This is a genomic window from Pedobacter faecalis (assembly GCF_030182585.1).
Lineage (GTDB): Bacteria > Bacteroidota > Bacteroidia > Sphingobacteriales > Sphingobacteriaceae > Pedobacter > Pedobacter faecalis.
This window is the reverse complement of sequence record NZ_JARXOW010000001.1, coordinates 2,879,590-2,937,260: the sequence shown is the minus strand read 5'-3', so window position 1 is coordinate 2,937,260 and position 57,671 is coordinate 2,879,590. Positions and strand designations below refer to the sequence as shown.

The 57,671-nt window shown below is 47.5% G+C and carries 55 protein-coding genes (2 of these 55 only partly in view); 18 read left to right on the top strand and 37 right to left on the bottom strand.

What is annotated here, in order from left to right; genetic code table 11:
- Positions 1–89, bottom strand: the 5' portion of a protein-coding gene (locus QEP07_RS13380) for an ABC transporter ATP-binding protein (protein WP_256001863.1). 604 nt of this gene lie to the left of the window's left edge; only the first 89 of its 693 coding nucleotides appear in the window; its start codon is at positions 87–89; the stop codon falls past the left edge of the window.
- A gap of 129 nt (positions 90–218) precedes the next feature.
- On the opposite strand from QEP07_RS13380, the gene QEP07_RS13375 reads away from it, so the two are divergent.
- Together QEP07_RS13375 and QEP07_RS13370 are read left to right on the top strand one after the other, a co-directional pair.
- On the top strand, positions 219–878 hold the full coding sequence (locus QEP07_RS13375) for an arylesterase (RefSeq protein ID WP_285010664.1): 660 nt from the start codon (positions 219–221) through the stop codon (positions 876–878).
- Positions 875–2,197 (top strand): PQQ-dependent sugar dehydrogenase, encoded by a 1,323-nt coding sequence (locus tag QEP07_RS13370; protein WP_285010663.1) that lies wholly within the window; start codon positions 875–877, stop codon positions 2,195–2,197. The genes QEP07_RS13375 and QEP07_RS13370 overlap by 4 nt, the downstream gene beginning before the upstream one ends.
- 80 nt (positions 2,198–2,277) lie before the next feature.
- On the opposite strand, the gene QEP07_RS13365 is transcribed toward QEP07_RS13370, so the two are convergent.
- The 5 genes from QEP07_RS13365 to QEP07_RS13345 all read right to left on the bottom strand — a co-directional run bounded on the left by QEP07_RS13365 (position 2,278) and on the right by QEP07_RS13345 (position 6,597).
- On the bottom strand, positions 2,278–2,688 hold the full coding sequence (locus QEP07_RS13365; protein WP_285010662.1) for a BrxA/BrxB family bacilliredoxin: 411 nt from the start codon (positions 2,686–2,688) through the stop codon (positions 2,278–2,280).
- 143 nt (positions 2,689–2,831) lie between these two features.
- Positions 2,832–3,761 (bottom strand): bestrophin family protein, encoded by a 930-nt coding sequence (locus QEP07_RS13360; RefSeq protein WP_285010661.1) that lies wholly within the window; start codon positions 3,759–3,761, stop codon positions 2,832–2,834.
- Between the two features lie 32 nt (positions 3,762–3,793).
- The gene (locus QEP07_RS13355) at positions 3,794–4,324 is read right to left on the bottom strand and encodes a hypothetical protein (RefSeq protein ID WP_285010660.1); all 531 of its coding nucleotides are present in this window, start codon (positions 4,322–4,324) and stop codon (positions 3,794–3,796) included.
- A 211-nt stretch (positions 4,325–4,535) separates the two neighbouring features.
- On the bottom strand, positions 4,536–5,906 hold the full coding sequence (locus QEP07_RS13350; RefSeq protein WP_285010659.1) for a HAMP domain-containing sensor histidine kinase: 1,371 nt from the start codon (positions 5,904–5,906) through the stop codon (positions 4,536–4,538).
- Entirely contained in the window at positions 5,890–6,597 is a 708-nt protein-coding gene (locus tag QEP07_RS13345; RefSeq protein ID WP_256001870.1) for a response regulator transcription factor, read from the bottom strand. Before QEP07_RS13345 ends, QEP07_RS13350 begins: the two co-directional genes overlap by 17 nt.
- 184 nt (positions 6,598–6,781) lie before the next feature.
- On the opposite strand from QEP07_RS13345, the gene QEP07_RS13340 reads away from it, so the two are divergent.
- Positions 6,782–9,811 carry a glycosyltransferase family 117 protein gene (locus QEP07_RS13340; protein ID WP_285010658.1) on the top strand — a complete coding sequence of 1,010 codons (3,030 nt, stop codon included), beginning with the start codon at positions 6,782–6,784 and terminating at the stop codon, positions 9,809–9,811.
- A 70-nt stretch (positions 9,812–9,881) separates the two neighbouring features.
- On the opposite strand, the gene QEP07_RS13335 is transcribed toward QEP07_RS13340, so the two are convergent.
- The 14 genes from QEP07_RS13335 to QEP07_RS13270 all read right to left on the bottom strand — a co-directional run bounded on the left by QEP07_RS13335 (position 9,882) and on the right by QEP07_RS13270 (position 28,718).
- Positions 9,882–10,844: an acetyl-CoA carboxylase carboxyltransferase subunit alpha gene (locus QEP07_RS13335; RefSeq protein ID WP_256001872.1), complete on the bottom strand. Its 963-nt coding sequence runs from the start codon at positions 10,842–10,844 to the stop codon at positions 9,882–9,884.
- 64 nt (positions 10,845–10,908) lie between these two features.
- On the bottom strand, positions 10,909–12,321 hold the full coding sequence (locus tag QEP07_RS13330) for a calcineurin-like phosphoesterase C-terminal domain-containing protein (protein WP_285010657.1): 1,413 nt from the start codon (positions 12,319–12,321) through the stop codon (positions 10,909–10,911).
- A gap of 6 nt (positions 12,322–12,327) precedes the next feature.
- Positions 12,328–13,947 carry a DUF5689 domain-containing protein gene (locus QEP07_RS13325; protein ID WP_256001874.1) on the bottom strand — a complete coding sequence of 540 codons (1,620 nt, stop codon included), beginning with the start codon at positions 13,945–13,947 and terminating at the stop codon, positions 12,328–12,330.
- Positions 13,948–13,969: 22 nt separating this feature from the next.
- Entirely contained in the window at positions 13,970–15,532 is a 1,563-nt protein-coding gene (locus QEP07_RS13320; protein WP_256001875.1) for a SusD/RagB family nutrient-binding outer membrane lipoprotein, read from the bottom strand.
- 28 nt (positions 15,533–15,560) lie between these two features.
- Positions 15,561–19,016, bottom strand: coding sequence for a SusC/RagA family TonB-linked outer membrane protein (locus QEP07_RS13315; RefSeq protein ID WP_285010656.1), 3,456 nt, complete (start codon positions 19,014–19,016; stop codon positions 15,561–15,563).
- 103 nt (positions 19,017–19,119) lie between these two features.
- Entirely contained in the window at positions 19,120–20,133 is a 1,014-nt protein-coding gene (locus QEP07_RS13310) for a FecR family protein (protein WP_285010655.1), read from the bottom strand.
- A gap of 75 nt (positions 20,134–20,208) precedes the next feature.
- Positions 20,209–20,793: an RNA polymerase sigma factor gene (locus QEP07_RS13305; RefSeq protein ID WP_285010654.1), complete on the bottom strand. Its 585-nt coding sequence runs from the start codon at positions 20,791–20,793 to the stop codon at positions 20,209–20,211.
- Positions 20,794–20,841: 48 nt separating this feature from the next.
- Positions 20,842–22,293, bottom strand: coding sequence for a M20/M25/M40 family metallo-hydrolase (locus QEP07_RS13300; RefSeq protein ID WP_285010653.1), 1,452 nt, complete (start codon positions 22,291–22,293; stop codon positions 20,842–20,844).
- A gap of 44 nt (positions 22,294–22,337) precedes the next feature.
- Positions 22,338–23,309: a polyprenyl synthetase family protein gene (locus QEP07_RS13295; RefSeq protein WP_285010652.1), complete on the bottom strand. Its 972-nt coding sequence runs from the start codon at positions 23,307–23,309 to the stop codon at positions 22,338–22,340.
- Positions 23,310–23,373: 64 nt separating this feature from the next.
- A complete protein-coding gene (locus QEP07_RS13290; protein ID WP_285010651.1) occupies positions 23,374–24,789 on the bottom strand; it encodes an MBL fold metallo-hydrolase in 1,416 nt (471 codons plus the stop codon).
- A 54-nt stretch (positions 24,790–24,843) separates the two neighbouring features.
- Positions 24,844–25,860, bottom strand: coding sequence for an asparaginase (locus QEP07_RS13285; RefSeq protein ID WP_285010650.1), 1,017 nt, complete (start codon positions 25,858–25,860; stop codon positions 24,844–24,846).
- Positions 25,861–25,862: 2 nt separating this feature from the next.
- A complete protein-coding gene (locus QEP07_RS13280; protein ID WP_285010649.1) occupies positions 25,863–26,630 on the bottom strand; it encodes a TatD family hydrolase in 768 nt (255 codons plus the stop codon).
- Between the two features lie 74 nt (positions 26,631–26,704).
- Positions 26,705–27,694 (bottom strand): FKBP-type peptidyl-prolyl cis-trans isomerase, encoded by a 990-nt coding sequence (locus QEP07_RS13275; protein WP_256001884.1) that lies wholly within the window; start codon positions 27,692–27,694, stop codon positions 26,705–26,707.
- Between the two features lie 13 nt (positions 27,695–27,707).
- Entirely contained in the window at positions 27,708–28,718 is a 1,011-nt protein-coding gene (locus QEP07_RS13270) for a DHH family phosphoesterase (protein ID WP_285010754.1), read from the bottom strand.
- Positions 28,719–28,852: 134 nt separating this feature from the next.
- Between QEP07_RS13270 and QEP07_RS13265 the strand changes: the two genes are divergently transcribed.
- The 3 genes from QEP07_RS13265 (at position 28,853) to QEP07_RS13255 (ending at position 30,291) form a co-directional block, all read left to right on the top strand.
- On the top strand, positions 28,853–29,272 hold the full coding sequence (locus QEP07_RS13265) for a nucleoside-diphosphate kinase (RefSeq protein ID WP_256001885.1): 420 nt from the start codon (positions 28,853–28,855) through the stop codon (positions 29,270–29,272).
- 85 nt (positions 29,273–29,357) lie between these two features.
- Positions 29,358–30,071 carry a BamJ family beta-barrel-assembly machinery protein gene (gene bamJ, locus QEP07_RS13260; RefSeq protein ID WP_256001886.1) on the top strand — a complete coding sequence of 238 codons (714 nt, stop codon included), beginning with the start codon at positions 29,358–29,360 and terminating at the stop codon, positions 30,069–30,071.
- 52 nt (positions 30,072–30,123) lie between these two features.
- Entirely contained in the window at positions 30,124–30,291 is a 168-nt protein-coding gene (locus tag QEP07_RS13255; RefSeq protein ID WP_256001887.1) for a hypothetical protein, read from the top strand.
- Positions 30,292–30,294: 3 nt separating this feature from the next.
- Here QEP07_RS13255 and QEP07_RS13250 read toward each other — a convergent pair whose 3' ends face one another.
- Both QEP07_RS13250 and recF read right to left on the bottom strand, forming a co-directional pair.
- The gene (locus QEP07_RS13250) at positions 30,295–30,585 is read right to left on the bottom strand and encodes a DciA family protein (RefSeq protein ID WP_256001888.1); all 291 of its coding nucleotides are present in this window, start codon (positions 30,583–30,585) and stop codon (positions 30,295–30,297) included.
- Positions 30,578–31,681, bottom strand: a complete 1,104-nt coding sequence (recF, locus tag QEP07_RS13245; RefSeq protein WP_285010648.1) for a DNA replication/repair protein RecF — start codon at positions 31,679–31,681, stop codon at positions 30,578–30,580. The genes QEP07_RS13250 and recF overlap by 8 nt, the downstream gene beginning before the upstream one ends.
- A gap of 107 nt (positions 31,682–31,788) precedes the next feature.
- Between recF and QEP07_RS13240 the strand changes: the two genes are divergently transcribed.
- From QEP07_RS13240 to ytxJ, 4 genes are read left to right on the top strand one after another with little or no spacing between them, the layout of a single operon-like run.
- Entirely contained in the window at positions 31,789–32,457 is a 669-nt protein-coding gene (locus QEP07_RS13240) for a tetratricopeptide repeat protein (RefSeq protein ID WP_285010647.1), read from the top strand.
- A 14-nt stretch (positions 32,458–32,471) separates the two neighbouring features.
- On the top strand, positions 32,472–32,963 hold the full coding sequence (gene ribH, locus QEP07_RS13235) for a 6,7-dimethyl-8-ribityllumazine synthase (RefSeq protein WP_285010646.1): 492 nt from the start codon (positions 32,472–32,474) through the stop codon (positions 32,961–32,963).
- Positions 32,964–33,009: 46 nt separating this feature from the next.
- The gene (locus tag QEP07_RS13230) at positions 33,010–33,132 is read left to right on the top strand and encodes a hypothetical protein (RefSeq protein WP_256001892.1); all 123 of its coding nucleotides are present in this window, start codon (positions 33,010–33,012) and stop codon (positions 33,130–33,132) included.
- A 25-nt stretch (positions 33,133–33,157) separates the two neighbouring features.
- Positions 33,158–33,490 (top strand): bacillithiol system redox-active protein YtxJ, encoded by a 333-nt coding sequence (gene ytxJ, locus QEP07_RS13225; RefSeq protein WP_285010645.1) that lies wholly within the window; start codon positions 33,158–33,160, stop codon positions 33,488–33,490.
- An 18-nt stretch (positions 33,491–33,508) separates the two neighbouring features.
- Here the strand turns inward: ytxJ and QEP07_RS13220 are convergent, their stop codons facing one another.
- Together QEP07_RS13220 and QEP07_RS13215 are read right to left on the bottom strand one after the other, a co-directional pair.
- On the bottom strand, positions 33,509–33,913 hold the full coding sequence (locus tag QEP07_RS13220) for an OsmC family protein (protein WP_285010644.1): 405 nt from the start codon (positions 33,911–33,913) through the stop codon (positions 33,509–33,511).
- A gap of 40 nt (positions 33,914–33,953) precedes the next feature.
- The gene (locus QEP07_RS13215; protein WP_256001895.1) at positions 33,954–34,247 is read right to left on the bottom strand and encodes a hypothetical protein; all 294 of its coding nucleotides are present in this window, start codon (positions 34,245–34,247) and stop codon (positions 33,954–33,956) included.
- A gap of 121 nt (positions 34,248–34,368) precedes the next feature.
- Between QEP07_RS13215 and lipA the strand changes: the two genes are divergently transcribed.
- The 3 genes from lipA (at position 34,369) to QEP07_RS13200 (ending at position 36,128) form a co-directional block, all read left to right on the top strand.
- Entirely contained in the window at positions 34,369–35,247 is an 879-nt protein-coding gene (gene lipA, locus QEP07_RS13210; RefSeq protein ID WP_285010643.1) for a lipoyl synthase, read from the top strand.
- Between the two features lie 88 nt (positions 35,248–35,335).
- On the top strand, positions 35,336–35,887 hold the full coding sequence (locus tag QEP07_RS13205) for an RNA polymerase sigma factor (RefSeq protein WP_256001897.1): 552 nt from the start codon (positions 35,336–35,338) through the stop codon (positions 35,885–35,887).
- A gap of 1 nt (position 35,888) precedes the next feature.
- Positions 35,889–36,128 (top strand): hypothetical protein, encoded by a 240-nt coding sequence (locus QEP07_RS13200; RefSeq protein WP_256001898.1) that lies wholly within the window; start codon positions 35,889–35,891, stop codon positions 36,126–36,128.
- Here QEP07_RS13200 and QEP07_RS13195 read toward each other — a convergent pair.
- The 4 genes from QEP07_RS13195 to QEP07_RS13180 all read right to left on the bottom strand — a co-directional run bounded on the left by QEP07_RS13195 (position 36,123) and on the right by QEP07_RS13180 (position 41,924).
- Positions 36,123–37,058, bottom strand: a complete 936-nt coding sequence (locus QEP07_RS13195; protein WP_285010642.1) for an NAD(P)H-hydrate dehydratase — start codon at positions 37,056–37,058, stop codon at positions 36,123–36,125. The genes QEP07_RS13200 and QEP07_RS13195 overlap by 6 nt on opposite strands.
- A 4-nt stretch (positions 37,059–37,062) precedes the next feature.
- Positions 37,063–39,909 (bottom strand): excinuclease ABC subunit UvrA, encoded by a 2,847-nt coding sequence (gene uvrA, locus QEP07_RS13190; protein WP_285010641.1) that lies wholly within the window; start codon positions 39,907–39,909, stop codon positions 37,063–37,065.
- Positions 39,910–39,954: 45 nt separating this feature from the next.
- Positions 39,955–41,007 carry a 2Fe-2S iron-sulfur cluster-binding protein gene (locus QEP07_RS13185; protein ID WP_285010640.1) on the bottom strand — a complete coding sequence of 351 codons (1,053 nt, stop codon included), beginning with the start codon at positions 41,005–41,007 and terminating at the stop codon, positions 39,955–39,957.
- A 107-nt stretch (positions 41,008–41,114) separates the two neighbouring features.
- The gene (locus tag QEP07_RS13180; protein ID WP_285010639.1) at positions 41,115–41,924 is read right to left on the bottom strand and encodes a lytic transglycosylase domain-containing protein; all 810 of its coding nucleotides are present in this window, start codon (positions 41,922–41,924) and stop codon (positions 41,115–41,117) included.
- 479 nt (positions 41,925–42,403) lie between these two features.
- Between QEP07_RS13180 and QEP07_RS13175 the strand changes: the two genes are divergently transcribed.
- Both QEP07_RS13175 and QEP07_RS13170 read left to right on the top strand, forming a co-directional pair.
- Positions 42,404–43,579, top strand: coding sequence for a pseudouridine synthase (locus tag QEP07_RS13175; RefSeq protein ID WP_285010638.1), 1,176 nt, complete (start codon positions 42,404–42,406; stop codon positions 43,577–43,579).
- A gap of 7 nt (positions 43,580–43,586) precedes the next feature.
- On the top strand, positions 43,587–44,699 hold the full coding sequence (locus tag QEP07_RS13170) for a lactonase family protein (RefSeq protein ID WP_285010637.1): 1,113 nt from the start codon (positions 43,587–43,589) through the stop codon (positions 44,697–44,699).
- Between the two features lie 2 nt (positions 44,700–44,701).
- Here the strand turns inward: QEP07_RS13170 and bshA are convergent, their stop codons facing one another.
- The 3 genes from bshA to tilS all read right to left on the bottom strand — a co-directional run bounded on the left by bshA (position 44,702) and on the right by tilS (position 47,787).
- Positions 44,702–45,847: an N-acetyl-alpha-D-glucosaminyl L-malate synthase BshA gene (bshA, locus tag QEP07_RS13165; protein WP_285010636.1), complete on the bottom strand. Its 1,146-nt coding sequence runs from the start codon at positions 45,845–45,847 to the stop codon at positions 44,702–44,704.
- Between the two features lie 71 nt (positions 45,848–45,918).
- On the bottom strand, positions 45,919–46,413 hold the full coding sequence (locus QEP07_RS13160) for a hypothetical protein (protein ID WP_285010635.1): 495 nt from the start codon (positions 46,411–46,413) through the stop codon (positions 45,919–45,921).
- A 42-nt stretch (positions 46,414–46,455) separates the two neighbouring features.
- Positions 46,456–47,787 carry a tRNA lysidine(34) synthetase TilS gene (gene tilS, locus QEP07_RS13155; protein ID WP_285010634.1) on the bottom strand — a complete coding sequence of 444 codons (1,332 nt, stop codon included), beginning with the start codon at positions 47,785–47,787 and terminating at the stop codon, positions 46,456–46,458.
- 77 nt (positions 47,788–47,864) lie between these two features.
- Between tilS and QEP07_RS13150 the strand changes: the two genes are divergently transcribed.
- Positions 47,865–49,895, top strand: coding sequence for an OstA-like protein (locus QEP07_RS13150; protein WP_285010633.1), 2,031 nt, complete (start codon positions 47,865–47,867; stop codon positions 49,893–49,895).
- Here the strand turns inward: QEP07_RS13150 and rdgB are convergent.
- Together rdgB and QEP07_RS13140 are read right to left on the bottom strand one after the other, a co-directional pair.
- Positions 49,870–50,445 carry an RdgB/HAM1 family non-canonical purine NTP pyrophosphatase gene (gene rdgB / locus QEP07_RS13145; protein ID WP_285010753.1) on the bottom strand — a complete coding sequence of 192 codons (576 nt, stop codon included), beginning with the start codon at positions 50,443–50,445 and terminating at the stop codon, positions 49,870–49,872. The two genes, QEP07_RS13150 and rdgB, sit on opposite strands and share 26 nt — an antisense overlap.
- Before the next feature lie 7 nt (positions 50,446–50,452).
- Positions 50,453–50,965, bottom strand: a complete 513-nt coding sequence (locus QEP07_RS13140; RefSeq protein WP_285010632.1) for a hypothetical protein — start codon at positions 50,963–50,965, stop codon at positions 50,453–50,455.
- A 166-nt stretch (positions 50,966–51,131) separates the two neighbouring features.
- Between QEP07_RS13140 and QEP07_RS13135 the strand changes: the two genes are divergently transcribed.
- Together QEP07_RS13135 and QEP07_RS13130 are read left to right on the top strand one after the other, a co-directional pair.
- Entirely contained in the window at positions 51,132–52,496 is a 1,365-nt protein-coding gene (locus tag QEP07_RS13135) for a peptidylprolyl isomerase (RefSeq protein ID WP_285010631.1), read from the top strand.
- Positions 52,497–52,501: 5 nt separating this feature from the next.
- A complete protein-coding gene (locus tag QEP07_RS13130) occupies positions 52,502–53,464 on the top strand; it encodes an AAA family ATPase (RefSeq protein ID WP_285010630.1) in 963 nt (320 codons plus the stop codon).
- Between the two features lie 11 nt (positions 53,465–53,475).
- On the opposite strand, the gene QEP07_RS13125 is transcribed toward QEP07_RS13130, so the two are convergent.
- The 4 genes in view from QEP07_RS13125 to QEP07_RS13110 are tightly spaced (at most 56 nt apart) and all read right to left on the bottom strand, a layout consistent with a single transcriptional unit that may run on beyond the window.
- Complete coding sequence (locus tag QEP07_RS13125; protein WP_285010629.1) at positions 53,476–54,360, bottom strand: glycerophosphodiester phosphodiesterase family protein; 885 nt, start codon at positions 54,358–54,360, stop codon at positions 53,476–53,478.
- 28 nt (positions 54,361–54,388) lie between these two features.
- Positions 54,389–55,243: a DUF4440 domain-containing protein gene (locus QEP07_RS13120; protein ID WP_285010628.1), complete on the bottom strand. Its 855-nt coding sequence runs from the start codon at positions 55,241–55,243 to the stop codon at positions 54,389–54,391.
- 56 nt (positions 55,244–55,299) lie between these two features.
- Complete coding sequence (gene cysS / locus QEP07_RS13115) at positions 55,300–56,760, bottom strand: cysteine--tRNA ligase (RefSeq protein WP_285010627.1); 1,461 nt, start codon at positions 56,758–56,760, stop codon at positions 55,300–55,302.
- 18 nt (positions 56,761–56,778) lie between these two features.
- Positions 56,779–57,671, bottom strand: partial view of an endonuclease/exonuclease/phosphatase family protein gene (locus QEP07_RS13110; protein ID WP_256001915.1) — the 3' portion only. Its footprint extends 229 nt past the window's final position; only the last 893 of its 1,122 coding nucleotides appear in the window; its start codon lies off the right edge, out of view; the stop codon is at positions 56,779–56,781.

Sequence of the window (57,671 nt, the reverse complement as noted above, 5' to 3'; positions counted from 1 at the left end):
GATACATCACTTAAAACGGTGAGCGCTTTGCCTGCGCTTGTATATCTCTTACTTATATTGTTAACGTCTAGAATGAACTGGTCGGACATGAAAAAAGTTTTAAACTTAACCGGAAGCTTACTGTTTAAATATATGAGGTTAAACAAGTAAGCGGTAGTTTAGATTTATATTTTACAGATATGTTACGGAAACAAGTTTTCATAATAGCAGCAATAACTATGACATTAAGCAGTTGTGGCAATGAGCAAAAACAAAACGCCGAGGATGGACAATCCCAGGCACGGCCATCCGAAGCGGCCGTGATAGCCACCGAAGTGCCGTCGGGAGTACAGAATGTTCTCTTTTTCGGCACTAGTCTGACCGCTGGATATGGGCTGGAAGATCCAAAGCAGGCCTACCCGGCCCTGATACAGCGGAAAATCGATTCCGTTGATCTGAAATACAAAGTGATCAATGGTGGTTTGAGCGGAGAAACATCGGCCGCAGGCAAAAGCCGGATCGATTGGCTGCTTAAGCAACCGATAAGCGTCTTCGTGCTGGAACTTGGTGCGAACGACGGTCTGCGCGGCATCCCCGTCAGGGAAACGGCAGCAAATCTACAGGCTATAATAAATAAGGTGAAAGAAAAGTATCCGCAGGTTAAGCTGGTTATGCTGGGAATGCAAATGCCACCGAACATGGGCGAAAAATACACGTCCGAATTTAGAAAGATGTTCAATGATATCGCCGCAAAAAACAATATGACCTATGTCCCTTTCCTTCTTGAAGGCGTGGGAGGCGTTGCGCGCTTAAACCAACAGGATGGTATCCATCCTACCGCTGAAGGCCAAAAGATACTGGCGGAAAACGTATGGAAAGAACTTAAAAATGTGTTATGAATAAAATAATGGTTTTTAGTGCGGCGACTTTGCTCATGGTCGCTTGCAATACTGAAAAGGGCAAAGAACAACAGGGTGACAGTGCCGCTTCTGATACTGCGGGGACGTTGACTTCGAACTTGTCACTTCCTAAACCTGACACCACGGCTTCTAAAACTAAGTTCAGCAAAGTAATAGGCTGGCCATCCGACAAAACACCCGCGGCGCCTGCGGGCTTCAGGGTAAGCGCTTTTGCTACCGGTCTGAAAAGCCCGAGAAACATTTATGTTGCTTCAAACGGCGATGTATTCGTTGCTTTATCCAACTCAGAAAGGTCGGTAAAAGAAAAGGTAGCCAATGCAATAAGTGGTAAAGCAAAAGCAGAGGTTGCCGGAGAAAGTGCAAACACCATTGTTTTGCTGAGGGACACTAACCAGGACGGCATTCCGGAGTTGAAAACAAATTTCATTACAGGCTTAAATCAACCCTACGGGATGCTTATTATAGACAATTTTTTCTATGTGGCCAATACAGATGGCCTATATCGTTATCCGTATAAACAGGGCGATACGCATATCAATACTAAAGGAACGAAAGTTCTTGGGCTTCCTGCCGGTGGATATAACAATCACTGGACGCGTAATATTGTTGCCAATTCCAACAACAGTAAAATCTATATTTCCGTCGGTTCGGGCAGCAATGTAGGTGAAAACGGGATGGAGCACGAGAAGCGACGCGCGGTAATATTAGAGGTTAATCCGGACGGCACAGGCGAGGTAATTTATGCAGGCGGACTAAGAAATCCGGTAGGTATGGATTGGGCACCAGGAACATCAACACTATGGACCGCAGTGAATGAACGGGACGGCCTTGGCGATGACCTGGTACCGGATTACATCACAAGTGTAAAGAGAGGAGGGTTTTATGGTTGGCCCTACGCTTATTTTGGCAAACATGAAGATCCAAGATGGAAAGGCCGGCATCCTGAGATGGTGGCTAAGAGCCTGGTACCGGATCTTGCGGTTGGATCGCATACCGCGTCACTTGGCCTTCATTTTTATAAAGGAAACAAGTTTCCCTCCAGATATCGCGATGGCGCCTTTATAGGGCAGCATGGCTCTTGGAACCGATCGGAATTATCTGGATACAAAGTTACGTTCGTTCCATTCAAAAATGGCAGGCCGCTAGGCCCTATGGAGGATTTTTTAACAGGCTTTATTGCGGACGCTCAGGGGGGTGATGTTTATGGCCGTCCTGTGGGCATCGCCATGATGAAGGATGGTTCTTTGCTCGTTGCTGACGATGTGAGCAGCACTATTTGGCGGGTAGCATCACGCTAATCACTGACTTCTAGGTGCTGGAACCTAAAAAGTCCTCCTTTTTTCGAAAAGGAGGACTCAAAATTATCATAGCCTGTCTACTAGCAGTACTGTTCAAAAGCTCCGATAAGGCTATCGGCAATCATCTGCGCGGGACGGCCTTCAATCTGATGACGTTCAATCATATGGACTAGCTTTCCATCTTTAAACAACGCCATTGAGGGCGATGACGGCGGAAAGGGAACCATATAACCTCTGGCACGATCTACTGCATCTTTTTCCATTCCCGCAAATACAGTTACCAAACGATCGGGGTGTTTGGCATTCGCCGCAGCTACCTTGGCAGCGGGCCGTGCATTTGCGGCTGCGCAACCGCATACAGAGTTGACTACTACAAATACGGTACCGGGGGTAGTTATTGCCTGATCTACCTGCTCTGGTGTCTTCAATTCCTCAAAACCTACATTTGTAAGTTCTGCACGCATGGGTTCTACTAAATATTCAGGATACATATCTTCAGTTTTTATGGCAAAGATACTGCAAGGCAGGATAGCATCAAAACAGGCAACGGAGGTCACGCCAGTTTTGACCTTCTGATTACGGACAGGCAGAAGTTGTGGCGCACCATCAGTGTTGCCATTCCCCAGAATTTAGCCTAGAGTATGTAATACATTTTCGCTGTTTTATGCATCGTGCCCGACAATTTCTCATCCTGACGATAGCTTTCCTTAAGCATTTGCTTCAAGTCGCGCTCTATTGTCTGACATATGGTCGTTGTTGGCGTATCTGTTGGTTTGTTTTCAAACGGATCCTGCAGATGGATAGCCATTTTTTCGATAAGGAAGAAAGAAGAAGCAATGGCAATAACAAGCGGTAGCGTGGCAAATCCAAAAAATTCAATTAGACCAAAGGGCAAAAGCATTACAAAGAGTATGAGAGAGAAATGAATATACATACTATATGTTACAGGAAATACCGTATTCTTGATCCTTTCGCATCCCCCCATCTGATTAGAAAATGCTGTGAGTGTCTTATCGATATGTACCTGCTGATAACTGTTTATCCACCCCAGCTTTAATGCATGGCGTATATCGCTTCCCTGCAACTCCAGAAGGCCAACCGGAACGTTTGTATAACGCTTTAATGACTGTATGTCGTCGTTTGAGACTAAGCGCTCCAAGCCAGGTAGAGAATCCTGTCCTCGGAGATGACGGCTTAATGCGCAGCACCAAGCTACCTGCCGTTTTGCCAGCCGCTCACAGAAGGCTTTTTCGTCTTGTTGATCACCAACACCATCCACAAAAGTGAGTAATTGCCGCACAAGTGTCCGGCTGTCATTAACAATGCCACCCCAAATAGTACGTGCTTCCCACCATCGGTCGTATGCCTGATTGGATTTAAAGGCTAGTAGCAGCGATATGACGGTACCTAGAATTGTTGGAACGGCAATAGGAATTGATATGCGCGTCATGTGGAAGTTCTCATAAAAAAAGGTGATGAGCGCAACATAGATGGTCACGCCAATAACTTCTTTCTTGACCTTCCCTAAGATATATTGAATCGGGATATTCTTTTTTAATAGCATAAGTAGGCAATTTTATTGTGAGTGTTTAATGCTTAGGCTATTTGCTCTTCATAAACAGCTGATTTCTCCGGTAGGTCGGCCAAGCCCGATAGCGATGTATATTCATCGCTATCTATAAGCGCCTTATTCGAGCGCTCAACCTGCTTTGCTGTACGCAGCAAAGGAAGGCCGCAACGCGTAACAAGCTGCCCAGGTTCCACACTGAATTTATTCAATTTGCCACAAACCCATAAATCAGGATGTAGGACATTCGTAATGCCATTAGCCTCGATAAAATTTTTGAACACACTTATCGTACTGCCGTAAAAGAACTCAATGCGTAAATCAACCAGGTTAGGGACTTGCTTTCTTAGTTTTTCACAGGCAGTATAAAACTCATCACTTATGTACTCGTACTCCCGTGATCTTCGTGAGAGCAACAGCAGTTCGCTAATGGAATCAGATAACCGAAAAAGGTGCACAAACAAGACTGCTACTGTTTCGTCTTGCCTACCTGAACAAAGATCAGGAACATGTCGAAGAGAATCAGTGCTAAAATCGGTTGGAATTAGGATTGTTTTCATAGTCGGTAATTTTAAGTGTAACTTTAAATGCTTGTACACAATATTACCTCACTGCTATTAGGACAAACTAAGACAAAAATTAAAATTCCGTTAGAAAAAGGACCACAATACCTAGGAACACCAGGGATCTCATAGCTTCAAGGAATAAAACCGCAGAATTTCCCTAAATTTTTAATAAATATTAGAATTTCATTAGAAAACGTTCTCAGGCTTAGCAGAAGGATCGACAAACGGGCAGAATAATCTGCATTTCCGTGCCAACTTCCTCTTCCGAACGAATACCAATAGATCCGTTATGAAGACGTATAATATTCAGTGTTAGCGGAAGGCCGATTCCATGCCCTTGAAAGTGTCCGGTATTTGATGCCCGAAAAAAAGGTTCAAAAATGTACTGCTGCTCCTTAAGGGGTATGCCAATTCCTTTGTCGGTTACCGCAATAGCGATCCGCTCGTTTTCAGCAATGATCCTGATTTCAACAGGTTGATTATTGGAATATTTACAAGCGTTAATCACGATGTTGCTGACGGCTAGTTGTAGCAGGTTAACATTGCCCTCCGTGCAGAGCTTTTCTTCTTCTCCCGGCAATAGAGAAAAATCTATATGGATTACACTGTCAGGTACAATTTTCTTCACGGAGTCTGCAACAGTAAGCACGAGCTCGTCAATGCGAATTTTTTGCCAGTTTTGCTTTTTTCCGTCAAAACCCGTCTGCGCAAGACCGAGTAAGCTGGTGATAATGTGCCCGAGCTTTTCTGCATGAGCAAGTGCGCGATTCGCAGATACACGCGTATCATGATCAAGATTCTGCCTTGAAAGCATCAATTCCAGTTCCGCCGTGATTATAGCGATTGGCGTTTTCAGTTCATGTGATGCATTGCTGACAAAGTTATTTTGCGTAGCAAATGCCGTTTCGAGGCGGTTAAGCATATTATTAAACGTCAGCACAAGTTCAGACATCTCGTCTTTTCCATCCAGCTCATTAAGTCTGAGGTGCAGGTTATTTGCTGAAATATTCTTTACGTTCCTGATAACCGCGGTCAGCGGCCGCACCATATAGTGAGAAAAGATCTTACCTGCCACATATGTAAGCAGCACCGAAACACCAAAGAGAACGATCAATGCTCTGCGCAGAACTTCCAGCTCATGAAATCCTGACGGATCAGAAGCGGATACCACAACAATGTAACGGCTTGAATTCTTGTTAAACAATCGCCCATAGTAAAACATATTATCACGGCTAAACCGCGCTGTACCATTTTCAACTATATTTTTGTAAAAATAGGGAGGAAGACCTATAGAGTTTTTGAAGTCCGGATTTTCTAAAGAATCAATTTTGAAAACATAATTTTTCTCATCTTCCATCTTTTCAAGGTAACGTGCCCGCATCTCTGCATAATCCGCAGAGCGTTCATCAGGATGAATGCTTACTTCAGCTGTAAGTTTGGATCGGGTATCCAAACGTTTATAAAAATCCTCAAAATTGAAGTCTGAGACGAAATAAAAAATAGCATAATGGAATACCAGTAAGCCAGCCGTGCCGATACAAAAAAACAGAAGTGTGATCTTAGTTTGGATTTTCATTGGGCATTTCTAGCTTTACAATATACCCCATACCAAAAACCGTGTGAATGATTTTACCAACCGGACTGTTGTCAATCTTCTTGCGGAGGTAGTTGATATATACGTCTACCACGTTCGTACCCATGTTAAAATCAATGTCCCAGACATTCTCCAATATCTGAATTCTGGAAAGTACCTTGTTTTGATTCTTCAACAGGTATTCCAGCAGGCGATATTCCGTAGCGGTTAAACTGATTTGCTGACCGTCGCGCAATGCTGTCTTAGACACGGTATTGACCTCTATACCTCCAAGGGTAATGGTATCTGACGAAATATGATTATACCTGCTTCGACGAATCAATGTTCGCATCCTGGCTATTAGCTCCACCAGCTTGAAGGGCTTTACCATGTAGTCGTCAGCTCCGCTATCCAAACCTGTGACAATGTTTTCCGTGCTCCCAAGGGCGGTAAGCATAAGTATTGCAATACTGCTGTTTCTTTTCCTGATCTCCCGGCACAACTGAATTCCATTAATGCCCGGCAACATAATATCCAGAATCACCAGATCAAAATGATGCTTGAGAACCATCGCCAGCCCGGTGTCGCCGTCAGCAGCGACGCTCATTTCCACTCCCTCACCCTCAATTCCTCTCAATATTACCGACACCAGTTCCTGAGTATCTTCAATAAGTAGCACTTTGCTTCCAACCATACTACGCTGAAAATAGAATTTGTGGAGCTAAAACCGGTACATCGAAATACACTTTACTTTCACATGACGAAACGATGCTAGCCGGAAATATGTTAAACTGACTTGCCCATGCTTCGATTTCAAATCTTATTCTTTATTTTCGGCTGCTGTTAATGCTTAGTAACACAAACGACTAATAACAAAAATGAACTATTCGAAGATTAATAACATAGCGGGCTGGCTCTGCTTCGCAATTGCCACTTTAACCTATATATTAACACTGGAGCCCTCTGTAAGCTTTTGGGATTGCGGTGAATTTATTGCTTCAGCATTAAAGATGCAGGTGGTGCACCAGCCAGGCGCGCCACTATTCCTGATGATACAGCGCTTTTTCTCGCTGCTTGCTATGGGCGATGTGACAAAGGTCGCTTATTTTATGAACCTTGGTTCGGCCGTAGCCAGCGGCGCGACCATACTTTTCCTGTTTTGGACCATCACCGCGCTTGCAAAGAAAGTGTTGATAAAGCCAGGCGAGGAAATCAGCAAGTCAAACCTGATCGGCATAATAGGCTCAGGGGTCGTCGGTGCCTTGGCATACACCTATTCTGACAGTTTCTGGTTTTCTGCAGTCGAATCTGAGGTCTACGCACTTTCTTCCTTATTCACAGCAATTGTGTTCTGGGCCATCCTGAAATGGGAGGCCGTGGCTCATGAACCAAGGGCCGACCGATGGTTACTCTTTATCGCATATATCATGGGCCTCTCCATCGGTATTCACCTGTTAAACTTACTGACCATACCTGCACTTGCTTTCGTATATTACTTCAAGAAAACTGAAAAGGCAACTACCTCCGGGATTGTTAAGACCGCTTTCGTGGGAGTGCTTATTCTTGCTGTGATTCAATACGGGATTATCCAGTATCTGGTTTCCTTTGGAGCTTATTTTGACCTTTTCTTCGTGAACACACTCGGTATGGGTTTTGGTAGTGGGGTTATATTCTTTGCTGTTCTTCTGATTAGCGGCCTCGTTTGGGGAATCCGTTATTCAATAAAGCATCAGAAAAAAGTTCTTAATCTCGCTCTGCTATCGGTGGTGCTCATCATATTTGGATATGGGTCATTCGCAATGATCATTATACGGGCCAAGGCCGACCCGAACCTGAATAACAGTGACCCTGACAATGCTTTCTCCTTTCTTGGTTACCTGAACAGGGAGCAGTATGGCGACCGCCCGTTACTTTTTGGCCCAAACTACAACTCTCAGCCTGTCGAATACAAAGAAGGAAAGAAACTTTATCGTAAAGGCGAGGACCAGTATGTACAAACTGGCAGAAAAATGGACTATGTATACGATAGAACCACTCCTTTCCCTCGGATGTACAGCGATGACCCTAATCACGTCGGGTATTACAAAGACATGCTCGGACTGGATGACACGAAGTTCCCCACGTTGATCGACAACATAAAGTTTTTCTTCAGTTATCAGTTGGGGCATATGTATATGCGTTATTTTATGTGGAACTTTGTTGGGCGCCAAAATGACGACCAGGGACAAGGTAGCGTATATGAAGGCCAATGGTTAAGCGGTATAAAACCTATAGACGCCATGTTGCTTGGCAGCCAGAAAAATCTTCCGCCATCTATTGCGGAAAGCAATGCATATAACCGTTTCTTTTTCCTTCCCCTCATCGTCGGCCTCATCGGTGCTGTGTGGCACTTCAAACGGAAACAAACAGATGCAGGCATTGTAGCATTATTATTCTTCTTTACGGGAATAGCCATTGTATTATATCTTAACCAAAAACCACTCGAACCACGAGAGCGTGATTATGCATACGCCGGATCATTTTACGCTTTTGCAATATGGATAGGTCTTGGTGTGTTAGGCATCAAGGAATGGTTTAGCAAAAAACTAAATCCGGCAAGCGCCGGCATCGCGGCAACTGTACTCGCTTTATTTGCTGCGCCGGTAGTTATGGCTGCTCAAGGCTGGGACGACCATGACAGGTCGACCAAAATGGTAGCGCACGACATCGCTGTGGATTACCTCGAATCGTGTGCCCCGAACGCGATTTTGTTTACTTATGGAGATAATGACACATATCCGCTTTGGTATGCGCAAGAAGTAGAAAACATCAGACCTGACATCCGTCTGGTGAATCTGAGCTTGTTTGACACGGATTGGTATATTAACGGAATGCAAAGGCGACAAAACGAGTCGGATCCATTGCCATTGTCAATGAAAGAACCGCAATACGTGCAGGGCGTAAGAGATGTAATGTACTATCAGGACTATAAGATCGCCGGCGCCGTTGAACTAAAAAACGTAGTAGACCTGCTGCTTTCGGACGATGATGATGACAAAATGCCTTTACAGGACGGCAAAAAGGTCAACTTCTTACCAACAAAGAACCTTAAGATTACCATAAATAAAAATGATGTCATCAAAAACGGGGTAGTAAACGCCGCCGACTCAGCAAATATCGTCTCGGAAATGAGCTGGACATTCAATAAGAACTATGTAACAAAAGGCACCTTGGCTCTACTTGACGTACTAGCGCACAACGACTGGAAGCGTCCCGTTTATTTCGCGAGCACAGTACCTTCTGAGCAATACCTGGGGCTCGATAATTACCTTTATAATGAAGGGCTGGCTCTGCGCTTGAGGCCTTTGAAAGTCGATACAGCTTCAGATTCGAGGACCGAGCTTGTGAACACGCCGGCACTTTACAATAACGTAATGAACAAATTCGTCTGGGGCAACGTGAAAAATGCAAAGTATCTCGACCCCCAGTCGGCCGACGACATCTCAATCTTCACCAATATTTTTAACAACACAATCTCGGGCTTATTAAAACAAGGCCGGACGGAGGACGCAAAAAAAGTAGCAGCGAAATATTTTGAAGTGATGCCAGAAAAGTTTTACGGCCTGCGTTCAACTATGGGTGCATATTTTATGGCAGAGCATCTTTATACGCTCGGCGAAACCAAACGCGCCAATGATATTATGGAACGCGCTTCCCGATACATTCAGAAAGAGTTAACCTATCTTGCCGATGTATGCCAGAGTAAGAATAAGCTGATAGGCACTCAGAACATTCAGTTAGGAATGTCTTTCTTAAACCAGATGTCAGAAACCGCAGCGTCAAACAATCAGCCCCAGCTAGCGAAATCTATAAACGATATATTTGCTGGATTGGAAGGCCGCTTATCTGTATACTTCGGACGACAGTAACAAAACCAACGAAACATAAAAGGGGCGGTGTTCATATTGACCACCGCCCCTTTTTATTCTACGATACCTTTTATTCTACAACCACTCCCATTGCGCAGAATTTATCAATCCTGGCCGCAATCATTTGATCTTTGTCCATTTCTTTAAGCTCCTTTAAATCGCTTATTATCTGTGCCTTCATCGTTTCCGCCATTTGCTCCGGGTTTTGATGCGCACCGCCCAGCGGCTCTCTGATAATCCCATCAATCAATCCGTTGCTATACATATCGTCAGAGGTTAACTTAAGACACTCTGCGGCTTTTTCTTTGTAGTCCCAACTTCTCCATAGGATGGATGAACATGACTCTGGTGAGATCACCGAATACCAGGTATGTTCGAGCATATACACCTTATCACCAATACCAATGCCTAGAGCTCCTCCCGACGCGCCCTCACCTACTACAAAGCAGATTACCGGTACTTTTAAAACCGACATCTCTAAAAGATTACGGGCAATGGCTTCCCCTTGTCCACGCTCTTCAGCTTCCAAGCCTGGGTAGGCGCCCATAGTATCGATAAACGAGATAACCGGCTTATTAAACTTCTCAGCCAGCCGCATTAAACGCAAGGCTTTACGATATCCTTCCGGATTGGCCATACCGAAGTTTCTGTATTGGCGCTCCTTGGTGTTTTTTCCTTTTTGGTGGCCGATGATCATGACGGTCTGTCCGTCAATCGTGGCAAAACCCCCAACAATTGCCTTGTCATCTTTTACCGTTCTGTCGCCATGAAGTTCAATGAAATCCTGACAAATGAGGTTAATGTAATCAAGCGTCTGTGGTCTTTCAGGATGTCGTGACATCTGAACTTTTTGCCAGCCGGTGAGGTTGGTATACAAACCCTTTCTGGTCTCCTCAGCCTTAGCTTCGAGCTCAGAAAGGGTCGCTGACATATCTACCTTTGTCTTTTCTGCAACTTGTTTGATTTTATCAATCTGCTGGACCAGTTCGGCCAAAGGTTTTTCAAAATCGAATGATGTTTTTATCTGTTCCATAAGCGGGCAGTAAAAATAGGCATTTTTTTTTAAAAGAATAAAGATGCCTCTTCTAACGCCTCAATCAAACGGTCTGCTCTTTTGTATATATGTTGCCAAAGCGATCCTTCGCAATCACCTTTACAGATTTAACCCCAGGCGCAAAATGAGCCATAAAAAGATGGCCTGTCTGGGTCGGTTTCGTAAAGGCCCGTCCCTTGGCAGGTTTGCCTAAATTATGTAACCTTAGTGCCTCAGGATCTGTTCCGTCCTGCCGCGCTAAAGCGCCCATTTTTTTGCCATCAATCTCATAACTAACTTCCCACTCAGGATCCCAGTTCCACACATTGGCCAGCAATCGCTTCTGATTGGTAAGCGTGTCGATGTACAGGGCCATCTGATGTTCTTTTGGCAAACCGGTTGATTTGTAAAACCAGGACAATTCAGTTCCGTTTACCTCATACACTCCATAACCTCTGGGTGTGCCGTCTGAACATATGTTACCCGACCACCAGGCGCCGCAAACAGCTCCATGATTATGTTCATAAATGCCGCCTGTGATATTGTTCACATTGTAATGGGTGTGACCAGACATCACATGCACATTGGTGAAGCCTTCAAGCACTTTATAAAGCGCATCGTTGTTCTTTACGCTGTTGTGTGCAGGGATATGCAGGTTAACGATTAGCAGCTGGTCTTTTTTAACGTGCTGCAGGTCCTTGGCAAGCCATTCCAACTGAGCCTCGGTGATGTAACCATCATATTTACGCTCCTCACCCAGGTAGCGGACATCGTCGAGTACAACATAATGCGCCTTACCGCGGTTGAATGAATAATACGTAGGCCCGAAAAATTCTTTGAAAGTCCGGTCGGAGGTATCGTCGCCACCCTCCCGGTAGTTCATATCGTGATTTCCCAGAGCCTGAAAAAACGGTATACCCATCAACGCGACCGCCTTATTATAATCTTCAAAAAATTCCAGGAAATCCCAGGCGATATCACCCACGCTGATACCGTGGACAAGCGCACCCGGCCCCAGCGCCTTGATCTGTGCAATGGTATCTGGGACTGATGTTTCCATCATTTGCTGTACATCATCTTTTGTCCGTACCTGAGGATCAGCCCAAATGATAAAATGATGTTTATTATCATTCCTCCTGAGCTTGTTTAATGTAAAATCATACTCGTTTCTGCTTCCCAGCTTCTCATAATGCCTCGCAATGTTAGCATTGGTTTTAAATTCATACCCGGAGGGAGTGCTCATAAAAATATTGGTTGCCTTCTCATGCGGTGTAATGGAGTAACTTCCCTTTGCATCGGTAAGTACCACTGAAAAACCGTCTGATATGACCACATTAGCAACTCCGCGCTTGCCGTCAAGCACCCTGCCGCGGATTGTTTTCGCCCGCTCCAGCTTCGAAAAAGCATTGGTTTTGAGGCTGATGAAAGCGCTGCCCGCAATAAAGCCTGCGCTCTGTAGAAAAGATCTTCTGTTCATGCTATGCTATAGTTGTGATTTTAATTTAGTTGGGGCAATCGTGTCGGTACGTACAACATTACCATCGTTGTCGAGCGACTGCCGGAGCCAGTTTCCTTCAATATCGCGTAATGTGGATGTTTTTGACAGATCAATGTTATTTTGCGTTCTGGCCTTTACCCATTTGCCCAGTGTTTCATTGTAAACACCGCCAAGCATATTCCAAAAGCCTTGGTCGGCCGGAAGCGTATAATTAAAACTAAGTGTATTTCCTCCGCTTCGGTAGAACGGCTGGGGCTTAAGTGTGATTGGATCGATTTTGTCGTAAAAGTCCGTATTCGCAATACGGTAACCTACCGTTGAACCATTAAACAGACTGCCGCCTGCACCGATGAACACCACGTCAATCGGCGCCTTATTTACATCAACATCCGTCCCTTCAAACACAGCAAAACCGGAAGCGTTACCACTATTGGCAAACAAACCCGAAGTTTTAAGTCCGAAACCGTCACCGTTCGTTGTGCTGTAGTTAAACGACCGGATCCATTTTGCAGAAGAAATGCTCGTTGAATTCGGACCATTAATCAATTTAGCCGAACCACCCACATAAAAATACTGACCTTTGGCTACTGTGCCGGAGGTCAGGTTGAATTTATACGTCCTTGCGTTGCCGCTGGTGGCCAGACTACCTGTCGCCCATCCCAAAGATGGAAAACCACCAGGGTTACTTGCACCCGCGTTGTTGGTGACGACAACCGAATAAGGCGTAACAGAAAAGTTGATGTCGCGGGTGGCCAGGAACTGCATATATTCATAATTGCCATCGCCCCCTTCAAGGTCAGCCATGAAACCCGAGATAATGATCGCTGCGATATCCGGCGTAGAGCTCAACGGTTGTATATCATTCAATGTACGGATGCGATGCTGTGGTTTCAATTTTCCGTTAGCATCGACCGTATTAAATACAATGCCGTAATAATTCGCATTAAAATTAAGCCCATTTCGGTTAGCAAACGTAGCCGTAGGGGCTGTATATAACGTAAAGTTATCGAAGCCATCGTTGATCGTTTTATCCCCGCTATAGGTATCTCCCTCGCCTGCAATGGGATCAAACCCAGCCTTTACAATGGCTACCAGCGTGCTTTCATAATCGTTAGGACGCGCCAGGATAGCGCTACTCGGCACGCGGTTTACCGGGATGAATCGGTCGCTGGCAACTTTATTGACATTACTTGCCGGCAACCCAGTTATTTGCAAAATGCCATCTTTGCGGGTTAAAACGCCACCCTCAATCCGGACATGTACTGAGTCGCCCGGCACGTAGGTGGCGGCATCAGGTCCCAAAGCTATTGAAATGCCCCGCAGAGAGTCGATTGCCCCCACCGGACGTGTATTTTGAACCGCAAGTAGACCTGCAGGCATATTATTCCCGGAATGGTCTGAAACGACCACGCCCCGGATGCTGGTTGCACCAAGCAGGTTCGCTGTAGTAAGCGTAACGTCGCTGCCCTTGTACACCTTTCTCAAATCGAAATTAGAAATATAGGAACTAACCATACCTCCATCATAACCATCGTTGTATTTACAGCCGGTACATCCCAAGATGCAAATGAATAATACAAGATAACTAATATTCTTTGTGTTCATCGTATTTGTCTTTATGTTACTGTTAAGGTTTTTGCCACCATACCTGCGTACTAATTTCATCAGGCCCCTGGGCAGCGATTGCATTTTTATAGCTAGTTGGGTTGGCCGACTGACTAATGATCGGATAGGCCATTCTGGCGGGCATAACACCACCGTTTGCCAGGCCTGCACCTTTAGGCAGTATCGGATGGCCGGTTCTGCGATATTCAAACCACTGCTGCATGTCTACCAGGAACATGGCGTAATATTTTTGCACATGAATCTGCTCCAGTTTACTACTACCTGTCGTTGCGTTCAGCGGGAGACTTTCATCCCACCCTATTTCCGCGTCAGTGACGTATTTCGTGAACCGCGGATCGCTTACACCCGTGGCCCATGTTGGTAACCAGTAGTTAATGCTGTAGAACATCCCTTTATTGTAGTAGTCTGCTGCCGAACCGTCAATCCACCCCCTTACAGCTGCCTCTGCAAGAATGAAATTAACTTCCGCACAGTTCATCAGGATGCCGGTATATGGGTCGGTCTGCAGCGTATAGCCGTCATTCTGATCGTCTGAATAAAAATAAGCCTTGCGGGTATAGTCCATACCAGGACCAAAGCCGCTGGGTACACCCGAGTAGCCTTCTGACCCCTGGGCAATCCCCCAGCGTGGAACAGATGCCTTACCGAAATCACTATCCATTCGAGGATCGGCCCAATCACGTAACCTGTCAATAAAGAAACTGGAAATTGCTACACCTCTGAAGTCTACCGGGCGCACGCTAACCATAAAAGGTGACGAGTAGACCGCCGTACTGCTGTTAGTTCCGTTCCAAAGAATTTTAGCCGTGTCGTCATTGCTTTGCATAATCGGGTAATTGCCCGGATTGGTGTCAATCATTTCTTTAATTTTGGCTATGACGTCAGCAGATACCTCTGATTTGCCAGAGACGCGAAGCAGCAGACGCAGGTAAAGCGAGTTTCCAAACTTACGCCATTTGCCTATATCGCCTTTAAAGACCGGGTCCCCGCTCGCTACAATGGCCTTTCCGGCGCTAAGCAACCTGTTCGCTTCTTCAAGCTTGCTGAAAAGATCGAGATAAATTTCCATCTGCCTGTCGTATGCAGGTTCAACAATCCCATTCTTCCCCTCGTTCGCCTGCGAGTAAGGCACGTCGCCATATGTATCTGTAAGCAGCGAATATACCCAGGCCTGGGTGATTAGGGAGATGCCCTGGTAAGATTCGTTGATTTTGCCAGGGCGACTGGCGATGGTGTAAATGTCCTTGAAATTGGTAGCCTGTGGATACCACGCGTTCCACAGATAGTCGGACCAGTTACGCCGGAAATCGTATCGGAATACTTTGCCTTCGGCATCGCTGATGTCGACAGTGACCTGCATTAGCTCGTTGTTAAAATTGCGGTTGCGGACCATGTTTGCGTGCAGCACGCTGACCAAGGCTGGTGCAAGCAACTGATTGGCTTCGACCGACGCCGTGCCGATAGGATCTGTATTAAGTTCCTCAAAACCTTTATCGCACCCGGAAAGCAACATGCTGACAGCGACCAGCATCATTACGGTGGTTTTCAAAATGTTAGTTTTCATCTGTAAATTATTAGTTCCGAATAATTGATTAAATGCCTGCTACGAGCCTGATACCATATGTTCTTGTTGACGGAAGCTGTCCCGTTTCAAACCCAGTAACGATGTCCGTGCCCGAAAGCGTTCCGAATTCCGGGTCGAAAGCAGGCCATGGCGACCAGATGAAAAGGTTACGCCCGTAGGCACTGATCGAGAGGCGACTTAGGCTCAGCTTCTTCACAAATCCAGGTTTAAATGCATAACCCAGGCTTGCCTCGCGAAACTTGATGAAGTCCGTACTGAATATACTTCCTTCGGCCTGATCTGAACCGTATACTGATGTATAATAATTCTGTATATCAGTTGCCACAACATCATTGGTCCTGTACGAACCGTCGGGGTTCTGAACTACACCTTTACCTATAATCCCGTTATACCGTCCTGGTAATGTAGCTTTGAGCTTTCCAAGGGCCGCCATCCGCGAGAAGGTAAGTGAGTGAGCAACAGCGCCCACCTGCGCATCAAATAACGTGCTCAAGCTGAATCCTTTATAAGAAAAGGTATTGCTGATCCCAGCACGGTATTGCGGAATCGTATTTCCGAGGTGTATCACCCCTGAGGTAACCTTTGCGAATCCGCTGGTGGCATCATAAACAATTTGTCCGTCGGGCGAGCGAAGAAAACCAATACCATATAAGTCACCCATGCTTCCCCCAACATTGGCAACTACCTGACCGCCGCCCAGCGCGCCGGTACGAAGGACGATCGAGCTGTCGCTTAATGCTTTGATCTCATTCTTATTGGTTGAGAATGTCATGTTAACAGCCCACTCAAAGCCATTTTTAACTGATATAGGCTTTGCGTTCAGCGCAACTTCCAGTCCCCGGTTATCTACGCGGCCTGCATTGATGATCGCATTTGAATAGCCCGATGAACGGTCGATCTGCCTGGTCAGAATTTGATTCCTTGTGTTGCCGGCATAAACCGCAACATCAAACCCTAACCGCCCTTTAAAGAACTGCATCTCAGCGCCAGCTTCAAACGTCGTTGTTTTTAGCGGCTTTAGGTTTGGATTTGGCAATGTGGATGGGTTTGTAGACCCGCTGTCGGGGTAAATACCGCTTGAAGCCAGCGAGTAGTTATAAGCCGTACGGTACGGTATCAGTGTTCCGCTTCCTACCTGCGCTGCCGAGATCCGCAGCTTTGCCAGCGAAATGGCTTTTGGGAGCTTAAAGTAATCTGAGGCAATAAAACTTAAACTTGCAGACGGATAGGTAAACCCGACATTGTCCGTACGTGTTGGCGTCGCCAAAACACTGTTCCAGTCTGCCCGTCCTGTAAGATCCAGATACAAATAATTTTTGTAGGTAAGCGACGCTAGCGCATAGACACTGTTCAACTGATACTCTGCCGTATCCGGAACAAAAATAATATCGTTTGCAGCGTTAGATAAACTGTACTCGTTTGGCACGATCAACCCGTCTGCCCGCTGTTCATCCTTGTAATAATTGTTTCTCAGTGTTGATCCGCCTACGCGTGCGGTAAGGCTAAGATTTTTATGGAGCTGCTTGTTATAAGTAAGCATGAAGTCACCACTGATCTCACGCATGTTAATTTCCTGAACGCGGTACGAACCCTGGGCAAACTTACTTCCTGCTGCATCCCATGGACGCTTCTGTGTCCGGTCGTCACTGGCGTAATCTATAGAGCCCCTTACCATAGCGCTGAATGCGTCAGAAAATTTGTAAGTAGCCTGCACATTGCTCAGCACACCATTTCGCTTTTGCGTGTTGAGGTATTGCTCAGAAATCGCATACGGGCTCTCTGGATTGGTTGTTGTAATGTTCACGAACTGACGATACTGCTGGCCTGGTGCCCAGTAATCACGATACCAGTCGACATTTACATTGGGTTGGGCAAACATGAACCAGTACATGAGCGATTGATTGCCGTACCCTGTAGCAGGAAGGTTATCGCTGTGCCGGTTGTTATAGATTGCTTTTACATTCACATCCAACTTCCTGGTTGGCTTTGCATTCGCAGAAAACGTAGCAGACGTACGCTCCAAACCAGTGTTTGGCACAATCCAGTCATTCTCGCCATGGCTTGCAGAGAACCGCATAGCAACCGTCTTATAAGTTCCTTCCAGACTCACCGAGTTGTTTGTCTCGTAGCCCCGTCTGAAGAAACTGTTTATGGGGTTTTCATAGGCACGCCAGGGTGTGCGTACCGTTCCCGCTTTTTTAGTGGTCGGATCGTACTGGAAGAATGACTGACCGTCGAATGGCGCCCCCCAGGATGCACTCGTACTGTTCTGGTTAGAACCGTCGGCCGAAGCTCCGTAAGAAAAGTGAGCAACCCCGAACTGGCCCTGGCCGAATTCATACTGGGAATCGGGACCACGATTGATCTCTTCCCAGGAGGTATTGGACGTGAATCCGATGCTGAGCCTTCTTTTTTTCGCATTACCAGACTTAGTTGTAATGATCACGGCGCCGTTGGCACCACGCTGTCCATACAGCGCCGTAGCGCCTGGCCCCTTCAGTACAGTTACCTCCGCAATATCGTCTGGATTCAGGTCATTGATACCGCTGCCAAAGTCGGCTGGCAGATTGTCTCCCGAAGTTCCGTAGGGCCCGCCGGTAGGCGACGCCGGACGGCGTACACTGTTGCTGGAAACCACCCCGTCGATAACTATGAGCGCTTCATTATCACCTGTAAGATTGTTTTCGCCACGAAGAATGATCTTGTTGGAACCAGCCGGTCCGCTGTTGCGTACCAGGTTTAAACCAGCAACCTTTCCTGATAGTGCGTCGGTCCAGTTGGTTGCAACAGCCGTTGTCAGTTGCGTACTATCTACTTTAGTAACGGCATAACCCAATGCCTTTTCCTGCCTGCGGATACCCAGCGCAGTTACAACCACTTCTGAAAGTGCATTGTTAGCAGGTTGGAGCCTGGCGCTCAGGGAGGTGTTTGCATTTGGCCTTACCTGTACATTGGCACGCTGAAAAGGCTCATAGGAGATATAGGATACATCTATCGTGTATGTTCCGGCCGGCACTTCAAGGGTGACATTACCTTCGCTATTTGTTTGCCTCGCCAGGCCCAGGCTGCCGATTCTCACCACTGCGCTTGGCAGCGGCTGACCATTTTCATCGATCACCTTCCCAACAATTTTTCCTGTGCTGGGTTTCTCAACAATCAGAATGTTGTTGCCGTTTCCCATCTTAAAGGTAAACGGTGTTCCATTCAGCAGGAGACCAAGCACCTGCTTAACACTCCGTTCCGCTTTCGAAACCGTAATTACCCGCTGATCGTTTAGCTTGGTGTTGTTATAATTCACAGAGAAACCACTCAGCCTCTCCAATTCCTGGAAAGCATTTTTGAGGGTTGTTTCCCGCACACCATACGTGATGGTTCTGTCGACAGAGGTTTGCGCCTTAATTTCCTGAGGTTGAAACGCTAAGTGCAAAACCGCCAGTATGGCTAGCAACCATAACTTTTTCATATATTTACTTAGTTTATTTTTGAATTCTTGAGTTTTAAATTTGGAACTGAACCGCCTGGAGTTGTTACCAGCAACTCCGGGCTACTTAATAAGGCTGGTAAATCTATTTCATGTTTTTTCCTTCCGTCAAATTGGGTTGATATATAAATAATTGTCCGTTTCGCTCTATGTAGCGGAGCCCGGAAAGCGTCATCAATTCGGCAAGCACATCCTTTAAGGCCATATTTTTGAACTTTGCTGTAACCCTGATATTTCCGGCTCCGGGATCCATTAATTCTATTTTTCGGCCGTAACGATGTTCGAGGGAAGCCAGAATGTCATATAGCACTGCATTGTTGAATATGAAGTGATTTCGGATCCAGGCACTGATTTGCTCCGCATCTGCGCGGCTCTTGCTTGTATTTCCGGTGATCGTATTCAACTCCAACTGATCGTTGGGTAGAAGATAACTGATCAACACATTTTTACCGTTAACTTTATTGAGCACCCCAACTTTGCCCGTGTTTACAGACACCGTGACTTTGTGATCGCCTTGGAAGGCCTTGACATTGAAGGAGGTACCTAAAACTACTGTTGTAACCGCCCCACTCTTGATTACGAACGGCCTGTTGCCGTGCACAACATCAAAAAAGGCCTCGCCGTTTAGACTGATCATTCGGGTTTTTCTGCCGAAATTCTTAGGGAATCTGATTGTACTGCCGCCCGCAAGGTATACATGGGAACTATCGGGCAACAATATTCTGGTCTGCCGCCCCTCCGGATTGCTGATCTGTCCATATGCTGCCGACGCCACCTTCGGGCTCCGCCCCACATACCAAAAGGCTGCACCACAAAACAGTAACAAAGTGGCCGCATAGGCAAGCCATTTTTTGGGAAAACCGACCTGTCTGTGCGGGTGCTCTGCGTCTATATGACTGCGCACCTTTTCCCAGGCCAGACTGGTATCCCCGGAGTTTACAAAATACAGTTTAGACGCTTCCAGGATCTGTAAGGTTTCTCTAAACTGCTCCTGATGATCCGGGCTACGCTCCAACCACTCCTGCAACTCATTCAGACCTTCATCGCTGATGGTCTTATCAAAATAGGCAACTATTAAAGGGTAACTGTACGCTTCCATATGTCTTCAATACTAAAGACAGTTTATTGAGTCGGCATACGTAGCACAAAACGTTAGGTTTATGTTAACAAATGGTTAACCGCCAAGATTTAAATTGGAGGCCCTTTTAAGCAGGCTTCTGAGTTCCTTTACCGATTGATAGAGCGTTGTTTCCACCGTACGTAAAGAAATGTTCAGCATATGCGCAATTTCATGTTTGTCCACCTGATCGATGCGGCTCATCAGGAGAATTTCCCTTTGACGGGGAGGCAGCTGATCAATCAGTTGCAGGATCTGTGCCGATGATTCCCTGCCCGAGATAATCTTCAAAGGGGTATCTGTATTCCTGAAACGCTGATCGCGATCGGGAATATCCTCGATAGATTGCACAGGCTGCTTCTTTTTTTGAACGAAGTTTAACGACATGTTTCTAGCAGATGCGAAAAGATATGCTTTGGCGTGGTCGACGTCCAGGTTATGGCGATTGTCCCATATCCGGATAAAAAGATCAGCCACTATTTCCTCCGCTGCTTCATAATCTTTTGTATACACGCCGCAAAATTGGCACAGCGATTTGTAATAGCGGTTAAACAACACTTCAAGCGCATGCGCGTCGTTGCTCTTCAATCTGGAAATCAACGTCTCATCTGGTACCATAGCCTGCATCCGAAATACCTCCATTCGGGTGCAAAACTAGCTTTGCAATGTTATTGAATTGTTAACAACGGGTTACTTCCACCGCCATTCACCTGCAATCCTCAGCGGTATCTCAAGCTCGTTCAATCTTAAAAATGAAGCGAGCTGTGCCTCATCTAATTTGTTCGCAGGAATTTGGTCTGTATGTGCCAGCGCGAAAGCAAGCATGGCGCCGTAGCGAACCGTGTTCTTAAGTTCATGCTCGTCAACCAATTCAAACGTATCCCGGTCCGAATGATAGAAGGGGGCTGAGTTATTCGGCAACCTACCCCCGGCACCTCCACCTGTAGGTATACCTTGCAGCATGAAAGGCTGATGATCACTGTGCAAACCCGCGGCGGTGACCACAATATTTTTAAAGCCGGTGTCCAGTTTGGCGATCTGAGCGCCCCAGCTACTTAACAGTGGTTCCATTTCTCTGCGGGTACTGACAAATCCTTTGGGATCATTTGTCATGTCGAAGTTAAGCATAAAACGAACCTGGTGAAGCGTTTGATCACTCACAGCTTTTTGAATGTATGCCTTCGAACCCAGCAGTCCCTGCTCTTCGCCCATAAACAAAACAAACTCTATCGTCCGCCTGGGCTGCCTTCCAACTTGTTTGATGGCCCTGGCCATATCGATTACCGCAAAAGCACCAATCCCATTGTCAATAGCCCCCGTTGCCAGGTCCCAACTGTCGAGATGGGCACCTATCACGATCTTTTCTGCCGGCAGCTCATGTCCCTTTAGCGTTGCAATGACATTTCTCGCGCTGATGGCACCAGAAAAATTTGTCATGTTGAGATTGGCATACTGCGAATGGCTTTTAAGAGCCTCTTTCAGACGCATACCGTTTTCATAACCTATACATACGGCAGGTATTGGAATGAGTTTGCCCGTGACCGATGCTGTTCCGGTGAGTAACACGCCCGTCCTCACGGTATTGATGATGATGATGCCCGCGGCGCCATACCGGGTTGCAAGAGCCGCTTTTTCTGATCTGTGCAGCGAAGGTGAACCACTGGGCGACCCCGGAAGAAGTCCGAGATAAACCAGGGCGATTTTCCCCCTTACCCGCCCTGCGTCCTTGATATAATCGTCTTCCAAACCGTTGCCCAGATCAACCAGTTCTGCGGTTATGTTCGCACTAACAGGCGAATGTGCAAGGGTGACGGAAGTGATCTTGTTCAGGCTGCCAGGCTGGTCGCCAACCCTGGTCTCGTTCGTAAGACGGCTCCAGCTCTCGACTTCAAAAGGCTGATAACGGACCTCATACCCATACGACTCCAGTAACTTGAATGCGTAAGCTTCTGCCTTTTTTCCGTTTACCGACCCCGTGAGCCTATGCCCGATGGCAGCCGTTGCATGCTCCAGGTTACGATAGGCTTGCGACCGGGCAAGAACATCTGAGTTGATTTGCCTGAATACGGTTTGTGTTTCGTCCTGCGCGGATAGGCTGAAACATAGCGTGCAGAGGAAGGCACAGAAAAAAGTGATTTTCATCCTTAAATATAGAATTTACAGTTGCTTCCGCGAATTAAGCGCGGCTATTTTTTTCGCTCTGTTGTATAACGCACAAGCTGCTCCAACCCTTCCCTGGCATCTCCCGGTTCGAAAGTTTTGAGAATATCAAACGCCTGCTGCTGATATTCCAGCATCTTTTGGTTGGCATAAAACACCCCTTGCTTGCCATTTACAAAATCAATTACCTGCTGGATTTTCACGGGGTCGTCCTGATGGTTTTTCACAAGATTGATCACTTTCTTGCGCTCCGATTTGTCTGCCCGATTCAGTGCGTAAATAAGCGGCAAGGTAACTTTCTTCTCCTTGATGTCGATGCCCAGCGGCTTACCAACATCATCGGTACCGAAATCGAAGGTATCGTCTTTAATTTGGAAAGCAATACCGACTTTCTCGCCAAACAACCGCATCTTCTCTATCGATTCCTCGTTTGCTCCGGCAGACGCGGCACCGCAGGCACAGCAAGATGCAATTAGCGAAGCTGTCTTCTGCCTGATGACTTCAAAATACAGTTCCTCGCTGATATCCATTCGCCTCACTTTTTCTACCTGAAGCAACTCGCCTTCACTCATCTGCTTTACCGCTTCGGACACGATCTGGAGTAGACGGAACTCCTTATTATTTACCGATAGCAGCAGACCCTTGGCCAAAAGATAGTCGCCAACCAACACAGCGATCTTGTTCTTCCATAAAGCATTTATAGAAAAAAACCCGCGCCTTTCATAAGCGTTATCAACAACGTCGTCGTGAACCAGGGTAGCTGTGTGCAGCAGCTCGACCAAAGATGCACCCCTATGTGTAGATTCGGTTATTCCTCCGCATAGCTTTGCTGAAAAAAAGACAAACATCGGTCTGATCTGTTTCCCTTTTCGTTTCACAATATAATGAGTAATACGGTCAAGTAATGGCGCATCACTATGCATCGAGGCTTTGAACTTTTCTTCAAAGGCATCAATATCCGCAGCTATTGGAAGTTTTATCTGATCGATTCCCCGCATTCAGGCAAAAATGAGTGTGCAAACATAAAAATTAAAATCCTTTTAAACGCACACTTTTGGAACATCAGGCATGCATGGCTTTAGACGGACATGCGAAATCCGTACGCTTTAAACCTGTCTTTTTTAGCGCACCATAACCACCAGCCACATCAATAACCTTATCATAGCCGCGGGCCTTCAGAATTGAGGCCGCGATCATGGAACGATACCCTCCAGCACAATGAATGTAATAAGTATCCTTTGGATCAAGCTGACCTGTCCACTCATTAATATAATCAAGCGGTCTGGCAAGTGAGCTTTCCAGATGTTCTGCTTCGTATTCCCCTGGCTTTCTGACGTCGAGCACATGGAGACCCGGATCGGCATTTGCGACAGCTTCGAACTCGTCAGCACTTACCGAAACGATGCGCTCTGTTTGCTTTCCTGCCGCCGCCCAGGCAGCGAATCCTCCGTTCAAATAACCCACCGTACTGTCATAGCCCACCCTCGACAGCCTTGTGATGGCCTCCTCTTCCTTCCCTTGATCCGTCACCAGCAGCAATGGCTGCTTTAAGTCGCTTACCAGCGCCCCCACCCAAGGAGCAAACTGTCCGTTCAAACCAATATTTATTGAAGACGGAATGAAGCCTTTTGCAAATACCTGCGGATCCCTGGTGTCCAGAATAAGCGCGCCGGTTTGAGCTGCGACCAATTCGAATTCCTCAGGAGTAAGCGGATTCAGTCCTTTCTCATACACGTTATCTATACTTTCATAGCCCATCCGGTTCATAGCCGCGTTCTTTGCAAAATATTGAGGCGGAGGAAGCAAGCCCGAAGTAACCTCGGCCACAAACTGGTCTTTACTTGCCGCCCTTAAGGCGTAGTTTAGCCGGCGCTGATTACCAAGCGTATCAAAAGTTTCCTTACTCATGTTTTTACCACAGGCCGAGCCCGCTCCATGTGCCGGATATATAAGTACATGGTCAGGCAGTGTTAGAATTTTCTGCTGCAGTGAGTCATATAGGGTACCAGCCATGTCTTCCATCGTTAGTGTACCCTGCTGTGCCAGATCAGGCCGGCCCACGTCGCCGATAAAGAGTGTGTCTCCGGTAAATATGCAATACGGCTCGCCCTTCTCATCATTTAACAGATAACTGGTCGACTCCGGCGTATGTCCGGGTGTGTGCAGTGCAGTTAATGTAAGTCCCCCTATCTGGAACTGTTCACCGTCATGCGCTATATGCGATTTGAAATCCGTATTCGCTGTCGGACCATAGACGATCAATGCTCCCGACTTCTCCGCCAGATCCACGTGACCCGACACAAAATCCGCATGGAAATGTGTTTCAAAGATATACTTGATCGTTGATCCGGACTTTTCCGCTCTTTTCAGATACGGTCCTACCTCACGGAGAGGGTCAACAATAGCCGACTCACCATTATGCTCAATGTAATAGGCCGCCTCAGCCAAACAGCCGGTATATATTTGCTCTATGATCATAAACAAAATTAAACAATAATATACTTCAGAAGGTAAACGCCCGGTAAATTTACACTAGTTGGTCAGCTCGCCACGCAGGGAGTCTTCCATCAGGCGTACAATTTCCTGATGCTGCAGACCTTGACCCATCAGATACATCAATTTGGTAATTGTTGCCTCAAACGTCATATCGTATCCGCTTACTACACCCATCTGCTGAAGCCTTTTGCTCGTTTCATACATACCCAGTTCAACAGAGCCACGTTGGCATTGCGTAATATCCACGATAAGTTTGCCATTTCCTATCGCTTCCTTCAGGCAGTCAATAAACCAGCCCGCTGTCGTAGTATTACCTGAGCCAAAAGTTTCCAGTACAATGGCATCAACCGGCGATGCAGTCACGGCACGTACGGCCAGTTCGGAAATGCCGGGGTACAATTTAAGCACACCGATATTGGGATTGTAATTCAGATGAACAACGAGATCCCGGTCCGGTTGCGGCAGAATATAATTGCTGAAAAAAGATAGCGTAACGCCCGCTTCTGCAAGAATAGGATAGTTTGGCGACCGAAACGCTTCAAACTTTTCTGAATTATATTTAATCGCCCGGTTTCCCCGGAACAGCTGATAGTCAAAATAAATACATACTTCAGGCACCATAGGCCGATCATCTCGGCGGGTAGCGGCTATTTCGAGTGCTGTGATCAGGTTCTCCTTGGCATCGGTCCTGATCTCCCCGATCGGCAACTGCGATCCCGTGAGCACTACCGGCTTGCTCAGATTCTCCAGCATAAAGCTTAAGGCAGAGGCGGTGAACGCCATAGTATCTGATCCGTGAAGGATAACAAAGCCGTCAAAGAGTTCATATTTGTTTTTAATCAGTGTGGCAATTTCGGCCCATATTTCGGGCGTCATATTGGAAGAATCCAGAATCGGATCGAAGGAGTAGACATCCAGATCGTAATTGAGCCTGTCCAGTTCCGGTACATTCTGCCTGATCTGCTTAAAATCGAACGGCACCAATGAGCCTGTAGCCGGATCATTGACCATTCCTATAGTCCCTCCTGTATATATAATGAGTATTTTAGTCATAACTAACGCTTGAAAATGGCAACCGAGTTGGCCGTAGTTTGTTCAGCAACCTCCTGGAGCGTAACCTGATAGATATCGGCTATCTTTTCGGCGATATACTTAAGATAGCTGCTTTCGTTCGGCTTACCCCTGAATGGAACAGGTGCAAGATATGGCGCATCGGTTTCTAACACAATGTCCGAAAGCCGGATTTGCTTAAGCACTTCGGCCAGACCTGAATTTTTGTAGGTAACAACCCCTCCAATACCCAGGACAAACCCAAGTTCCAGGGCACGTTCTGCCTGCAGCAAGTCGCCCGTGAAACAATGCATAATTCCGCGCAATCTATCGCCCTTTGCCGCCTCGAGTACTTCGAAAACTTCATTAAACGCATCCCGGCAGTGAATCACGATGGGCAGGTCAAGGTCTTTAGCCCAGTTTATCTGTTCGGAAAACGCGCGCTGCTGAACTTCCAGCGTAGATTTGTCCCAATACAGATCAATCCCTATCTCTCCTATTGCACAAATATTACGATCAGGGATGCTTTCACAGATAAGATCCAGAACTTCCTCAAAGTCGTCCTTTACATCACAAGGATGCAAGCCCGCCATGGCAAAGCAGTTTTCCGGGTAGTCTTCCACCATTTTATCGATCATGGCAATTGAGGCCACATTCACGTTCGGCAGAAAAAGGCGTCTGATGTCATGATCAAAGCACCTTTGCATCATATCCCTAAGCTTCCCAGGTTCGCTTTCGTAGTAAATGTGTGTATGGGTATCTGTTAAAAGCATAAGCAAAGTTATACAAAAAAAACCCTGTAAGGCCAGGAGCCATACAGGGTTTACTCATTTTTGAAAGTCAATTATTATTGTGCTGGTGCCGGCGGCGTATTGGCAGCCGCAGGAGAGCCTGATGGTTTCTTGATGTCCACGATCTCAACCTCAAAAGCCAATGGCGAATATGGTGTTATACGTGCTTGTGGCTGACCGCTTTCACCATATGCCAGTTTTGACGGTATGATCAAAAGGATTTTTCCGCCTTTACCGATCAGCTGATACCCCTCGTCAAATCCAGGAATTGCATTACCGATAGTGAACGGACGCGGCGCATATTGTGCCATTGCGTTGTGTATACCCGCATCCTTCGCAACCTTTTCTACCGAAGTATCAAAAATATTCTCTTTCCCGTCAGCTTTTTTAGTCAGCAGCTTACCAGTATAGTTCAACATAATGGTATCACCAATTGCCGGTTTCGGACCGCTGCCCGGATTTGAGATCACATACTGTAAACCTGAAGCAGTAGTCTGAGGCTTAAGTTTATTCTCTTCGATGAAGTTCTTGATCTTACCTGCTTCAGCGCCCTTTAACCGCTCTACACTGGCCATATAATCTTTTTGAAAAAATTCCTGGGCCCTTCTTTGAAATGCCGTATCCGCTTCATTTGCATTTTTAGCCAATACTTTTTCGATTTTAACGGTAAAGATCAAATATTTATCCTTTGCAGCAGCCGGTGGCTTTGGCTGACCGCTGTGCTTGGTCATGGTGTCGAGATTAAGCTTAAATGTAGCACTGTCACCCTCACCGAAAAGCGTAAGCACATCGTTCATATCACCGCCATACTGCGCTTTACCTACCGGGAATACCTGCGGCTGTTCAATGTCATAAGTACTGAACATAACCGAATCCCGCTCATTTTTCTGGATAAAGTTCAGCTTTACGACGTCACCCTCCTTGATTTTGGCCTTGCCGCCGTCGTGATGTATCTGATACATCAGACCACCCTTGCCCTCTTTGTAATTGTTGCATGCAGCCAGACCAAGCGTAGCCGCGAAAAGAATTGCTATACCTTTCTTCATGTGGTTGTTTTTTCTATTGTAATAATTGTGTTTTATATTCGGTTAATATCGATTTAAATTGCTCCACTGTCTCTGCAAGTCCTGCCTCCGAAATCCCGCCGGCCGCGTTTCTGTGACCACCTCCTCCAAAGTATTTCTTACAAATCTCGTTTGCCGGGAAATCGCCCGTGGAGCGCAAAGATAGTTTAACTTTATCAGTTCTTTCAATAATAAATGCAGCGAGTCTGATACCATTAATCGAAAGCGCATAATTCACAATACCCTCGGTATCACCGGTCATGATGTCAAACGCTTTCAATTCTTCTTTCGTCACGGAAATGATCGCGGTATTGTATTCGCGGAGTATTTCCAGCTTATTACTGATACAGTGACCCAGGAAACGAAGCCGGTTTTCGGTAGCATTATCGTAAACGAGCTGGTGGATTCGCCAATGCTCCGCCCCCATATCGATCAGATCGGCGGCAATCCGGTAAACCGAAGAGGTAGCCGATTCAAATCTGAACGATCCTGAATCGGTCATTATGCCCGTGTAAAGACAGGTGGCAATATCCTTGGTCATCGAAGCCCCATCCTGCATTTCGTCCACGATAAACTCATACACCAGTTGCGCTGCCGCACAGGCATTGATGTTCCAGTGGCGGTAATGATCAAAGTCCTCAGGCTCAAGGTGATGATCGATCATCAGCTTATATGCCCCTGATGCCCGGACAAGCTCGCCGAGTTCGTTGATCCTGCTCAAACTGTTGAAATCCAAACAAAAGATCATGGCGGCCTCCTCGACGAGCCTGGCCGACAATTCCTGGTTCTCGGTATATACGATAACCTCCGAATTGTTCGGCATCCAGTGCAAAAAGTAAGGATAGTCCGTTGGCGTGATCACTTTAACGTGATGCCCCTTTTGTATCAGATAAGCATACAGACCCAGAGACGAGCCCATAGCATCCCCGTCGGGCTTGTGGTGCGTAGTAATTACAATCTTCTGGGGGGTAGCCAGCAACGATTTAATTTCTGATACAGATAACATCATATTAAGGACAAAGCTAATGATTTAATGATAAGTTGAACATTCGTTTTATAAACAAGCGATTTTTATATCTGTTTGGCGTCTTATATTAGGAGTATAAAACGTATTTTTGCAAAAAATTTTGATTTATTAAGATGACTACAAACAGAACATTCACCATGATCAAGCCTGATGCCGTTGCTAACGGGCACATCGGGGCTATTATTAACGATATTACCTCGGCAGGTTTTAAGATCATCGCGTTGAAATACACCAGGCTTACGCCTGAATCTGCGGGCGAATTTTACGCGGTACACAAAGAGCGTCCGTTTTATAATGACCTTGTAAGCTTTATGTCGTCCGGACCTATCGTTGCTGCGATCCTCGAAAAAGATAACGCTATCGAAGACTTCAGAAAACTGATCGGGTCTACCAATCCGGCAGAAGCTGCAGAAGGCACCATTCGCAGAAAATACGCAAAGTCAATCGACGCTAACGCTGTTCATGGTTCCGATTCCGATGAGAACGCGCAGATCGAGGGTGACTTTTTCTTTACCGCTGAAGAACGCTTTTAGTCTGCCTTTCTTATCAAACAAAAATATCAGAAAGCACCTTGCAGGTGCTTTCTTTATATTAGCTTGCATGCAAACCAATCCGATAATGAAAAAAATAATCCTTATACTCATTCTGCCGCTTTGCGCGGGCACGCTTGCGGCGCAGACAAAAAAAACCGCAGCTAAGAAACCGGTTGCCACCACAAAAGCGCCAATCTTCAGCGGCCGGGTCGACTCGGTCAGCTATGCTTTTGGGTCTTCAATGGCGTCCGACCTTAAGAACCGCAACCTTACCGAGATCAATTATACCTTACTGCTCCGGGGCTTCGAAGACGCCTTTTCAGGAAAGCCGGCCTTACTCAAGGAAGAAGAGATGCGTACGGTCATCAGCAATACCTTGAAACTGGCCTATGAGAACCGGTTTGCCGCCACTAGAGCCGAAGGCAAAGCCTTCCTCGAAGCCAACAAGACGAAACCTGGTGTAAATGTCACCAGTAGCGGACTTCAGTATGAAGTCCTCACCAAAGGCAACGGCGCCATGCCTGCAGCTAGTGATACCGTACTGGTGCACTATAAAGGAACATTTTTAAATGGCAAACAGTTTGACAGCTCTTACGACAGAAACGAGCCGCTTTCCCTGCCGCTTACAGGTGTTATCCAAGGCTGGACGGAAGGTTTGCAGTTAATGCCGGCGGGCTCTAAATACCGTTTTTATATACCATACCATCTGGCCTACGGAGAAAGCGGATCAGGTCCTGACATGCCGCCATACAGTACCCTGGTATTCGACATCGAACTGCTTAAAGTGAACGGGAAATAACGTTAAAACCATTTGTCGTACAACTTTGTTAGATAACTAAAATCCAAAGCGTATGACATTTAAAAGGTATTACCCCCTCGCAATCATCGCCTTCCTGTCGACAACACTTATGAGCTGCGACCTGGTAGAAGGTATTTTCAAGGCCGGCGTCTGGACCGGCGTAATTGTAGTTGTGCTGGTGCTTGCGCTGATCATCTGGCTGATCAGTAAGGTATTTTAGCGATTACAGAAAGACAATTTCAGTGATGACTTCAGTGCCGGCGCGTTCATTAATTTTTTGAATGATGCCGGCCCTTACCATAAGCAGTTCATTCTTCACTACAGCAGATTCAAGCCTGACAAATAGCTTTTTCTGCGACACATAGATCTGCGTAGTACGGTTGGCTACCGCTTTACCCATTAGTTCCGGCCAGAAAGCCACAACAGAAGTTTCGTCAAACTTCCCTTTAATACGGTAAACGTTCAACAATTTACCTATGGCTTCCTTTAATGTGATATCGTTTGGTTTACGCATGATGCACTGACCCCCTGTCTACTTCAAATAGTGTTACCGGTACATTGATCGTCTTAAACAGGGCCTGGACCCGGTCACGCCCCGTATCCGTGATAAAGATCTGTCCGAAATCCTGCTGCGAAACCATCTCCATGAGCTTGTGCATCCGGCTATCGTCAAGCTTGTCAAAGATATCGTCGAGAAGTAGCAGCGGTTTGAACCCTTTATGTAACCTAAGATACGCATATTGCGCAAGCTTAAGCGCAATGAGAAAAGATTTCTGCTGACCTTGGGAACCAAACTTTTTAAGCGGCATATCGGCGATGGTAAATATCAGATCGTCCTTATGAACCCCCGCAGTAGTGCGTTCAAGCACTTTGTCCTTCTCCAGCGATTGTGCCAGCAACTGCCCGAAATCGGCAGCAGTGAGCTGACTTTGGTACAGGAGGCCGACACGCTCTGCCCCGCCGGTGAGAAAGGTGTAATATTTATCGAACAATGGAACGAACTGCGCCATAAACTGCGTCCTTTTCTGGTGTAAGCTTAATCCTGAGGCTACCAGTTGCATATTGTATATCTCCAGCAGTTCAGGATCGTACGAACGTGTTACCGCAATTTGTTTAAGCAAGGCATTCCGGTTCAACAGCTGCCGGTTATAAGTAATCAGTTCGTCCAGATACTTCGCATCCGTTTGGGAAATCACATTATCCATAAAGCGCCTGCGCTCCTCACTACCCTCCATCACAATACTGGTATCATAGGGCGAGATCATCACCAGCGGAAACAATCCGATGTGATCAGACAGTTTCTCATACTCTTTTTTATTACGCTTAAACTGCTTCTTCTGGTTACGTTTAACCCCGCAGGTGATCTTCTCATTCTTCTGCTCACGGTCAAAGTCACCCTGTATCAAAAAGAGCTCCTCGTCTAACTTGATCTGCTGACTGTCGATCGGATTGAAATACCCTTTGCACAGGCACAAATAATGAATAGCGTCAAGCAGATTGGTCTTCCCCGCACCATTGTTTCCTACGAAAGCATTTACCGTTTTCGAAAAACTGAGGCTTGCGTCCGAATAATTCTTGAAGTTGAGCAGTGTGATGTTTTTTAGCCACATAGTATCGGTGGCCCAAAGTTACCTTTAAAAATCTCAATTACTTAAAAAATAGATTGATACTTTAATGTAAAAACGTATTTTTGCGCCTTAATTATTTTCTAAATAACATGTCCACTACAGAAAAAGAGATAAATCAGCCGGTTCATAAAGGATCTTTTGTACAGGAAAACTCAAAAAGCCTGCTATTTATTGCAGGGGCTATCGTTGTACTAATCGGAATTTATATCTGGTACCAGAGCGTATATCTGAAAAATCGTGCTGAAGAAGCATCTGCCAAAATGTACAAAGCAGAGCAGTACATCGGTGTCGACTCCCTGTCTGCCAAAGCGATCAACGGGCAAGGTGGATATCCCGGACTGGAGCAGATTGCCGACGAATACGAAAACACTAAATCAGCCAATCTGGCTAACCTTTACCTGGGCGGCATTTATCTTCGTAAGGGAGAATATAAAAAGGCCGTAGAATCTCTTGGCAAATACAGCGAGACCGGAAGTCCGGTTGCAGATCCTCTGGCTTTAGGCCTGCTGGGCGATGCATACAGCGAACTTAAAGATTATAATAAAGCGGCCACCTATTATAAAAAGGCGGCAGACAAGTCGAGCAATAAATTCACGTCACCTTTGTTTCTGAAGAAACTTGGCCTGGTGTACGAAAACCAGAAAGACTTCAAAAAAGCCAAGGAAGCTTACGAGAAGATCAGAGCTGATTTCCCTGCAAGCCAGGAAGCGGCGATCATCGATGCGTACATTGCACGTGCAGAAGCTCAGGTAAACTAATACCGGCTCCCGCAATGGCTACAAGACTAAAAAACCTTTCCGATTTTTCACATACCACTGTGCCGGACGGTTCAGCTTATCGCTTTGCGATTGCTGTAGCTGAATGGAATGCCGAAATCACGGGCAGCCTGTACCAGGGCGCAGTGAACACCCTGCTCAAGCATGGTGTTCGTGAAAGTAATATCCGTTCTGTTGCTGTACCGGGCAGTTTCGAATTGTCTTCAGCGGCCGACCTGCTGCTTCAAAAGCACAATGATCTTGACGCGGTGATCTGCCTTGGCTGCGTAATACAAGGCGACACCAGACACTTCGATTTTATTTGTGATGCTGTTGCACAGGGCGTGACGAATGTCAGCATCAAACACAGCAAACCCGTAATATTCGGCGTGCTCACTACCAACGACCAGCAACAGGCGGCAGACCGTGCCGGCGGCAAACATGGCAATAAGGGTGATGAAGCTGCAATCACTGCCCTCAAAATGGCAGCACTGGCTGCATCATTGTAAGACAAAGTTTTTTGTTTAATTCTCCTAAAAGCCTTAGCTTAGTCTTATGAAAAGAACCGCAATCATGCTTATTGGCCTGTTTTTTGCCATCACTGTTTTAGAAGCATGCTCCAGCCGTATCTGTCCGGCATACAGTTCGTACCCGGAAGGTAAAAGACGCAGGGCATAATCATTAAACAGAAAAGAGGTATCAAATGCAGTGGAAGGACATAACTGATCAGTCCCAGATCAGTGAAATTAAGAACGACAAAGGTTATAGCCTCATATTTAAGCACAGCACCCGGTGCTCCATCAGTGCCATGGCCAAACGGCGATTTGAAATGGACTGGGATAGCATTCCACCGGACACAAAGCTCTACTTTTTAGATTTACTCAACTACCGTGAGCTCTCAGCACTGATCGCTGAAACTTTTCACGTGCATCACCAGTCACCACAGATCCTGCTCATTCACAATGGTGAATGCATATTAGATGCGTCACATAGCGACATCTCCGCCGAAGAAGTTTCAGAAGTTATCGGAAGCTAAGGAGCGAACAGGCAGTGCTTAGTAATTAAAAGTAACCGTCTGCTTAATGTCGGGATGTAAACTGTAAGCTACAGGACAGGTATGTGCAGAACGCTCAATGATTGCCTTCACTTTGTCGGAGTAATTGTTGTCCGGGAATTGGAACTCCACAATAATTTCAGACACACGTCTTGGGCCCTCTGCCATAATCTTTGTGATCTCGCAGGTTGTGCCATCTATATCAAACCCATGTTCGTTCGCCGCAATACCAACAATCGTCAGCATACAGTTACCCAGTGAGGTAGCAAGCAGATCGGTAGGCGAGAAAGCCTCACCTTTACCTTTATTATCAACAGGGGCATCCGTAGTAATTGTATTTCCTGAACGCTCGTGAACCGAAGTAGTGCGCAGTCCGCCATTATACGTAATCTTTGAAGTAGCCATATCTAAAAAATATGCTGCAAAGATTAGTATAATTTATCTATTACACATATTCTTCGTCAACATAAAGATCGATCTCCTCCCCGATCCGCTCGATGACATAGTCGGTCAGCTCAACGTCTATTCTCCCGTCGTTCAGCTCAGACCTGTAGAAAGGCAGGTCCCCCGCAGCAATCTTCTCTGCCGGCACGTCTTCCCAATGCTCCCCATCGTAACAAACCGCGCCGAGGATTGCACCATAATAGATCACCTTATAATAACCTTCTTCAGCAGGCAATATGGTTAGAGTAACCTCGTTTGTGCCATATTTAATCCTGATATTAAATGGTTTAGTCATAATCAGCCGGCCCCTGTGCGCCGTGTGATATAAACAGCGCTGTGCAACAAATGTTTTAACATTACATGAGGTAAACATATCTGGTTTATAACAATTGAATCCTATTGCGTAACTTTGCGTTATGATCGAACTTCCGGTTGTTTCTGCAAACCCTGTACAACGTAAGCCAGACTGGCTCAGAGTAAAGCTTCCTGTAGGCAAAGAATACGCGCAGGTGCGCAGCCTGGTAGACACGCATAAGCTCCATACCATTTGTGAAAGCGGCAACTGTCCGAATATGGGCGAATGCTGGGGCGCCGGCACGGCAACCTTCATGATCCTTGGGAATATTTGCACACGTTCATGCTCGTTTTGTGCGGTGGCGACCGGGCGTCCGCTTGCTGTGGACACCGGTGAACCTGACCGCGTGGCCAATTCCGTAAAACTGATGAACGTAAAGCACTGCGTAATTACTTCGGTAGACCGCGACGATCTGAAAGACGGCGGTTCGATCATCTGGGCAGAGACATTGAAAGCCATCCGCAGGGAAAGTCCGGAAACTACCCTGGAAACGCTGATACCTGATTTCAAAGGACAGTGGGACAACTTGTACCGGGTACTCGAAGAGCGTCCCGAAGTTGTTTCCCATAACATGGAAACGGTAAGGCGGCTAACCAGACAGGTACGCATACAGGCTAAATATGACCGTAGTCTTGAGTGCCTTAAACGGATATCTGAATTCGGCCTTCGTACAAAAACAGGCATCATGCTTGGCCTCGGCGAAACAGAACAGGACGTACTGGAAGCTATGGACGACCTGGTTGCTAATGATGTACACATCCTTACCCTCGGACAATACCTGCAGCCCACCCGAAGTCATCATCCTGTAGTAGATTGGATTCATCCCGATCAGTTTGCCAAATACAAAGAAGCCGGACTTGCAAAAGGGCTTAAGTATGTAGAAAGCGGTCCTCTGGTACGTTCTTCCTACCATGCCGAGAAGCATCTTTTCGATTATTAAACTACGCATATATCTCTTTGCAGACAAGGAATAGCGGCACGAAACAAATATTTTATATTCCTGTTGTTGCTATGTATATTCGTCCATATTGGGAACAAGCAGCAAGATATCACTATCAGAGGAAGAGCTGGTCGCGAGGCTAAAGAACCAGGATACACATGCGCTCAGGTGCTTGTACGATATGTATTCGGGAGCACTGCTGGGCGTCATCATCCGAATTGTACCTCAGACCGAACTGGCCGAAGACCTCCTTCAGGAGACCTTCATCAGGATATGGAAGTCGGCCGGCGGCTACGATGCCAGTAAAGGACGCCTGTTTACCTGGATGATGAATATCGCCCGCAACCTGTCTATCGATAAGCTTCGTTCCAAAGACTTCCGGAACAACGGCAAAAACCATGAACTGGAAAATAACGTAGGTGTTATTGATATCCATCAAAACACCGTATTCAATGCAGAAGTTTTTGGGCTGAAGGACATGGTCACCGGACTCAAACCGGAGCTTTTCAACGTACTTAATATGGTATATTTTAAAGGATATACACATGTGGAAGCAGCAGAAGAACTGAACCTTCCACTTGGAACTGTGAAAACACGCATCAGGCTTGCCATAAAAGCGCTGAGGAAGAAATTTAATTGAATTGGAATCTGCAACAGCATATATTGAATCCGGGATACTTGAACTCTACGTCCTGGGTCAGTTGAGCCTGCAGGAAAGAACCGAGGTAAGCAGAATGGCTGCCAGGCACGCTGCTGTAAGGATGGAACTTGAGGCTATTGAACTGGCACTTGAAAAACACGCGCTTCTGTGCGCGCTCAAACCATCCGGCCGACTAAAACTAGCGATACTTGAGGGTGCTTATGCATGCAGGCCTTTATGAACTGGTCAGCATCTGCAAGCGCAAGCGCGATTTTGGCAGTTGCGCAGCAACCTGCGAAGCCGTTACATTAAAATGCTGCTCAGCGAGCTCCCCGCCCGCCATCCCATGAAGATAGCAGCCAGTAATGGCAGCCTCATTTGGAGCGTATCCCTGGGCCACAAGAGCAGCGATCACACCTGTCAGCACATCGCCCATGCCACCCTGCGACATGGCCGGTCCCCCGCTCGTATTAATGTAGACCTGTCCCGACTGCTCAACTATGAACGTGTACCGGTTCTTTAAAACCACAACAACCTTTTGTTTTTTTGCATACTTGATCGCGGTCTGCAGCCTGCCCCACCAGTTGTCATGTACACCAAAAAGCCGGTCAAATTCCTTTACATGCGGCGTAAGCACAGTGCCCACCCTCAGCTCGTTAAGTGCAGGCCGGCTTACCGATAAATAATTAAGGCCTTCCGCGTCTATAACAAGCGGCACTTGCTGCGACATTACACGTTCCAGGAGGTTCAGGTCGGTACCCGACACTTTGCCGGTCAACTGTAAACCCGGACCAAGGGCTATGGCGGAGTAAGTGTCGAGAGCCGCCGGACCAACCAAGTCCTTGCGGTCTGCATACATCGCTTCCGGCAAAGTTACATTCAGCGCATTAAGGCCCTGCTCCGGTATAGCCACCGTGGTCAGACCCGCCCCGGCATATACGCTGCCCATCGCCGTGAGCAATGCCGCACCCATCGTCTGCGGAGCACCTGCAACAATCAGCAGATGTCCGTAATCGCCTTTGTGACTGAACTCGGCGCGCGGGCGCAGCAGCCTGCTTACATCGCCGGCCGTTACCATCATAAACGCAGAAGCGATATCCGTTCCAGGTGTCGCGGTAATGTCTGCGGGTGCAGACGCATCAGGCAAAAAGTCGTTCAATAACCTGTTCATACAACTATGATAAGCCCATCTCTTTTTTCAGGAACTTGCCGGTCAGACTGATCGGATTCTGGATCAAACCTTCCGGGGTACCCTCAAAAATGATCCTTCCGCCACCGGCTCCGCCTTCTTCACCGAGGTCTATCACCCAATCGGCCACCTTTACCACGTCCAGGTTATGCTCTATCACCAGCACCGTATTACCACGGTCTACCAACTCGTTCAGCACTCCCAGAAGCACATGAATATCCTCAAAATGCAGTCCCGTAGTAGGCTCATCCAAGATATAAAAAGTGCGGCCGGTATCCTTCTTCGACAGCTCCGTAGCAAGCTTAACGCGCTGCGCTTCGCCTCCCGACAGCGTAATGGACGACTGCCCGAGGGTAATATATCCCAAGCCTACATCCTTCAGGGTTTTTATCTTCCGGTAGATCACCGGCATATTCTCGAAAAAGTCGCAGGCGTCCTCAATACTCATATCAAGCACATCGCTGATCGACTTGCCCCGGTAACGCACTTCAAGTGTCTCGCGGTTGTACCGCTTTCCGCCGCATTCCTCACAAGGCACCTGAACGTCCGGCAGGAAATTCATCTCAATCACCTTCATTCCGGCGCCCTGACAAGTCTCGCAGCGCCCGCCCTTTACGTTGAACGAAAAACGGCCGGGCTTATAGCCTCTTATTTTAGCCTCGGGTAATTGTACAAACAGGTTGCGGATATCCGAGAATACCCCGGTATAAGTAGAGGGATTAGACCTTGGCGTCCGGCCGATCGGTGCCTGATCTATCTCAATGACTTTATCGATCTCTTTCAGACCGTTCACCTTCTCGTAAGGAAGCGGGTGTTTCTTAGCCCTGAAAAAATGATGATTCAGAATCGGGTACAGGGTTTCTGTGATCAAGCTCGACTTACCACTCCCCGAAACGCCCGTTACCGCAATAAACTTACCCAGAGGGAAGTCGACCGACACCTCCTTTAAATTATGACCGCTGGCCTTTATGATGGAAAGCTTGGCCCCGGAACCTTTCCTGCGCTTCTTAGGTACTTCAATTGCTTTTCTGCCGTTAAGGTAAGCCGCCGTGAGCGTATCCGACTGCAGAATATCATCAGGTTTGCCCTGCGCCACAATACGTCCGCCATGTACACCAGCTGCCGGGCCCACATCAATCACATGGTCCGCTTCCAGGATCATATCCTTATCATGCTCAACAACCAGGACCGTATTGCCCAGATCGCGAAGGTTTTTCAGCGCATTGATAAGCCTTTCATTATCACGCTGGTGCAGACCAATACTCGGTTCGTCCAGAATGTACATCACGTTCATCAGCTGCGAGCCGATCTGCGTGGCCAGCCTGATCCGCTGAGCTTCCCCACCGGAAAGCGTGCGCGCTGTACGGTCTAGCGACAAGTAATTGAGCCCTACATCACTCAGAAAACCCAGGCGTGCCCTTATTTCCTTAAGTACCTCTCGGGCAATGGTGTTCTGCCGCTCACTAAGGCGGGTTTCCAAGCCTTCAAACCAGCTCCTCAAACCTGCAATATCCATGTCTGATAACTCGAAAATATTCTTACCGTCTATCTTAAAATGCAGACTCTCCTTTTTCAGTCGGGCGCCATTACAAACCGGACAGGTCTTTAACTTCCTGAAAGCCTCCAGATCATCTGCAGAACCTTCCGACTTACGCTCCTGCTGTTCTTCGAGCAGTTTAATAATACCGTCGAACGTAACATGATAACTCTGAACATTCCACTTATTGTACTCTACCGATACGTTGAGCAGGTCAGGCGCCCCGTTCAAAATCAGGTTAATGTTCTCTTCACCCAGTTTTTCCAGGGGCGTCGACAACGAGAAACCGTATTTTTTGGCCAGTGCCTTCAAGACCTGGAACATCCATATATCGCGATACTCACCCAAAGGGGCAAGTCCGCCGTTAACAATACTCAATTTAGGATTCGGTATTACCGAATCACGGTCGATCACAAAAATATAGCCCAGGCCATCGCAGTTTTCGCAGGCCCCGTAGGGGGAATTAAACGAAAAGCTGTTAGGTTGCGGCTCGTCGTACGATATACCCGTCGTGGGGCACATCAGAAAGCGACTGAAATGTGCCACATTGTTCTCCTTATCACTGATCTTGATAATACCCTTACCCAGGCGCATCGCCGTTTGCAGGGAATCCTGAAGACGCTTCAGATCCTTGCGGTCTATGAGCAGTCGGTCTACCACAATTTCAATATCATGGATCTTGTAGCGGTCGACCTGCATTTTGGGCACAATGTCCTGTATATCCCCATCTACGCGCACTTTCAAATAGCCCTGCTTGCGGATTTGCTCAAACAGTTCGCGGTAATGACCCTTACGGCCCTTAACCACCGGAGCCAGCACGTTGACCGCCACTCCGTCAAATTTTTTCAAAATAGCGTTCAGAATCTGGTCCTCACTCATCCGCTCCATTTTCTCACCAGTGTTATAAGAATACGCGTCTGCGGTCCTCGCATACAGCAGACGCATAAAGTCATATATCTCCGTGATGGTACCTACTGTAGAACGGGGGTTCTTGCTCGTCGTTTTCTGCTCAATGGCAATCACCGGACTCAGACCCGAAACCTTATCCACATCCGGCCGTTCCATGCCGCCCATAAACTGCCGCGAATAAGCACTGAACGTTTCCATGTAACGGCGCTGTCCCTCCGCATAAATGGTATCAAAAGCAAGTGAAGATTTACCGCTGCCGCTGAGGCCTGTAATGACCACAAGCTGATTTCTTGGAAAAGAGACGTCTATATCTTTTAGATTGTGTACCCTGGCTCCATAAACTTCAACATCCTTTTGCTCGCCGAGGTCGATCGTATTTTTACTCATATCATTTTTAAAACGTTAGCAAAGGTAAATCATTATCAGCTAAAACTACCATACAATGGTGGTGTCCTGAACCGTGGGGTGACCCGTACAAACCAGCACCCGGCCGGCGGCAACCTCCTGGTCTGTCAGCACTTCGTTATAGTCCATGCGCACAGCGCCGCGGGTGCAGGTGGCGGTGCAACTGCTGCATATTCCGGCGCGACAGCTATAGGGCAGATCAATGTGATTTTCAAGCGCCACGGTCAGTATCGTTTTGTCGTACGGCACAGAAAGCTTATGCTCCCGCCCCTCGTACAACAGGGTTACTCCATAAGTGTTTGTATCCTTGATGACCTTTTCCGTGGTGTCGTCCTCATCCACCTCATCTTCAGGCAAAACGAACGTCTCCCGTCTGATCTGGCCGGCACTGAAACCCAACTGCAGCAGCGTAATGCGGCAGGTAAGCATATAGTCGGCCGGACCACAGGTATAAAACAGTGCATCCGCAGGATCGAACTCCAGGTATTCTTTTACCACCTTCTCAATCAGAAACACGTTGAGCCGGGCCATCAGGAGATTCTTGGCGCCACTGTTTACATAGATCAATTTAAACCGTCCGGGATACTCGGCCTGTAAAGCCTCCAGCTCCTTGTAAAACAGCGTCTCGTCTACCCCGCGCGTACTATAGATCAGTTTTATCTTAGATCGGTTCTCCTGATGCAGGGCTGTTTTAAGCATGGAAAACAGCGGTGTAATACCTACCCCGGCGGCAAACAGAAAGACAGACCTTTCCTGTTCCGGCCGTGGCACATACGTGAACTGTCCGTTGGGACGCAATGCGGTAAGTACATCGCCTACCGAGGTTCTATGATGCAGAAACCTGGATATCTCGCCGTTCTCAACCCGCTTAATGGCAATACTCAAGGTTTCGCCGCTTCCCGGTTCACTGCATATCGAGTACGAACGCCTCAACTCACGGCCATCCACATCAAAAACAAGCGTAAGGAACTGTCCGGCCAGGTAAGTGACTTCCGCATCATCCAACACGTCAAACCGCAGCCGCAAAGTCTCTCCGGCGCTAAAAATCATTTCCTTAATCTGCAGTTTCAATAAATCCATAGGGGAGTATAAGTATGGGGCTTAAAATAACCATTCTGGCTATAAATAAAAAGCCGCGCTGATACGTATATCAGCGCGGCGCCCATTTGTAGAAGTATTGGCAAGCTTTAGTTGTAAGCTTTTGTTTCGTTTGCGGCATTGTATGCCAGGAGTTCACGCGGTGCCTTGTATCCGTAACGCACCGGATCCTCCATAATTTCTTTCATGGAAATGAGTTTGTACACATAACCACCAGTCTCCCTGTTAAGCTTCATTTTGAAGTAATTGTCCTGATTCTGACGGTCAATCTGTGCCCGCATATGTCCGTCACCTACATTGTAGGCGGCAGCCACAAGCGTCCAGCTTTCAAAAATATCATAAAGCTCTCTCAGATACTTCGCAGCTGCGATGGTCGACTTTCGAAGATTTTTCCGTTCATCGACTTTGGAGTTTACAGTGAGGCCATAGCTGCGTGCTGTTGCGGGCATAAACTGCCAGAAACCTGCCGCTCCTTTTGGCGACACACCGCCACGCAATCCCGACTCTACCAAAGGTACATACTTAAAGTCTTCGGGAATGCCATAGCTGGCCAGAATTGGCTCTATTACAGGGAACCACTCCGCCGCTTTGCGGTGAAGTTTATTGGTCTGCAATCTGCTATAGCTGAAACTTGATAAGATCTTTCTCATTTTACGCTCAACTTTTGCGTCGCCGAGCGGAAGTGTTTCATCAGCAAAACTTAGTGTGGCCATGGTCGACAAAGGTGCTTTGCGCGCCTTGGCTGCTGTTTTTGCAATCATTACCGGAAAACCGGTGATGCCGGCATAGGAAGGATCTAAAAAATCACTTATTCCTATGGTATCTGAACTCGTTGTTTCTTCTTGTTTTTTGAGGCCATCTTCTACTTGGGGCATGTTATAAGCAAACACTCGGGCCATGATCAGCAATGTTAAAATTACTGCGCATGTTAGGATGTGTTTCTTTATCATCTTCCTCCTTCTTTAGGGTTTAACAATATAAAACGCCTGCAAATATACGGCATACAAACCTTATTACCAAGCAATTACGAAATTAACTGCCAAAAACGCAGTTTAAACCGCCATAAAGGCCGATTTTATTTTGCTCTCGCATGGTTCGGGAAAACGACCTGTTTCGGCAACAAAAACGCCGCAAAAAGGCCCGCTTCAAAACGTGTTTGCGCAGGGTTTGAGTTAGGTTTGCTATACCTTTGCATGACCCCTTAGGGTATACCAAACCCCTCCCAATGGCCTGAGTAACCTAAGCTAGTGAGACACTTTCTCCGGGTTATGTAAACCCGCTGTGCATGCTTACTGCGAACTAATCCAAAAACAATACCCGGTTATGCTGCTTTTTTGGTAACTTTGTGGCCGCATGTTTTTGCGGATAAAAGCGTACCATGGTAAATAACAACAAAAGGAACAGTCGGGATGACAAGTCCAAAGCGGGAAGCCGCAGTGCTGAAGGAAGAAGAGCAGAGGGAAAACGTACAGAAGGCAGAGCGCCTTCAAGAAAATTTGAAGATAAACCAGGCCGGAAATTCGAAGATAAACCGGCCAGGAAGTTTGAAGATAAGCCAGGCAGAAAGTTTGAAGATAAACCCGCCGGAAAATTCGGAGACAGGAAAACAGAAGGCCCTAAGTTTGCAGACAGCCGTCCGTTCAGGAAAAGGGAAACGGCATCAGGAAATCCAAGATCATTTTCGAGAGACCAGCAGGAAAGAGGTCCGCGTGAGAACCGCCCTGAGCGCTCAGAACGCCGTGATTTCAGAAAACCTTACGGCGGCCATGATAAAGGTGAGCGCATAGACAACGGACCTAACCTGCGGGGCCGGAAGAATGTTGCCGCGAAAGACGATGGGTTGATCCGCCTGAACAGGTACATCGCCAATTCCGGTATTTGCTCGCGCCGTAAGGCCGATGAACTGATTACCGCGGGAGTCATTTCGGTAAATGGCGACGTAGTATCAGAGCTTGGCTTTAAGGTAGACCCGAGAAAAGACGTTGTAAAGTACAACGGCGAATTGCTGAAACGCGAAAAAAAGGTTTATGTATTGCTCAACAAACCTAAAGATTATATTACCACTACCGACGATCCGCAGGAGCGCCGTACCGTGATGCACCTCGTGGAAAAGGCAAGCCGGGAGCGGATTTACCCGGTTGGGCGCCTCGACCGCAATACCACAGGGCTTTTGCTGATGACGAACGATGGTGAACTGGCAGACAAGCTTTCGCATCCTAAAAACGGCATTACGAAAATCTATCATGTAGAACTAAACCGTAACCTTTCGCAGGGCGATATGAATAAGATTCAGTTCGGACTGGAGCTGGAGGACGGCTTCATTAAACCTGACTCGGTATCATATGTAACCGGTGCATCGAAAAAGGAAATCGGCATACAGATACATAGTGGCAAAAACCGCATTGTACGCCGGATTTTTGAGCATCTTGGTTACGATGTGGTAAAACTCGACCGTGTGGTTTACGGTAACCTGACGAAGAAAGATCTGCCGAGGGGCAAATGGCGCTTCCTGGAAGAGCATGAACTGATCCAGATTAAACACCTGATAAAATAAAAACCAAATGAAAACCGGCCTTGTTCTTATTGCGATAATCATCACGAGTATGCAAGGTTACAGTCAGAAGAAAGGTTTTACCCTGTTGACGGGTACCTATACCAATACAGGTAAGAGTGAAGGGATCTATATTTTTGAATTCGATCCTGAGACCGGTGAAGCTGTGCAAAAGGGCGTAGCTAAAGGTGTTGATAACCCGAGCTACCTTACTTTGAGCCGGGATAACAGGTTTGTGTATGCCGTAAATGAAACCGGGGAAACCAGCGCCGCGAGTGCTTTTTCCTATAACCGGAGCCTGCAGCAGCTTAACTTTCTGAACAAGCTGCCTACGGAAGGGGCCGACCCTTGTTATGTGATTTCGGACGGCAGGCATGTGATTACTGCAAATTATACCGGCGGCAGTATGTCTGTATTTGAAATTGCGGCCGATGGCAGCCTGGGCAAGCTCAAGCAGCGGATACAGCATGAAGGCAGCAGCGTTAACCAGGAACGGCAGGAAAGCAGCCACGTACACATGGTGCAGTTTACGCCCGATGGTAAATATGTGGTGGTGAATGATCTGGGTACCGACAAAGTATACCTTTATCAGTATAACCCGGTAGATACAGGTCTGGTGCTTACCGCTCACCAAAGCCTTTCTATTACGCCGGGCGCAGGCCCGCGCCACCTTGTATTTAATGCCGGAGGCGATTATGCCTACCTCATACATGAACTTGACGGCGGCATTACGGTACTGTCTTACGCAAATGGAATTTTGAAGCCTCTGCAGGAAGTAAACATGAACGGCGACAACTTCCTGGGTGAGAACGGCGGTGCGGATATTCACCTTTCTCCCGACGGGCGCTTTCTGTACGCGAGTAACCGGGGTTCTGAAAATAAAATTGCCATCTTTGCAGTAGGCGAAGGCGGCCGGCTGACCAAAAGGAAACTGGTAAGCACTATGGGTAAAGAGCCCAGGAATTTTACGCTTGACCCTACCGGCAAATACCTGCTCGTGGCCAACCAGCAGAGCGATATGGTTGTCGTGTTCGAAAGAGATGCAAAGAGCGGCGACCTTAAGGACACGGGCAAGCGTATCGCTGTGGGCGCACCTTCATGCGTGCTGTTTACAGGCGATTAAGCCTAAGCGTTTTTCAACTGATGTGATTCGGCAATCACCTGCTCGTAATATTCTACGTATTTCGGAAGTATCTTTTTCAGGTCAAACTCCTTGGCCCTGGCAAAAGCATTTTCTTTAAACTGTTTTAGCACATCGTCGTTTTCAAGTATACTAATGGCTTTCGCGGCCATATCATCTACATCGCCCACGCTGCTCATATAGCCGCAGTAACCGTCAATATTGAGTTCGGGTAAACCACCTGCATTCGAGGTAATGGCTGGAACCTTACAGGCCAGTGCTTCGAGTGCTGCCAAACCAAAGCTCTCAGATTCAGAAGGCATCAGGAAAAGATCCGACACGGATAAAATCTCTTCTATAGCATCCTGTTTACCCAGAAAACGCACGTGTTCGCCAATGTTCAGGCTGCGGCAAAGCTGTTCATCATATGCGCGTTCCGGTCCGTCGCCCACCATAAGCAATTTAGAGGGAACTTTAGCCAGTATCTTCTCAAACATACGTATCACATCCGCCGTACGCTTTACCTTCCTGAAATTGGAGGTATGGATGAGTATGCGTTCATTATTTGGCGCGATAGCCTTTTTGAAATGGTCCTTTGGCTTTAAGCTGAACCTGGAAAAATCGATGAAGTTGTGGATGACGCGGATTTCGGTATTGATTTCGAAATGCTGGTGCGTATCGTCTTTCAGACTTTGCGAGACGGCGGTTACACCGTCCGATTTGTTGATCGAGAAGGTCACCACCGGCTTATAGGTAGGATCTTTGCCCACAAGGGTAATGTCGGTACCATGCAGGGTGGTCACGATCGGGATGTTGATGCCATACGTTTCCAGGATCTGCTTGGCCATAAAAGCCGCCGAAGCATGAGGGATGGCGTAATGCACGTGCAAAATGTCCAGGTTCTCGAAGCGGACCACGTCGACCAGCTTACTAGCCAGGGCCGACTCATAGGGTGCGTAATCGAACAGCGGATAATCGCGGACCGAAACTTCGTGGTAAAAAAGATTTGCTGAAAAAAAGTCTAGCCGCGCTGGCTGACTGTATGTAATAAAATGTACCTGATGTCCTTCACCAGCAAGAGCCTTACCCAGTTCCGTTGCGACAACGCCGCTACCGCCAAAGGTGGGGTAACATACAATCCCTATTTTCATTCACGTGATTTTACGACGCAAAGTACTGCACTTAAAACGAGCTTTGTGTTAAACTAATGCAATTATTTACCTCAGCTTTTGGCGTGCTTTTCAATCTCCGCCTGAATCACGAGAAACATCTCATTGGGCCGCTGGGTACCGATATAATATTCAAACCCGGTGGCATCCGTAAGTACCACCGCGTCCTTGCCGGAAGAATAAAAACGCAGGCTGCCTTTACGGTGCAGGTTGTAAACTGGATTATTGAAAAAATATCGGCTGTAGGTGTCTTTACGTACGTTAACGATGGTATCCAGATCTATCACCACCTTCTTGGTAGGCCATAAGCCGGAAATCGTGAGCTGATTGTCGCCTATCGTGGTTTTATAGTGTATCACGAACATCAGCGCAATAGATACTCCGATGATGCCGAACCCAACAACCAGGAAAAGATCCTGCGTGCGGTCCCTATCGCGCTCATAAACATAGGCAGCGAAACAGAAGGCGGCCATAATAAGCCGGATGCAAGTACGGATATAGTCGCGCCCCACGTACTGTTTCTCGAAGAAAGCGTAACGGTGTGCCATTTAATTTAATTTTGCATAAAGTTAGCTTTTTTTATCGGCTTCCTAATCATTAAGCCTGAATACGATGGTCTGACGCGTATGGGCCACCACCTTAAAACGGTCGTCCTGCCTGTAGCCCGCCACCCAGATGATCTCTCCATTGCCATTTACAAGCAGCGGCACGCTCGCCTTTTGCGTGAGTGGAATTTTTTGGGAAATAAAAAAGTCACTCAGCTTTTTAAAACCCGTTAAGCCAAGTGGTTTGAACCGATCGCCCTGCTGCCAGCTGCGCAGCACCAATGGATAGATCAGCTTTCCCGCGTCAACCGAAGCAGCGTTTTCATCACGCTCAATGCATCCATATGGATAGGTCTGCATGCTGATCACCCGCTCGAGATAACTCACCTCCGTGTCATGCGCGTGAATAAAGGTAACCGTTGGTTTTGCAGAAGGCATCGGCTCCAGGATCAGGCGGTTGCGGTCGACCACCAGCACATAACCTGCCCCATAAAAAGACGCGCCGGTATGCGGATGATTTAGGGAATTGATCAGGTCGGCCACTACACTTTCCGTGAAGCCATAGGGCCGGAGTAGCTCAAACAACAGCAGCTGCTTGGGCTTCAAATCGGCGATCTTATCGAGCGACATACTCACCTGCGCACCGGAGTATACAAAGATCTCTTTTTTAAAGACCTCTAGCACCCGTTGCAAAACCTCCTCTGTTTCTGCAAAACGCCTCATGTTTTGCTGGAAGGTATGCTCCAGCTTGGGATTGATGGATTTTAATACCGGAATAACCTGATGCCTGATGCGGTTCCTTGCGTAGTTGTCGGCCTGATTTGAGCTATCCTCCACATAGGCAATGTCCTCGTCCTCTATAATATTGTCGATCTCCGCCCGGCTTAAGAACAGCATGGGCCGGATCAGCCGGTCCCGCTTTGCCTGGATCCCGTGCAGACCGGCAATGCCGGTGCCTCGCGTCAGGTTAAGCAAAACGGTTTCCATGGCATCGTCCTGATGATGCGCAAGTGCTACATAGTCGTACCCTTCCGCCTGCCTGAGTTCTTCAAACCATTGATAGCGAAGCGATCGCGCGGCCATCTGGGTAGATATTTTATGGTCGGCTGCATACGCTTTCGTAGAGAACTGCGTTACAAAGAACGGAACTTCCAGGGTAGCGGCAAGCATCCTGACGAAATGCTCGTCGCGCTGCGACTCGTCGGACCGCAGGTTAAAGTTGCAATGCGCTATACCGAAGTTGAAACCAGCATGTTTAAACAGATGGGTCATCAGTACGGAATCCTTGCCTCCGCTTACGGCGAGCAGTATGCGCTCCCGGGGCGAAAAAAGTGCTTCAGAACTGATGTATTGTTTAAAATCCTGGTGGGGTAACATCTTTCAAAAATAACAGTTAACTTTGTAAAGTGCAGAAAATACGCTTTTTCTTTATCTTATTGTTCCTACCGTTTTGCATGCTTGCGCAGCAGAAAACAAAGATCATCTTACAGTTTTCTGAGCGTGGCACCACCGATAATGACATCACATATTTGCGCAAGCCGGTTTTCCGCCATGTAAACGCTACCCTAAGCTGCGACAGCGCAGTATTTTACCCTGAGCGCAACGTGTTTGAGGCCTACCGCAACGTGCACATTGTACAGGGCGACACGATCAACATCTATTCGGATTACCTGACCTATGACGGCAATACGAAAAATGCCCACCTGACCGATAATGTGCGGATGGTAGACAAGGAGTCGGTGCTTACAACAAACATTCTGGATTATAACCTCGGCACCAAAATCGGCACGTACGTTAATGGCGGCAAAATCGTCAATAAAGACGTAACGCTAACCAGTACCAACGGCTACTATTTTTCAAACAGCAGGGATGCTTATTTCCGGTATAATGTGGTGGTTGTGACGCCCAAGGCCCGCATCACCTCGGATACCCTGCGGTACAATACAGCGACCAACTGGACTTATTTTTACGGCCCTACAAACATCAAAGGCAAAGACGATAATCTATATACCGAAAACGGCGCTTACAACACGAAGACAGAGTATGCCTACTTTGGCAAACGAAACTTGTACACCAATGCGGCAAAGTCACTGAAAGGTGATAGTTTGTACTACGACGGCATTAAGGGCTATGGCAAGGCGGTGAGGAATATCGTGTTTCAGGATACGAGCGACAAGACCGTATTGTATGGTCAGCTGGGCTATTACTATAAGGCCGATGAACGCGCGGTGGTGACACGTAACGCCTATGTAGGCATGGGCACCAAGGATTCTATAGCGCTTAATAAAAAGATGGTGCCGGATACCATCTGGCTGGGTGCGGATACGCTGGAGACTCAAAAAGTGAGACAGGGAACGCTGAAGTTATTGTCTTTTCCTGTGCTGAAAAAAGACAATGAACTGGGCGAGGCGGGCAGCGATGAGGAACGCGAGACCCCGCCTAAACGCAAAGCACCGGCCAGTCCTAAGAGCAAACCACTCCCCCAGGCACAAAAACCTAAGGCCCTGCCCAAGCCCAATAGTCGCGCCGCACGCAGGCAGGCCGCAAAGAATAAAGAAAAGGTGCCACTGGCGGTGCCCGACAGTGTGACGAGGGATAGTTTAGCCAAAGACAGCGTGCTGAAAGTCACGAAGCTGAGGGACAGTGTTGCAGCCGATAGCCTGCTGAAGTTAAGAGGTCCGGACAGTCTGAAAAAGGATAGCCTTACGAAAGACAGCGTGACGGCCAAAGGTGGTGCTTTAAAGGTGGGTGCCCTGAAGCTTCCTAAAGATTCGGTGGTGAACCCGGCAGATACCATTCTGACGCGAACTATTAAAGCCTACAGCAATGTGAGGGTATATAAATCGAACATGCAGGCCGTGGCCGACTCCTTGTTCTACGCAAGCGCCGACTCTACCCTGCGCTGGTTCGGAAAGCCCATACTATGGTCGCAAGGCTCTCAGCAGGCGGGCGACACGCTGTATCTGCGGCTGAAGAACAACAAGCTGAATACCCTGCAGGTCTTGGAAAACGCTTTCCTGGTAAATGTCAACGCCGATTCGGCCAAACACAATCAGATCAAGGGCAAACTGATCACCGCATTCTTCAACGACGGGGAGCTGCGCAATATGTTTGTGGACGGTAATGCCGAAAGCGTGTATTACAGCCGGAATAAGGACAGTGTGTATACCGACATGAGTCAGACCGTGAGTGCCCGCATCAAGATATTGTTCAAGAACAAGGAAATCCAGGATCTGCTCACCATCAAGGACGCCGAAGGCCTGAGTATGCCGGTTAAGGAGATGAAGGAGGACATTTTTCTCACGGGATTTATATGGAAGCCTGAACTCAGGCCGCTATCCAAACAGGAGGTCATAAGGGGCAAATCGAAAACTGCTGCAAAACCGGCCGCAAAGAAAGCAGCGCCTCCCAAACCTAAACCGGGCGGAGAAAATGCTCCATCGGAAAAAGCTGCTCCGGCTAAGCCCCCTTTAAAAAAGCAATAAGTTTTTGCATGGCCTGTGCACGGTGACTGATCGAGTTCTTCTCCGACACGGACATTTCAGCGAAGGTGTGACTATATCCTTCCGGTTCAAAGATGGGATCGTAACCAAAACCCTGTGAACCTGCCGCAACCTCTCTGATCCGTCCGTTGATGACGCCTTCAAACAGGTAATCGTGGGCACCCAGCTTTAAGGAAATCACCGTTTTAAACCGTGCGCGGCGGTCGACCATCCCCTTCATCTTTTCGAGCACAAGTTCAATGTTCGTCTGGTCGTCACGCGTGCCGGAATACCTTGCCGAATAAATGCCCGGTTCGTCATTCAGCGCGGCTATTTCCAGTCCGCTGTCATCCGCAAAGCAGTCGAGCCCCAGCTTACCGGAAACATAGGCAGTTTTGAGTGCTGCGTTTTCCGCAAAAGTGCTGCCCGTTTCGGGAATATCTTCGTTACAGCCGATATCGCTTAAACTTAGCACGGTATATAGCCCTTGAAGCAGGTGCTGTACTTCCTGCACTTTGTATTGATTGTTGGTTGCAAAAACCAGTTTTGGTATGGTCATGTTAAAATTCTAAAGTTTTGAGGGTGTTCCACAACAGCTTCTTGGAGGCAGGATCCCGGTCGAGCTCCTTAAGGCCAGCCGAAAAGATCAGGCGGACATTCCCTTCCGAAGTCAGCTGATAGCTGGCAGGAGCGGTCGGCAGACCAAGCATTGCCGGCGTTACCCCAAACGCGAAGATAAATTTAGGATTGAAGAACGCGCCAAGCGCTTCATAATCTGCGTCTTTATACCGGGCGTAGTTCAGCAGGGCAAAATCGGGTGTGGCCAGGTTTACCGACTTCACGATCTTGCGAAGCAGTTCACGGCCGGCCTCACTGCTTACGTCATACTCCTCGTCGTACACGAGGATCAGGATATTTCGCTTATTGCCCCCAAGGTATTCAAAATTAGATATAGGAGGCGGCTCCGGTTTGTCGTCCGGCGCGATCGGCGCGGAGGGCTCGCTGACCATGTAGATGTCGTCCGTAAAGAATAAATGAAGTGCATCTGGATTGACTGCAAGCGGGTTTGACATGGTGTAGATACGGAATATAAGTTTTCTGTTAAAATTAGTTAAATATCTCTCAATGGCACCTTTATTTGCTATTTTTATGGCTTAAAAATTACACCTTAGTATTCTGCCTGTGGAAAGTAGCGGGGATATCGTAAATTTGCAGCGCAGTTTATTTGAACAAGTCTAAATGAAGAGATCTTTTTTTATAATGAGTACGCTGGTCGGCCTGTTTTTTCAGGGCTTTGCGCAGGACAAAAGCGTAGATAAGGTTGTGGCGGTACTTGGCAGTAACATCATTCTTTTATCCGACCTCAATCAGCAATATGCCCAGTATTTACATTCCGGGAATCCGGACGATCCACGGGTCAAATGCATGTTTCTGCAACAGATGCTTACGCAGAAATTACTGAAACAACAGGCGGAGATCGACTCGGTATACGTTGAGGAAGGTATGGTTGACGAAGAGGTTGACAAACGTATGCGTGCCATGATCAACAGGGCCGGGGGTGAAGAAAGACTGGAACAGTTCCTGAACCGCTCGGTACTTCAGTATAAGGACGAGATCAGACCGGAGATCAGGGAGCAGCTTATCTCGATGAAGATGCAGCAGAAGATCACGGAGAATGTGAACGTCACCCCGCTTGAGGTTAAAAAATACTTTGACAGCTATCCGAAGGACAGCTTACCTGATATTCCTACAGAGTTTGAAGTTGGGGAAATTGTGCTGAAACCAAAGCTGACCCGGGAGGAAAAGCAGCGCTTCTATGACAAAATCGATGCCCTTCGTCTTAGGGTTAAAAGCGGAGAGGACTTCGGCTTTCTTGCAAGAACCTATTCGGAAGATACCGGATCAGCGTCTGACGGCGGTGACCTTGGCTTCTTCGACCGGAAAAGGATGGTAAAAGAGTTTACGGCATGGGCTTTTAAACTGAAAGCCGGTGAGATGTCGCCCGTTTTTGAATCAGAGCACGGTTACCATATCCTGCAGGTTATTGAACGTCGTGGTGAACAGGTGCGTGCGAGACATATCCTGGTAAGACCACAGATTACGCCCGAGAGCATGGAGCGTACCAGGCTTCACGCCGATACGATTTTCAAGAATATCGTCAACAAAGTAATCCCGTTCTCTGCAGCTGCTTCACGCTATTCAGACAATAAAGAATCTCAATACAATGGCGGTATGCTGCTTTATGCAGATGATGTGACTGCGCGCACCACGTTTATTCCTGCTGACAAGCTGGATCCAAAAGTATTCCTGGTTGTAGACACCATGAAGGTGGGATCTTATTCTGCCCCGGTCCGTTTTACGGAACCTGACGGAACGGAGAGCTACAAAATCCTGTATTTGAAGTCAAAAATCCCGCCGCACAAAGGCAACCTTGAACAGGACTACACCAAGTTTAAGGAGCGTGCACAACAAGACAAGATCAACCGTACGCTGAGCGAATGGTTTGAAAAAAGAAGGGAAAGCATGTTCATCAAGATCGATGAGGAATATGCCGGTTGCGACGAACTGAAGATCTGGACAAGGGGTGTGACAGCGACGAAATAGCCTGCATGCAGTTTGAAAACGACATAAAGGCGGTAGACGCGCTGCACCAGGCTTACCGGGACATCAAAAGTGAGATCGGAAAGGTCGTTATAGGCCAGGACGAGGTGATCAAGTCGGTGATTATCTCCATATTCAGCAACGGGCACTGCCTGCTGGTTGGCGTCCCGGGACTTGCCAAAACCTTACTTGTGCAGACGGTCGCAAATGTGATGGACCTGGCGTTCAACCGTATTCAGTTTACGCCTGACCTGATGCCCAGTGATATTATTGGTGCAGAGATTCTCGGCGAAGACCGCACGTTTAAGTTTATGCCAGGACCTGTATTTTCAAACATCATACTGGCCGACGAGGTTAACCGTACACCTCCTAAAACCCAGGCCGCCCTGCTGGAAGCCATGCAGGAGAAAGCAGTTACCGCCGCAGGCATTCGCCATCCGCTTCCGAATCCTTTTTTTGTTCTCGCTACGCAGAATCCTATAGAACAGGAAGGGACCTATCCCCTGCCTGAGGCTCAGCTGGATCGCTTTATGTTCAATGTTCATCTGACTTATCCCGAATATGCCGATGAACTCCAGATCGTGAAGAACACGACGGTAAACCGGGAGACAGCACTGAAAAAGGTCATTACGGCAGCACAGATCCAGTATTTTCAAAAGCTGGTCAGGAATATTCCGGTGACCGACAATGTAGTTGAATATGCGGTAAAGCTGGTAAGCAAAACCCGGCCCAACACGGCCATGGCCACCGCAGAAGTAAACCAGTATGTAGGCTGGGGCGCCGGACCACGTGCATCGCAGTTTTTGGTGATCGGAGCTAAATGTCATGCTGCGGTATCTGGAAAATATTCGCCCGATATTGAAGATGTACAGGCTGTGGCCGAGCCTATCCTCAGACATCGTATTGTAAGGAACTACCGCGCAGAAGCTGAAGGCCTCTCGGTAGAACAACTTATCAGAAATCTTTACTAGTCTTATGTTTCTTAGCGGCCGTCCAGCGTTGCGTACAGGTTTGGATAGTCGGTAACCAGCCCGTCTACACCCAGACCAAGCAGGTAAGCCATGTCCTTAGCGGAATTAACTGTCCACGGAATAACCTTTACGCCGGCTTTGTGGCAGCGATCTATGAGTCCTTTACCCACCAGCACATGGTATGGACTATATACCGCGGGAGTAAAACCCAGCTCTGCAAGGCTCGCTTCAAAATCAACTTTTTCGTCGACCAACAGCCCCGTACGGATCTTTGGATAGGCGCTGTGCAGGTACTGCAGCACACGGGTATCAAACGACTGCAGGGTAGCACGCTTAGCGATCTTCTGTTCGTTCACGACATTCATCACCAGATCAGCAAACTCATCCGGCTCGGGATGAAACTCCTTATCGCCCTTAGGGATCGTTTTGATCTCTATACTGTAAGCAGGCTTTTTGAGTTTCCTTTTCTTTGCATAAGCCTCTACAGCATCAACAGTTTCGCTGAGAAGCGGCTTATGGGCCCGGTATTTCTGCTGCGCCGGAAAGCGTGGGTGGATCTTACTTCCGATGTCAAACTTGCTGACCTCAGCGTAATCCATCTTATAGATGTTCAAGTCCTTCTGCTCTTTCAGGCTGATCGGTTTACCGTCGGGCCTGAGTGAAAACTCGTGATTAAAGTAGGGCTCCTGCGAAAGGACCACCTGCTTGTCCCTGGTGATCACCACACTCATCACCAGGGTCGTGACGCCAAGGTCGAGCGCCCGCAGCATACCTTCAATGGTATTTTCGGGCATAATTCCCCTGGCACCACGGTTGCCCTGCAGGTCGACCTTCTGGCCCGACGCATGGACATTCAACAGAAATGCCAGGAGAATGATCAGGGAATTTGTTTTCATAGGGATGATGTTTTTGTTGGTTGCTGTGCTAGCGTTCTGCCGGAGCGAACACCATAGCAATCAGGTTCCAGTTATGATCGGCCTGACGTTCGTATACAAAAATGTAATTGAAACTCTCACGGAGATCAGCCTTATAGTCGACCGCCACCAGTCCGTACGTACAGGCCAGGTCGCCCCCGTCGGCTTTATCGGCGCCGGTAGTTTTCAGCGTAACTTTAGAAAACATGCTGTTAAAGAAAGCCAGCGCCTTGTCTTTCCCGATGATCGGCTCATAACCTGGGAACAGAATCCTTACATCAGGGTTAATAAAACCTGAAAATGCTGCTACGCCGTAAGATTTGAGCGTCGCGTTTAACGTTGTTTCGGTTGTGGTAATGATATTTAAACCAGCTTCCCGTTGTTTATCGTTCAGGAACTGGGGCTTATAGTGATCCTTTGGCTCAGGGAATGACGTGTTCACTTTGTTCAGCGGCTTGTTGTGCGGAACCCCTGCATCCAGAAAAAGCTGCCATTTATTATCTGAGGCTTTCCAGACCGAAAGATATTGGCCATAGCTTGTCTCCTGACCCTGATCCACATATGGTCCGGTAGTGAAGCCCCAGTCGCCGCTCCGCGACACACGCGCATAAACAGGGTTCCAGCTGATGTCTTTGCTGTTGTCCTGGGTTGCATAGTACGTGGAAGCGCTCACCGGGTTGGGACGAAAAACCAGCGTCTTGCTATTTGCATAAGTATTGTAAGCAGTCCTGGCGCCGGTCTTGGCGAGTTTCTCTGCAAAGTCCGTTTCGGCTTTCACCAACGACTTGGTTGTACCATCAGATTTCTGCGCAAAAGCGCCAAGTGTTACAGATGCTGCAATTACAGTACAAAATAGTTTGTTCATTATGTTATGTTTAAGTCTTGCTTTGTTCAAATTTATATTCATTATCCTTGCGGATCTTATGCTTTACTCCAGGTTGTCCCTTCTTTACTGTCTTTTAGCTGTATGCCCATTTCCTGCAACCCAACACGTATTTTATCGGATGTGGCGTAGTCCTTATTCTCCTTGGCACTTCTGCGTATATCAATAACCAGATCCAGTACAGCATTCAGTTCAACGTTAGATGCGTCCTCATCCTTAAGGCCAAATACCTCAAACACAAAGTCATGCATCAGCTTTTTCAGTTTACCCAGCTCTTCTGCATTTATCGTGCCCTTACCATCGTGGATAACATTAATGATACGCACAGCTTCAAATAACTCAGCTATCACCACCGGACTGTTGATATCGTCGTCCATCGCCTTCACGCAGTTCTCCGCAATAGGACCGATCTCAAAATCACTATGTTCCGAGGCCTTAAGCTTAGGCAGCAGACCTACAGCGTTCATTAACCTGCGGAATCCTTTTTCCGAAGCTTCCAGGGCTTCGTTAGAAAAATCAAGCGTGCTCCGATAGTGCGCCTGAAGCATAAAGAACTTCACCGTCATCGGACTGAAACCTTTTTTTAGCAAAGGGTGACTGCCTGTAAAAAGCTCCAGCGGTAAGAAACCGTTGCCGGCAGATTTGGACATGCGTGTCCCGTTTACAGTGAGCATATTGGTATGCATCCAATATCTCGCCGGCTGTTTATGACTGCAGGCTTCGCTCTGTGCGATCTCGTTGGTATGATGTGTAGCAGCCAGGTCCATACCGCCGCCGTGGATATCAAACTCCTCACCCAGATATTTGGCACTCATGGCCGAGCACTCAATATGCCATCCCGGGAAACCTACACCCCATGGCGAAGGCCAGCGCATGATGGTTTCCGGCTTAGCCTTGATCCATAGTGCGAAATCAAGTCGCCCGCGTTTCTCGTCCTGTCCGCCAAGCTCACGTGTATTGGCAAGCATGTCTTCCAGGTTCCTGTTGGTCAGGATGGTGTAGTTATACTCCCTGCTGTATTTCTCAACATCAAAGTACACCGTTCCGTTCACCTCATAGGCGTAGCCGTTGCCCATGATCTCCTTGATCATTTCAATCTGCTCGAGGATATGCCCGGTGGCCGTAGGCTCTATGCTTGGCGGCAGTGTATTGAACATCCGCATTACATCGTGAAATCCTATGGTGTACTTCTGAACGATCTCCATGGGCTCAAGCTGTTCGAGTTTGGCCCTTTTTGCAAACTTGTCATCCCCCTCGTCGCGGTCGCCTTCCAGGTGACCTGCATCGGTGATGTTGCGGACGTACCTGACCTTATATCCGCTGTATTTCAGGTACCTGTAAATCAGGTCGAAGGAGATAAAGGTGCGGCAATTGCCGAGATGCACATCGCTGTAAACAGTCGGACCGCAAACATACATGCCCACATTGGGCGGATTCAGCGGCTGGAAAGGTTCTTTCTGACGGGTAAGCGTATTATATAGATGCAAGCCTGTGTTCATCGTGCAAAGGTAAAAATTTTAGGGGTTTAACTTCAGGTCGCTCCGAACGGGGAAGTGATCTGATAATTTAGCTGGTATGATACGGTAGTTGACAACTTCCAACGCTTTGCTGGCAGCGATATAGTCGATCTGAAAGTTCGGGAATTTGCCGTTGTAGGTGCGGCCCAGACCGGTACCCTTTTCCATGAATGTATTGTTGAGCGACCTGGTAAGCTGTGTAACTGCATAGGAGGCAGGGGTATCATTAAAATCACCTGCAATAATTAAAGGAGTCTGGCAGGTTTCCATATGGGCTTTCATGACGTCGACCTGATGACTGCGTTTAATAAAGGCGCGTTTAAGCAAGCCTAGTATCCGCCTGGACGGTGTCAGGTTGGCGTTCATCTTTTTTTTGACTTCGTCTATATAAGCATAATCCTGCTCGCGGAAAGAGATAGACTGCAGGTGTACGTTGTACACGCGTACAACCTGGCTCCCGATATCCAGATCCGCATAAATGCTTGTGTTGCCACTATGGTTCTCCCCAAAAACGATATGGCCCTTGTCTTTGATAGGATACTTGGAGAAAATAGCCAGACCGGTGCCCTCATAGCTGTTTTCCGATGTAGGCACGAAATAGTAATGTGAGGTTTGCAGCAACCTTTTCAAACTGTCGGTAATGTCGAACGGCCCCTTCCTTCGTGTGAAGTATTCCTGGAAACAGATGATATCCGGGTTCTCCTGCTCTATGACATCAAGCATCTGTTCTTTTGCGGATTCGATCGCTTTTTCGCCGTAGGGACTGAAGCTGTGCACGTTGTAAGTCATCATACGGATGTGCGAGCTGTCGCCTTTAGCGCCTTCCCCAGCCTCGCCAAAAATACCTACACTGGCGTTTAAGGCCTGCCAGCCGATCAGGATCAGGACCAGCG

Excerpts from the sequence above, each read along its gene's own strand:
- QEP07_RS13375 (WP_285010664.1), top strand. The coding sequence starts at position 219 with ATGACATTAAGCAGTTGTGGCAATGAGCAAAAACAAAACGCCGAGGAT.
- QEP07_RS13370 (WP_285010663.1), top strand. The coding sequence starts at position 875 with ATGAATAAAATAATGGTTTTTAGTGCGGCGACTTTGCTCATGGTCGCT.
- QEP07_RS13365 (WP_285010662.1), bottom strand. The coding sequence starts at position 2,688 with ATGTATCCTGAATATTTAGTAGAACCCATGCGTGCAGAACTTACAAAT.
- QEP07_RS13360 (WP_285010661.1), bottom strand. The coding sequence starts at position 3,761 with ATGCTATTAAAAAAGAATATCCCGATTCAATATATCTTAGGGAAGGTC.
- QEP07_RS13355 (WP_285010660.1), bottom strand. The coding sequence starts at position 4,324 with ATGAAAACAATCCTAATTCCAACCGATTTTAGCACTGATTCTCTTCGA.
- QEP07_RS13350 (WP_285010659.1), bottom strand. The coding sequence starts at position 5,906 with ATGAAAATCCAAACTAAGATCACACTTCTGTTTTTTTGTATCGGCACG.
- QEP07_RS13345 (WP_256001870.1), bottom strand. The coding sequence starts at position 6,597 with ATGGTTGGAAGCAAAGTGCTACTTATTGAAGATACTCAGGAACTGGTG.
- QEP07_RS13340 (WP_285010658.1), top strand. The coding sequence starts at position 6,782 with ATGAACTATTCGAAGATTAATAACATAGCGGGCTGGCTCTGCTTCGCA.
- QEP07_RS13335 (WP_256001872.1), bottom strand. The coding sequence starts at position 10,844 with ATGGAACAGATAAAAACATCATTCGATTTTGAAAAACCTTTGGCCGAA.
- QEP07_RS13330 (WP_285010657.1), bottom strand. The coding sequence starts at position 12,321 with ATGAACAGAAGATCTTTTCTACAGAGCGCAGGCTTTATTGCGGGCAGC.
- QEP07_RS13325 (WP_256001874.1), bottom strand. The coding sequence starts at position 13,947 with ATGAACACAAAGAATATTAGTTATCTTGTATTATTCATTTGCATCTTG.
- QEP07_RS13320 (WP_256001875.1), bottom strand. The coding sequence starts at position 15,532 with ATGAAAACTAACATTTTGAAAACCACCGTAATGATGCTGGTCGCTGTC.
- QEP07_RS13315 (WP_285010656.1), bottom strand. The coding sequence starts at position 19,016 with ATGAAAAAGTTATGGTTGCTAGCCATACTGGCGGTTTTGCACTTAGCG.
- QEP07_RS13310 (WP_285010655.1), bottom strand. The coding sequence starts at position 20,133 with ATGGAAGCGTACAGTTACCCTTTAATAGTTGCCTATTTTGATAAGACC.
- QEP07_RS13305 (WP_285010654.1), bottom strand. The coding sequence starts at position 20,793 with ATGGAGGTATTTCGGATGCAGGCTATGGTACCAGATGAGACGTTGATT.
- QEP07_RS13300 (WP_285010653.1), bottom strand. The coding sequence starts at position 22,293 with ATGAAAATCACTTTTTTCTGTGCCTTCCTCTGCACGCTATGTTTCAGC.
- QEP07_RS13295 (WP_285010652.1), bottom strand. The coding sequence starts at position 23,309 with ATGCGGGGAATCGATCAGATAAAACTTCCAATAGCTGCGGATATTGAT.
- QEP07_RS13290 (WP_285010651.1), bottom strand. The coding sequence starts at position 24,789 with ATGATCATAGAGCAAATATATACCGGCTGTTTGGCTGAGGCGGCCTAT.
- QEP07_RS13285 (WP_285010650.1), bottom strand. The coding sequence starts at position 25,860 with ATGACTAAAATACTCATTATATATACAGGAGGGACTATAGGAATGGTC.
- QEP07_RS13280 (WP_285010649.1), bottom strand. The coding sequence starts at position 26,630 with ATGCTTTTAACAGATACCCATACACACATTTACTACGAAAGCGAACCT.
- QEP07_RS13275 (WP_256001884.1), bottom strand. The coding sequence starts at position 27,694 with ATGAAGAAAGGTATAGCAATTCTTTTCGCGGCTACGCTTGGTCTGGCT.
- QEP07_RS13270 (WP_285010754.1), bottom strand. The coding sequence starts at position 28,718 with ATGTTATCTGTATCAGAAATTAAATCGTTGCTGGCTACCCCCCAGAAG.
- QEP07_RS13265 (WP_256001885.1), top strand. The coding sequence starts at position 28,853 with ATGACTACAAACAGAACATTCACCATGATCAAGCCTGATGCCGTTGCT.
- bamJ (WP_256001886.1), top strand. The coding sequence starts at position 29,358 with ATGAAAAAAATAATCCTTATACTCATTCTGCCGCTTTGCGCGGGCACG.
- QEP07_RS13255 (WP_256001887.1), top strand. The coding sequence starts at position 30,124 with ATGACATTTAAAAGGTATTACCCCCTCGCAATCATCGCCTTCCTGTCG.
- QEP07_RS13250 (WP_256001888.1), bottom strand. The coding sequence starts at position 30,585 with ATGCGTAAACCAAACGATATCACATTAAAGGAAGCCATAGGTAAATTG.
- recF (WP_285010648.1), bottom strand. The coding sequence starts at position 31,681 with ATGTGGCTAAAAAACATCACACTGCTCAACTTCAAGAATTATTCGGAC.
- QEP07_RS13240 (WP_285010647.1), top strand. The coding sequence starts at position 31,789 with ATGTCCACTACAGAAAAAGAGATAAATCAGCCGGTTCATAAAGGATCT.
- ribH (WP_285010646.1), top strand. The coding sequence starts at position 32,472 with ATGGCTACAAGACTAAAAAACCTTTCCGATTTTTCACATACCACTGTG.
- QEP07_RS13230 (WP_256001892.1), top strand. The coding sequence starts at position 33,010 with ATGAAAAGAACCGCAATCATGCTTATTGGCCTGTTTTTTGCCATCACT.
- ytxJ (WP_285010645.1), top strand. The coding sequence starts at position 33,158 with ATGCAGTGGAAGGACATAACTGATCAGTCCCAGATCAGTGAAATTAAG.
- QEP07_RS13220 (WP_285010644.1), bottom strand. The coding sequence starts at position 33,913 with ATGGCTACTTCAAAGATTACGTATAATGGCGGACTGCGCACTACTTCG.
- QEP07_RS13215 (WP_256001895.1), bottom strand. The coding sequence starts at position 34,247 with ATGACTAAACCATTTAATATCAGGATTAAATATGGCACAAACGAGGTT.
- lipA (WP_285010643.1), top strand. The coding sequence starts at position 34,369 with ATGATCGAACTTCCGGTTGTTTCTGCAAACCCTGTACAACGTAAGCCA.
- QEP07_RS13195 (WP_285010642.1), bottom strand. The coding sequence starts at position 37,058 with ATGAACAGGTTATTGAACGACTTTTTGCCTGATGCGTCTGCACCCGCA.
- uvrA (WP_285010641.1), bottom strand. The coding sequence starts at position 39,909 with ATGAGTAAAAATACGATCGACCTCGGCGAGCAAAAGGATGTTGAAGTT.
- QEP07_RS13185 (WP_285010640.1), bottom strand. The coding sequence starts at position 41,007 with ATGGATTTATTGAAACTGCAGATTAAGGAAATGATTTTTAGCGCCGGA.
- QEP07_RS13180 (WP_285010639.1), bottom strand. The coding sequence starts at position 41,924 with ATGGCCCGAGTGTTTGCTTATAACATGCCCCAAGTAGAAGATGGCCTC.
- QEP07_RS13175 (WP_285010638.1), top strand. The coding sequence starts at position 42,404 with ATGGTAAATAACAACAAAAGGAACAGTCGGGATGACAAGTCCAAAGCG.
- QEP07_RS13170 (WP_285010637.1), top strand. The coding sequence starts at position 43,587 with ATGAAAACCGGCCTTGTTCTTATTGCGATAATCATCACGAGTATGCAA.
- bshA (WP_285010636.1), bottom strand. The coding sequence starts at position 45,847 with ATGAAAATAGGGATTGTATGTTACCCCACCTTTGGCGGTAGCGGCGTT.
- QEP07_RS13160 (WP_285010635.1), bottom strand. The coding sequence starts at position 46,413 with ATGGCACACCGTTACGCTTTCTTCGAGAAACAGTACGTGGGGCGCGAC.
- tilS (WP_285010634.1), bottom strand. The coding sequence starts at position 47,787 with ATGTTACCCCACCAGGATTTTAAACAATACATCAGTTCTGAAGCACTT.
- QEP07_RS13150 (WP_285010633.1), top strand. The coding sequence starts at position 47,865 with ATGCTTGCGCAGCAGAAAACAAAGATCATCTTACAGTTTTCTGAGCGT.
- QEP07_RS13140 (WP_285010632.1), bottom strand. The coding sequence starts at position 50,965 with ATGTCAAACCCGCTTGCAGTCAATCCAGATGCACTTCATTTATTCTTT.
- QEP07_RS13135 (WP_285010631.1), top strand. The coding sequence starts at position 51,132 with ATGAAGAGATCTTTTTTTATAATGAGTACGCTGGTCGGCCTGTTTTTT.
- QEP07_RS13130 (WP_285010630.1), top strand. The coding sequence starts at position 52,502 with ATGCAGTTTGAAAACGACATAAAGGCGGTAGACGCGCTGCACCAGGCT.
- QEP07_RS13125 (WP_285010629.1), bottom strand. The coding sequence starts at position 54,360 with ATGAAAACAAATTCCCTGATCATTCTCCTGGCATTTCTGTTGAATGTC.
- QEP07_RS13120 (WP_285010628.1), bottom strand. The coding sequence starts at position 55,243 with ATGAACAAACTATTTTGTACTGTAATTGCAGCATCTGTAACACTTGGC.
- cysS (WP_285010627.1), bottom strand. The coding sequence starts at position 56,760 with ATGAACACAGGCTTGCATCTATATAATACGCTTACCCGTCAGAAAGAA.